The sequence below is a fragment of the Acetobacter sacchari genome (genome assembly GCF_017377715.1).
In the GTDB taxonomy this organism is placed as follows: Bacteria; Pseudomonadota; Alphaproteobacteria; order Acetobacterales; family Acetobacteraceae; genus Acetobacter; species Acetobacter sacchari.
Window position 1 is genome coordinate 1 of record NZ_JAFVMF010000025.1, and the last position, 47,295, is coordinate 47,295.

47 protein-coding genes and 4 pseudogenes are annotated in these 47,295 nt (G+C 61.5%); 27 read left to right on the forward strand and 24 right to left on the reverse strand.

Annotation, left to right across the window (positions count from 1 at the left end):
• The first annotated feature begins 150 nt into the window (after nucleotides 1-150).
• The 8 genes from J2D73_RS17395 to J2D73_RS17430 all read left to right on the forward strand — a co-directional run bounded on the left by J2D73_RS17395 (nucleotide 151) and on the right by J2D73_RS17430 (nucleotide 3,101).
• Nucleotides 151-315 (forward strand): hypothetical protein, encoded by a 165-nt coding sequence (locus J2D73_RS17395; RefSeq protein WP_207883408.1) that lies wholly within the window; start codon nucleotides 151-153, stop codon nucleotides 313-315.
• Nucleotides 308-643, forward strand: coding sequence for a hypothetical protein (locus tag J2D73_RS17400; protein WP_207883410.1), 336 nt, complete (start codon nucleotides 308-310; stop codon nucleotides 641-643). The genes J2D73_RS17395 and J2D73_RS17400 overlap by 8 nt, the downstream gene beginning before the upstream one ends.
• Nucleotides 636-899, forward strand: a complete 264-nt coding sequence (locus J2D73_RS17405; protein WP_207883412.1) for a hypothetical protein — start codon at nucleotides 636-638, stop codon at nucleotides 897-899. The genes J2D73_RS17400 and J2D73_RS17405 overlap by 8 nt, the downstream gene beginning before the upstream one ends.
• Nucleotides 896-1,234: a hypothetical protein gene (locus J2D73_RS17410; protein ID WP_207883414.1), complete on the forward strand. Its 339-nt coding sequence runs from the start codon at nucleotides 896-898 to the stop codon at nucleotides 1,232-1,234. Before J2D73_RS17405 ends, J2D73_RS17410 begins: the two co-directional genes overlap by 4 nt.
• Nucleotides 1,231-1,440 carry a hypothetical protein gene (locus tag J2D73_RS17415; RefSeq protein ID WP_207883416.1) on the forward strand — a complete coding sequence of 70 codons (210 nt, stop codon included), beginning with the start codon at nucleotides 1,231-1,233 and terminating at the stop codon, nucleotides 1,438-1,440. The genes J2D73_RS17410 and J2D73_RS17415 overlap by 4 nt, the downstream gene beginning before the upstream one ends.
• A gap of 148 nt (nucleotides 1,441-1,588) precedes the next feature.
• Nucleotides 1,589-1,816, forward strand: a complete 228-nt coding sequence (locus J2D73_RS17420; protein WP_207883418.1) for a hypothetical protein — start codon at nucleotides 1,589-1,591, stop codon at nucleotides 1,814-1,816.
• Entirely contained in the window at nucleotides 1,813-2,046 is a 234-nt protein-coding gene (locus J2D73_RS17425; RefSeq protein WP_207883420.1) for a transcriptional regulator, read from the forward strand. Before J2D73_RS17420 ends, J2D73_RS17425 begins: the two co-directional genes overlap by 4 nt.
• Before the next feature lie 50 nt (nucleotides 2,047-2,096).
• Nucleotides 2,097-3,101, forward strand: a complete 1,005-nt coding sequence (locus tag J2D73_RS17430) for a site-specific integrase (protein WP_341535122.1) — start codon at nucleotides 2,097-2,099, stop codon at nucleotides 3,099-3,101.
• A 356-nt stretch (nucleotides 3,102-3,457) separates the two neighbouring features.
• Here J2D73_RS17430 and J2D73_RS17435 read toward each other — a convergent pair whose 3' ends face one another.
• A complete protein-coding gene (locus tag J2D73_RS17435; RefSeq protein ID WP_207883424.1) occupies nucleotides 3,458-5,743 on the reverse strand; it encodes a zinc-ribbon domain-containing protein in 2,286 nt (761 codons plus the stop codon).
• Nucleotides 5,744-5,956: 213 nt separating this feature from the next.
• Here J2D73_RS17435 and J2D73_RS17440 point away from each other — a divergent pair, with 213 nt between their 5' ends.
• Genes J2D73_RS17440 through J2D73_RS17450 form a run of 3 tightly spaced genes read left to right on the forward strand, consistent with a single transcriptional unit; the run spans nucleotide 5,957 to nucleotide 8,425 of the window.
• On the forward strand, nucleotides 5,957-6,667 hold the full coding sequence (locus J2D73_RS17440) for a cell division ATP-binding protein FtsE (RefSeq protein WP_207883426.1): 711 nt from the start codon (nucleotides 5,957-5,959) through the stop codon (nucleotides 6,665-6,667).
• A gap of 58 nt (nucleotides 6,668-6,725) precedes the next feature.
• Nucleotides 6,726-7,820 (forward strand): cell division protein FtsX, encoded by a 1,095-nt coding sequence (locus J2D73_RS17445; protein ID WP_207883428.1) that lies wholly within the window; start codon nucleotides 6,726-6,728, stop codon nucleotides 7,818-7,820.
• Nucleotides 7,799-8,425 carry a YdcF family protein gene (locus J2D73_RS17450; RefSeq protein WP_207883430.1) on the forward strand — a complete coding sequence of 209 codons (627 nt, stop codon included), beginning with the start codon at nucleotides 7,799-7,801 and terminating at the stop codon, nucleotides 8,423-8,425. Before J2D73_RS17445 ends, J2D73_RS17450 begins: the two co-directional genes overlap by 22 nt.
• 36 nt (nucleotides 8,426-8,461) lie before the next feature.
• On the opposite strand, the gene J2D73_RS17455 is transcribed toward J2D73_RS17450, so the two are convergent.
• The 3 genes from J2D73_RS17455 to J2D73_RS17465 all read right to left on the reverse strand — a co-directional run bounded on the left by J2D73_RS17455 (nucleotide 8,462) and on the right by J2D73_RS17465 (nucleotide 10,958).
• Nucleotides 8,462-9,442, reverse strand: coding sequence for a DMT family transporter (locus J2D73_RS17455; RefSeq protein ID WP_207883432.1), 981 nt, complete (start codon nucleotides 9,440-9,442; stop codon nucleotides 8,462-8,464).
• 126 nt (nucleotides 9,443-9,568) lie between these two features.
• The gene (locus tag J2D73_RS17460) at nucleotides 9,569-10,171 is read right to left on the reverse strand and encodes a hypothetical protein (protein WP_207883434.1); all 603 of its coding nucleotides are present in this window, start codon (nucleotides 10,169-10,171) and stop codon (nucleotides 9,569-9,571) included.
• Between the two features lie 10 nt (nucleotides 10,172-10,181).
• On the reverse strand, nucleotides 10,182-10,958 hold the full coding sequence (locus J2D73_RS17465; protein ID WP_207883436.1) for a methyltransferase domain-containing protein: 777 nt from the start codon (nucleotides 10,956-10,958) through the stop codon (nucleotides 10,182-10,184).
• Between J2D73_RS17465 and gloB the strand changes: the two genes are divergently transcribed.
• A complete protein-coding gene (gene gloB / locus J2D73_RS17470; RefSeq protein WP_207883438.1) occupies nucleotides 10,957-11,685 on the forward strand; it encodes a hydroxyacylglutathione hydrolase in 729 nt (242 codons plus the stop codon). The genes J2D73_RS17465 and gloB overlap by 2 nt on opposite strands.
• Nucleotides 11,686-11,717: 32 nt before the next feature.
• Here the strand turns inward: gloB and J2D73_RS17475 are convergent, their stop codons facing one another.
• Together J2D73_RS17475 and J2D73_RS17480 are read right to left on the reverse strand one after the other, a co-directional pair.
• Nucleotides 11,718-12,848, reverse strand: coding sequence for a hypothetical protein (locus tag J2D73_RS17475; RefSeq protein WP_207883439.1), 1,131 nt, complete (start codon nucleotides 12,846-12,848; stop codon nucleotides 11,718-11,720).
• Nucleotides 12,849-13,362: 514 nt separating this feature from the next.
• Nucleotides 13,363-14,106, reverse strand: coding sequence for a lysophospholipid acyltransferase family protein (locus J2D73_RS17480; RefSeq protein ID WP_207883441.1), 744 nt, complete (start codon nucleotides 14,104-14,106; stop codon nucleotides 13,363-13,365).
• Between the two features lie 283 nt (nucleotides 14,107-14,389).
• On the opposite strand from J2D73_RS17480, the gene J2D73_RS17485 reads away from it, so the two are divergent.
• Both J2D73_RS17485 and J2D73_RS17490 read left to right on the forward strand, forming a co-directional pair.
• Entirely contained in the window at nucleotides 14,390-15,088 is a 699-nt protein-coding gene (locus J2D73_RS17485; RefSeq protein ID WP_341535124.1) for a phosphatidylserine decarboxylase, read from the forward strand.
• A 124-nt stretch (nucleotides 15,089-15,212) separates the two neighbouring features.
• The gene (locus tag J2D73_RS17490) at nucleotides 15,213-16,094 is read left to right on the forward strand and encodes a CDP-alcohol phosphatidyltransferase family protein (RefSeq protein WP_086643046.1); all 882 of its coding nucleotides are present in this window, start codon (nucleotides 15,213-15,215) and stop codon (nucleotides 16,092-16,094) included.
• A 112-nt stretch (nucleotides 16,095-16,206) separates the two neighbouring features.
• Here J2D73_RS17490 and J2D73_RS17495 read toward each other — a convergent pair whose 3' ends face one another.
• From J2D73_RS17495 to parC, 7 genes are all read right to left on the reverse strand, one after another.
• Nucleotides 16,207-16,704, reverse strand: a complete 498-nt coding sequence (locus J2D73_RS17495) for an NADH-quinone oxidoreductase subunit B family protein (protein ID WP_207883443.1) — start codon at nucleotides 16,702-16,704, stop codon at nucleotides 16,207-16,209.
• A gap of 41 nt (nucleotides 16,705-16,745) precedes the next feature.
• Complete coding sequence (locus J2D73_RS17500) at nucleotides 16,746-18,365, reverse strand: NADH-quinone oxidoreductase subunit D-related protein (protein WP_207883445.1); 1,620 nt, start codon at nucleotides 18,363-18,365, stop codon at nucleotides 16,746-16,748.
• The gene (locus J2D73_RS17505) at nucleotides 18,362-19,627 is read right to left on the reverse strand and encodes a hypothetical protein (protein WP_207883447.1); all 1,266 of its coding nucleotides are present in this window, start codon (nucleotides 19,625-19,627) and stop codon (nucleotides 18,362-18,364) included. The genes J2D73_RS17500 and J2D73_RS17505 overlap by 4 nt, the downstream gene beginning before the upstream one ends.
• Entirely contained in the window at nucleotides 19,624-20,226 is a 603-nt protein-coding gene (locus J2D73_RS17510; RefSeq protein WP_207883450.1) for a hypothetical protein, read from the reverse strand. The genes J2D73_RS17505 and J2D73_RS17510 overlap by 4 nt, the downstream gene beginning before the upstream one ends.
• Complete coding sequence (locus J2D73_RS17515; protein ID WP_207883452.1) at nucleotides 20,223-21,215, reverse strand: hypothetical protein; 993 nt, start codon at nucleotides 21,213-21,215, stop codon at nucleotides 20,223-20,225. The genes J2D73_RS17510 and J2D73_RS17515 overlap by 4 nt, the downstream gene beginning before the upstream one ends.
• The gene (locus J2D73_RS17520) at nucleotides 21,212-22,954 is read right to left on the reverse strand and encodes a hypothetical protein (RefSeq protein ID WP_207883453.1); all 1,743 of its coding nucleotides are present in this window, start codon (nucleotides 22,952-22,954) and stop codon (nucleotides 21,212-21,214) included. Before J2D73_RS17520 ends, J2D73_RS17515 begins: the two co-directional genes overlap by 4 nt.
• 464 nt (nucleotides 22,955-23,418) lie before the next feature.
• The gene (gene parC / locus J2D73_RS17525) at nucleotides 23,419-25,626 is read right to left on the reverse strand and encodes a DNA topoisomerase IV subunit A (RefSeq protein ID WP_207883455.1); all 2,208 of its coding nucleotides are present in this window, start codon (nucleotides 25,624-25,626) and stop codon (nucleotides 23,419-23,421) included.
• 42 nt (nucleotides 25,627-25,668) lie between these two features.
• On the opposite strand from parC, the gene J2D73_RS17530 reads away from it, so the two are divergent.
• A complete protein-coding gene (locus J2D73_RS17530; RefSeq protein WP_243430067.1) occupies nucleotides 25,669-26,133 on the forward strand; it encodes a hypothetical protein in 465 nt (154 codons plus the stop codon).
• A 93-nt stretch (nucleotides 26,134-26,226) separates the two neighbouring features.
• Nucleotides 26,227-26,682, forward strand: coding sequence for an Ivy family c-type lysozyme inhibitor (locus tag J2D73_RS17535; RefSeq protein ID WP_207883456.1), 456 nt, complete (start codon nucleotides 26,227-26,229; stop codon nucleotides 26,680-26,682).
• 47 nt (nucleotides 26,683-26,729) lie between these two features.
• Here J2D73_RS17535 and J2D73_RS17540 read toward each other — a convergent pair whose 3' ends face one another.
• Complete coding sequence (locus tag J2D73_RS17540) at nucleotides 26,730-27,110, reverse strand: winged helix-turn-helix transcriptional regulator (RefSeq protein ID WP_207883458.1); 381 nt, start codon at nucleotides 27,108-27,110, stop codon at nucleotides 26,730-26,732.
• Between the two features lie 100 nt (nucleotides 27,111-27,210).
• On the opposite strand from J2D73_RS17540, the gene J2D73_RS17545 reads away from it, so the two are divergent.
• Genes J2D73_RS17545 through J2D73_RS17560 form a run of 4 tightly spaced genes read left to right on the forward strand, consistent with a single transcriptional unit; the run spans nucleotide 27,211 to nucleotide 30,243 of the window.
• Nucleotides 27,211-28,230, forward strand: coding sequence for a zinc-binding alcohol dehydrogenase family protein (locus J2D73_RS17545; protein WP_207883460.1), 1,020 nt, complete (start codon nucleotides 27,211-27,213; stop codon nucleotides 28,228-28,230).
• A 12-nt stretch (nucleotides 28,231-28,242) separates the two neighbouring features.
• Nucleotides 28,243-28,629, forward strand: coding sequence for a nuclear transport factor 2 family protein (locus J2D73_RS17550; RefSeq protein WP_207883462.1), 387 nt, complete (start codon nucleotides 28,243-28,245; stop codon nucleotides 28,627-28,629).
• Entirely contained in the window at nucleotides 28,626-29,060 is a 435-nt protein-coding gene (locus J2D73_RS17555) for a cupin domain-containing protein (protein WP_207883464.1), read from the forward strand. The genes J2D73_RS17550 and J2D73_RS17555 overlap by 4 nt, the downstream gene beginning before the upstream one ends.
• Nucleotides 29,061-29,064: 4 nt before the next feature.
• A complete protein-coding gene (locus J2D73_RS17560) occupies nucleotides 29,065-30,243 on the forward strand; it encodes an L-dopachrome tautomerase-related protein (protein ID WP_341535123.1) in 1,179 nt (392 codons plus the stop codon).
• A gap of 139 nt (nucleotides 30,244-30,382) precedes the next feature.
• On the opposite strand, the gene J2D73_RS17565 is transcribed toward J2D73_RS17560, so the two are convergent.
• A complete protein-coding gene (locus tag J2D73_RS17565) occupies nucleotides 30,383-30,826 on the reverse strand; it encodes a hypothetical protein (RefSeq protein WP_207883466.1) in 444 nt (147 codons plus the stop codon).
• Here J2D73_RS17565 and J2D73_RS17570 point away from each other — a divergent pair.
• A complete protein-coding gene (locus J2D73_RS17570; protein WP_207883467.1) occupies nucleotides 30,803-31,162 on the forward strand; it encodes a hypothetical protein in 360 nt (119 codons plus the stop codon). The genes J2D73_RS17565 and J2D73_RS17570 overlap by 24 nt on opposite strands.
• 441 nt (nucleotides 31,163-31,603) lie before the next feature.
• Here the strand turns inward: J2D73_RS17570 and J2D73_RS17575 are convergent, their stop codons facing one another.
• Genes J2D73_RS17575 through J2D73_RS17585 form a run of 3 tightly spaced genes read right to left on the reverse strand, consistent with a single transcriptional unit; the run spans nucleotide 31,604 to nucleotide 37,190 of the window.
• Nucleotides 31,604-34,729 (reverse strand): efflux RND transporter permease subunit, encoded by a 3,126-nt coding sequence (locus tag J2D73_RS17575; RefSeq protein WP_207883468.1) that lies wholly within the window; start codon nucleotides 34,727-34,729, stop codon nucleotides 31,604-31,606.
• Complete coding sequence (locus tag J2D73_RS17580) at nucleotides 34,726-35,913, reverse strand: efflux RND transporter periplasmic adaptor subunit (RefSeq protein WP_207883469.1); 1,188 nt, start codon at nucleotides 35,911-35,913, stop codon at nucleotides 34,726-34,728. The genes J2D73_RS17575 and J2D73_RS17580 overlap by 4 nt, the downstream gene beginning before the upstream one ends.
• Nucleotides 35,910-37,190, reverse strand: a complete 1,281-nt coding sequence (locus J2D73_RS17585) for a TolC family protein (protein WP_207883471.1) — start codon at nucleotides 37,188-37,190, stop codon at nucleotides 35,910-35,912. Before J2D73_RS17585 ends, J2D73_RS17580 begins: the two co-directional genes overlap by 4 nt.
• Nucleotides 37,191-37,614: 424 nt before the next feature.
• Here J2D73_RS17585 and J2D73_RS17590 point away from each other — a divergent pair, with 424 nt between their 5' ends.
• The 3 genes and pseudogenes from J2D73_RS17590 (at nucleotide 37,615) to J2D73_RS17600 (ending at nucleotide 40,860) form a co-directional block, all read left to right on the forward strand.
• Nucleotides 37,615-38,817, forward strand: a complete 1,203-nt coding sequence (locus J2D73_RS17590) for a pyridoxal phosphate-dependent aminotransferase (protein ID WP_207883473.1) — start codon at nucleotides 37,615-37,617, stop codon at nucleotides 38,815-38,817.
• A gap of 2 nt (nucleotides 38,818-38,819) precedes the next feature.
• The gene (locus J2D73_RS17595; protein WP_207883474.1) at nucleotides 38,820-40,052 is read left to right on the forward strand and encodes a pyridoxal phosphate-dependent aminotransferase; all 1,233 of its coding nucleotides are present in this window, start codon (nucleotides 38,820-38,822) and stop codon (nucleotides 40,050-40,052) included.
• Nucleotides 40,053-40,237: 185 nt separating this feature from the next.
• Nucleotides 40,238-40,860 (forward strand): annotated as a pseudogene (locus J2D73_RS17600) (IS6 family transposase).
• Between the two features lie 321 nt (nucleotides 40,861-41,181).
• Here J2D73_RS17600 and J2D73_RS17605 read toward each other — a convergent pair.
• The gene (locus J2D73_RS17605; RefSeq protein ID WP_207883475.1) at nucleotides 41,182-41,823 is read right to left on the reverse strand and encodes a YopT-type cysteine protease domain-containing protein; all 642 of its coding nucleotides are present in this window, start codon (nucleotides 41,821-41,823) and stop codon (nucleotides 41,182-41,184) included.
• A 354-nt stretch (nucleotides 41,824-42,177) separates the two neighbouring features.
• Between J2D73_RS17605 and J2D73_RS17610 the strand changes: the two genes are divergently transcribed.
• Nucleotides 42,178-42,843: a DUF2268 domain-containing putative Zn-dependent protease gene (locus J2D73_RS17610; protein WP_207883477.1), complete on the forward strand. Its 666-nt coding sequence runs from the start codon at nucleotides 42,178-42,180 to the stop codon at nucleotides 42,841-42,843.
• A 201-nt stretch (nucleotides 42,844-43,044) separates the two neighbouring features.
• On the opposite strand, the gene J2D73_RS17615 is transcribed toward J2D73_RS17610, so the two are convergent.
• Together J2D73_RS17615 and J2D73_RS21300 are read right to left on the reverse strand one after the other, a co-directional pair.
• Nucleotides 43,045-43,416 (reverse strand): type II toxin-antitoxin system VapC family toxin, encoded by a 372-nt coding sequence (locus J2D73_RS17615; protein WP_207883479.1) that lies wholly within the window; start codon nucleotides 43,414-43,416, stop codon nucleotides 43,045-43,047.
• Entirely contained in the window at nucleotides 43,413-43,628 is a 216-nt protein-coding gene (locus tag J2D73_RS21300) for a type II toxin-antitoxin system VapB family antitoxin (protein WP_369334007.1), read from the reverse strand. Before J2D73_RS21300 ends, J2D73_RS17615 begins: the two co-directional genes overlap by 4 nt.
• A gap of 134 nt (nucleotides 43,629-43,762) precedes the next feature.
• Between J2D73_RS21300 and J2D73_RS17625 the strand changes: the two are divergent.
• Nucleotides 43,763-44,212, forward strand: a pseudogene (locus J2D73_RS17625) (IS6 family transposase); the annotation flags it as partial.
• A 131-nt stretch (nucleotides 44,213-44,343) separates the two neighbouring features.
• Here J2D73_RS17625 and J2D73_RS17630 read toward each other — a convergent pair.
• Both J2D73_RS17630 and J2D73_RS17635 read right to left on the reverse strand, forming a co-directional pair.
• Nucleotides 44,344-45,426 (reverse strand): annotated as a pseudogene (locus J2D73_RS17630) (IS5 family transposase).
• A 28-nt stretch (nucleotides 45,427-45,454) separates the two neighbouring features.
• Nucleotides 45,455-46,250, reverse strand: a pseudogene (locus J2D73_RS17635) (IS5 family transposase).
• A 120-nt stretch (nucleotides 46,251-46,370) separates the two neighbouring features.
• On the opposite strand from J2D73_RS17635, the gene J2D73_RS17640 reads away from it, so the two are divergent.
• Nucleotides 46,371-46,670, forward strand: coding sequence for a type II toxin-antitoxin system RelE family toxin (locus tag J2D73_RS17640; protein ID WP_207883483.1), 300 nt, complete (start codon nucleotides 46,371-46,373; stop codon nucleotides 46,668-46,670).
• A gap of 83 nt (nucleotides 46,671-46,753) precedes the next feature.
• On the opposite strand, the gene J2D73_RS17645 is transcribed toward J2D73_RS17640, so the two are convergent.
• On the reverse strand, nucleotides 46,754-47,295 hold a 542-nt coding region (locus J2D73_RS17645; RefSeq protein WP_207883485.1), incomplete at its 5' end, for an MFS transporter.

The window sequence follows — 47,295 nt, forward strand, 5'->3', positions numbered from 1 at the left end:
GCGGAACCGGCTCAGGAATTGACCTGAAGGTCAGATGCGCCTGTGGCTTCGAGAGTCGGGTTCGGCGGAAGCATGCGATCAACGGAACGTCACTCATGTGTCTCGCGTGCTTTGGGAAAAGCCGCGCCGCTACCGTAATGGAGGCCGCGAATGTCTAAGAACCGCGCGCAACTCGAATACGACATCGCCGGAGACTTCATGAAGCTCGGCATGCCGCATGCGCAAGCGCTTCTGAAGGCGCGAGAATTGGTCAACAAGGTCCGCGATTGGGTGATCGCAACGTTAGATGTTCGGGGGGAGAAGGGGCATGTCTGACAAATTGCAGGCCTTTCTTGAAAGCGGAAAGTATCTTCCTGATTTTCTCCGCGACTTTCACGATCAGAAAGACGTCTTCAAGATGCTAGATGACGTCCGCGAAAGGAGCGTCAAAAAGAACGGCTGTTCCCGCATGGCCGATCTGAGCTGGGTCGACGCGCATATCTATACCATCGATATCTTCCTTTGGGTTATGGCCCGCAATGGCTACACCCTTCAAAAATCAAGGGCGAGGCAGAAGTTTCGTGACATACATGAAACCGTTGCGAGAGCAAGGGAAGAGTATCTTGCTCAGTGCAACTTGGAAGTGAGGGCTGCTAATGTCTGACGCGATGGAACTGCCGCCGTTGCCGGTACCTGCATATGAAGGGGTCGCGTTTTTCTCGATCACTCAGATGCGCGCTTACGGCGAACAGTGCGCGCGGGCGGCTGTGGCGGGTGAGAGGGAGGCGTGCGCGAAAATTGCGAAAGATAGTGGAAGCCTGCAAGCGATAGACGAAGAAAGTGGCGAAAATTACTGGCTCGATATGGACGAAACCATCGAGCATATCGCTAACGCCATCCGCGCGAGGACCACGCCATGACCCCGACGAAAGAGATGGTGGAGGCTGCGGCGCGGGCTATGGCGAACCGCTTCAACGATGAGAAAGACGTATGGGCAGACTTCGGCGAAAGGGATCGTCAGTTTTATCGAGATTCCGTTTCTGTGGTCATCACCGCTGCGCTTGCTGAGTTATGGCTCCCGATTGAGGAGTGTCCGCTCAATCAGGACATGATTATCGCATGGAGAAATGGGACCGTCTCCGTTGCCGTGAAATGCGGCGATTGGTGGTTTTTCGCAAACGGAGACCGTATTTACGGTGAGCAAGCCATCGTTGCGTTCCAGCCCCTCCCCTCGCCGCCGAAGGTGACGCCATGACCAACGAGTGCAGGCCGCCGGATGGGACGGCGGGCGGGACGTATCACTGGCTGCGAAGGAAAGAACGTTCCCCGCTCGTCGCAGAGTGGAACGATGGCGTCTGGTGGTTCTGTGGGTCGGAAATCGATAGCGAGACAGACAAGGCTTACATGATCGGAGTCAGATACATCGCCCCCTGCCAGCCGCCGGAGAACGTGGATGAGTGAGTCCATCGAACGCCACGAACAGGAAGCGATCCTGCGCGACCTGCTGGAGCACTCGTTCTGGCGCGGGGCAACAACCAACCGCCAGCGCGCGCCGAGCGGATCATGATGGAGATGCAGAGGATGAAAGTGCAGATCGTGAGGTGTGGGGATGAGTGAGGGAAGCGCACGCTGGCACGCATCAGTGTTCTACCGGACGGCTGGGGAGCCGATGGAAGTGAACCACGACTTTGAGGAGTTGGTCGAACTGCACAATCTGATCGAACATGGCCCTAACTTCTATGCGATTGACCGCATCGAGATCAGGCACGGGTCGCGTATCCCGTCGATGACGCTGGATCATCCGGACGCTGGCGTGCGCATGGGAGGCGGCGGATGAGTGAGGCGATTGCGCCGCGGCTGCTATCTCGCGAGCAGGCCGCGCACTATGTCGGCATGTCGACCGGCCTGTTTCGCGACATCGTCGAGCCGGTTGTTCGTTCGGTGCCACTTGATGCTCGTCGGCGCTTATGGGATCGCGTTGCGCTCGATCGTTGGATAGACAGCAAATCAGAGGCCGCGGCGGAAGTGCATACGGTAAACCAGAACCCGCTCGATGCCCTCAGGTGATTGCGATCAAATTGAAGCACGTCCAGCGGCACAAGGGCCGAGATTGTCGTGTGCGCCATTACTTCCGCAAGCCAGGACTGCCGCGGGTAAAGCTTCCTGACCCAGAGGATCCGGGATTCTGGGAAGCGTATCACGCAGCCCTGCATCAGGCAGACGAGATTGAGCCAGAACGCCACGCCGCGGGAACTCTTGCGGCCCTTGCCGACGACTGGATGAGGACGCCCGCCTACAAACAACTCGGCCCAGCAACGCAGCGGAACTACGCCCGCCTCCTGCTGGGCATCCAGAACGAAGACTTCGCGCTCCATCAGATTGACCTCTTCGAGTCGCAGCACATCCGACGATTCGTGGCGCGGAAGGCAGACACGCCAGCCGCGGCGAACCATCGCCTGAGACTCTTCCGCTTGATCTTCGCGTTTGCCGTTGAGGACGGTCGCCTGAAGTCGGATCCGACCGCGGGGGTGAAGCGCCTCAAGGAGAAGGGCGAAGGCGCGAAATCGTGGAGCGAAGATGAGATTGGCCGCTACGAGGCGAGATGGGAGACCGGGTCTACGCCGCGGCTCGCGCTCGCTCTACTTCTCTACACCGGCCAACGCCGATCAGACGTGGTGCGCATGATGCCGCGCGACATCGTGGACGGCATGATAAGCGTGCAGCAGGTAAAGACCGGGACGCGCCTGTTCATCCCAATCCACCCCCTACTCGCGGTCGAACTGGCCACCGTCCCTCTCTCCCGCGGCACCTACCTTGAGACAGCATTCGGAAAGCCGTTCAGCCCAGACGGATTTGCGATCCGTTTCGCCAAATGGTGCGATGAAGCTGGCCTTGAGGGGTTGAGCCCGCACGGTCTCAGAAAGGCCGCGGCCCGAAGGATGGCTGAAGCGGGATGCACAGCGCACCAGATCGCGGCTATTACTGGCCACCGGACGCTTGCCGAGGTCCAGCGATACACGCTTGCCGCGGACCAGAAGCGACTAGCCGGAGAAGCGATGGCTAAAATCGGCGCGAAAGAGAGTTTTACAGAGCGAAAAAGTTTTACAAATGGGGAGAAATGACCCTCGTTTTATATCCTAAATATGTTGCGTTTTACAGCGTAACATATTGATATTTATAGTTTTGCGCGTTCCCGCCGCGGACACCAAATTTTTACGAAATAATACAGAAAACATCCGCTTATTAAAAACATTTTGTAATTTCATCAATTTTCACAACATAGCCTTGCTGGCATGGTCGGCAACTGACAGCCAAATCTGCTAATGCCACCAGCGTGAACTTCACCTTCCGACGAGACTTCGCAACAGAACGCACGGCGGAAATTGCCCTTATGGCGGCGCTTCCCAATATCTGTGCGCAGCCACGCGACATACCGCACTCAGCCTTTGGTTCACGCTGCCTGTTTTGACGTCAAACATCAAAACAGACGCAGTCCTGGCAATAAATGGCTAAGAGGACCGAACCACCGCCAGACGGCTATCACACTGGCGGCTGCGCAAACACCACTGACAACCCACGCGTTTCGCCAGAATTCGGGACGTTCAATAGCAGGGCGCTTCACCGTACCACCACGGCTGAGGATATCTGTCCGGAGCTTGGCGGCTATGTCTTCCGTAGGGCCCGGCGGAGGCTCCCGTGTGGCGTGAAGATTGAAAGATTCACGATCCGAGGAAGTAAAATACTCCTCTTCGTCATCTGGTTCATCCGTATCGAAGGCGGCCCATACAGGCCTATCCGCTTCCAGATTCTCCCCGTGATCCGTTTGCGGCGTCGTATAATGTTCTTCGGTATGCTCCACTGAAGATTCGTCGAGAGTGCGGCTCCATGACGGAATCCACGGTACTGCCGCCGGAACTTCAACTTCCTTCTCTGCAGACGGCGGAGGCTCCGCCGCACGAGATTGAGCCTCCAACCCTTCCGCATAGGCTGATTCCACCGCCGCGCGGCCCATTCGCGCCGCTCGCAGACGTGTCACCACATCATCGAACGCCCCATGTACCGGCTGTTCGTTGATTGCGGGCGTGGGGGCTTCCGGCAGTGTCGAAGGCTCGGGCTCACCTGCAAAGCCCGACACAGCGCTATCCAAGTCAGCGAGTTCGGCGCGCTCATGCTCCCCGTGCGCCTGCTTCGACTCCCAGTCGTCTAGAGCCGCCTCGTCCAAGTGGGACATTCCGCTGGGCAAATGATCAAGAGACTCACTTGCCCACTCATCTGTCACCGCTGACGCGACGTCGTGATTAGCGGGATGGACATCAGCGCTATCATGGAGGGCGTCTTGTTCCAGCTGCGCCTTATTATCGGCGTACGCCTCATGACTCCCAACCTGGCGTTCGTCGAGCGCAGCAGAATCGACGCCCTCAACCAACACTTCGCCGTCACGAGTTTCGTGGAATTCGTTATGAACAGCCTCGGCGAGGTCGTCATAATCTGACGCCTCGGCCTGCCGCTCATCCTCCGCGCCGGAAGCACTATGAATATCGTGCGGCAAGTCCGCGGTCAGCGGTTCCGTCAACTCCTGACCATCGTCACTGGACGTGGCCGAGCCGAAGCTTCCGTCTGTTGTCGCAGCCGACGCTTCTAAGACCTGCTCGTCAGACCGAACCTCGGTGGCGAGATTTTCCTCATGATGAGTGTCGGCAGATTCCAGACTTTCGCCTAGAAATTCGTCCTTCCCATGAAGCATCGGCTCCGGCGGCTGGACTGCATCCGGCTCTGCTTGAGGCGCGTCGAGCTCAGGAACATGCGTTTCGTGATCTGCGGGTGCTTCGAACGGTGCTTCATGGTCGTCGTCGCTCGACCGTTCAGCAACCAGTTCTCCCACATCTTCAGCCGGATGCGCGACTTGATCGGCGGTCGTGGGCTCAAGACTGGAGGCCACTTCTTCAGCGACCTCCTCATCTTCAACCGGCGCGGCATCCGATCTCGTCGTTTCATCCCTTGAGCCGTCGTCCACACCGACCGTATCTTCAATCGCCTCGGCGCCAGACAACGCAGAGTCTTCGACCTCGCCGTCATGAGCGGAGGACGAAACATGGTCAGCCTGAACTTCGGTGATCAGGGCAGTTTCGCCACTCTCATCCGAGGCGTCGCCATCTGTTCCCACCGAAACGGTCGGCTCGGCGGTAATTTCGGCCGCTTCGTCTAGAAAATCCGGCTCCGCTTCCATCTGCGCATGAGTTTGCAGCGCAGCATCGCCATCGTCCTCAGCGTGATCTTCGCCTGAATCGAAATCCGCACCCGACGACTCCGTGGTGGAGGCATGATCTGTGGCGTTGTCATCTACAGAGGAGACTTCGACGCTCCCGTGGTCACTGCCAGCGTCGGATGCGACCTCACCCGCGTTTGCCTCTGGCTGAGCGGACGTAAAAACTTCGGCGGTAGAAACATCGGCCTGACCTGCGGACGGCGCGTCCTCGGCAACTTTATCTGAAGCGCCGTCGACAGGAGACGTCTTTCCCTCAGTCGCCGCACCTGCATCTCCGGCGGCCTCATTTGTCGGCTCAACGCCAGCTACGACCGCATTCTCGGCCGTCGGGCTGGCGGCATTCGCCGCGCGCGTCTCTTCTGTGTCGGTTCTTTCCCGTGGGACGGCCGGGACGACCCAATCCGTGCCGCAGCCGGAGCATTTAAGGGTCCGGTCTTTCCGCAAAAATGACGCGGGCACATTGTACTTGATGCCGCAGGACGGGCATACGATCAGCATCCGGCTTCCTCTCTGGCGCTACGGACGAACCTTCCCCGCGTCGCCGTAATTCGCATCACTACTATGACCAGAACCTGTTCCTAATTTCTAAACAACGCCGCCTTCATCGGGCTCGGGGAGGCTTCCCATCGACAGGCTTCGTTTCTCCGCGTTATGCTCTACTGTGCCGTCTTATAAAATATCAGTTAACACCATTCTGAGACGTATACCTAGATGATCCGCCTGAGCAACGTCACCTGGCGATATGGATCGCCCACGCGACGCGCTGCGGTCGGGCGAGGAACGGATACGGCCACAGCACTCTCCAACGTGACGTTTTCGGTGCCGCAGGGTGGTTTCCGTTGGCTTCTGGGGCCATCCGGAGCAGGAAAATCATCTCTGCTGCGCCTTCTCCATCTTGAAGCCCTGCCGCAATCCGGAGAGCTCGAAATTCTCGGAACCCATGTGGGCGTCGGCGTGAAACGGGCGACGCTTGCGCGGCTGCGTCAACGTGTAGGTATGGTGCATCAGGACTTCCGACTGATGCCCACACTCTCAATCAGCGACAACGTTGCCCTTCCGCTGCGTCTGGAACGGCGCGACGAAGCCGCAGTTGCAGACGAGGTCGCCGCCATTTTGCGTTGGGTCGGTCTGTCGGAGCGCAGCGACGCCTTACCTGCGGAGCTGTCGGGCGGCGAGCAGCAGCGGGCGGCCATTGCACGCGCGGTCATCGCACGCCCTGGCGTGGTCCTCGCCGACGAGCCGACCAACGCGCTGGAAGAATCCCAGTCCAGCCGCATCGTCGGCATGTTGCGCGAAGTGTCCACCCTTGGCGCCACCGTAATCGTCGCAACCCACAACGATGCTCTGGTACGGCGCTTTCCCGCCCCAGCACTGCGTCTTGAGCGTGGTCGCCTGACCAGCGATGAATCGAACGCGCCATGACGCCGCAGAAGAGATGTCTGCGACAGGCGCTATGGACGGGCGCGGGACGGGGCGACCGATGAGCGAAGCGAAGGGGCGCCGCAGAGACGGACTTGCGCTATCGCGCGCGCTGCCCGACCGAAGTCTTCTGGCGATGGTGGCGGCAATGAGTCTTCTCGCCAGCCTCACCTACGCAGGCGCCGTCGGCGCGCGCGCCGTGTCGTCCCGTTGGGCCGCAGGCGCAGCCAATCTGGTGACAGTGCAGGTGCCGGACCCCGAGAAACCGGCTACCGACACAACCGCCGGGTCGGCGACGAGTATGGGTGAGGCCACTGCGCATAAGGACGGAGTCTCCGACGCCTCATCTGCGCATGCTGCTCAGCTCCCAGCCTCTCAGCCGGAGAAACAGAGCGGCAGTATAAATGCCGCGACGCCTGACATGACCCGGGCCACCGCCATCGAAGCTGTCTTGCAGGCGTCGCCCGACACGCAGCTGGTCCATCGCCTGAACGCTAGCGAAATCGACAGGCTGCTTGCTCCATGGCTCGGCGCAGCCGGAGCGTCCGCACTGCCGCTACCAGCGGTCATAGAGGTTCATCTCTCTCGCGGTGCGACGCTATCCCCCAACGTGATCGCCTCCATCGCCAAAATCGCGCCTGGCTCACTGATCGAACGCAATGACGAGTGGCGCGTGCGCCTTCTCGACATCGCACGCAGCCTTCTGGCCTGCGCCGCGCTGGCCATCCTTCTTGTCGGTGCGATCGGGGCGGCCGTCATCGCCATGGCGACGCGTCTCGGTCTTGGTGCGCGTCGGGAAAGTATCGAAATCCTGCACGGCCTCGGAGCGGTTGACGGCTATGTGGCGAGCCGCTTCGCCCGCCGCGTGGCAGGCCTTTCTCTGGCCGGCGGCATGGCTGGAACCTTGCTCGCCCTCCCCCCCCTCGCTGGAATCGCACGCCTTATGGCGCCGCTCTCGGGCGGCGGAGCCCTAACCTTTGGAACCGGAGAAACGGGCTTCAGCATGGCCGAAATGGTGACCGTACTTGCGACGCTATGGGGGGAAACTCCACCGGCGCTTTTGTGGGGGCTCGGCGTCGTGCCCTTCGCCGCCGCTTTCATCGGCTGGATCACCGCCCAGGTGATGGTCCGCGTATGGCTTCGTCGTCTTCCCTGATCGCGCCGTCCCGGCGGCGCGGACCACTATCCCGGCTGCTGTCCGCTCTCTGCGTCGGGCTGCTCGTCTGGGTCGGCGGGTTCGTATGGTTCGCGTTCGACGCTCTGAGACCTGCCGCGCCTGCGCCGGTTTGCGACGGGATCGTGGCGCTCACCGGCGGTACGGGACGAGTGGACGCCTCGATCGACCTCCTGCGTGAAGGATTTGGCAAACGTCTGCTGATTTCCGGCGTTGATCAGCAGGTGCGCCTGAAGGACGTGGCGACGTCCCTGCAGCCGGATCTCGCCGCGCGCATCACACTCGGATGGCGCGCATCATCCACCGCCGGAAATGCATTCGAAACCGCGACATGGGTGGCGGATCACCATATCGACAGCCTTATAGTCGTCACTGCAGGTTATCATATGCGGCGCGCCGTGCTGGAACTGTCGCGAACCATGCCCGGTCTGGAGCTGCACCCCTTTCCGGTGCAATCCCCGGCGTTACGTCAGCCGTTCAGACCTTCGACCCTGCATTTGCTCTTACTGGAATATAACAAACTGCTTTTGGCCTTCGTGGCGCCGGTGCGTTTCTTCCGCCATGCTGCGGACGCGGACTCGCCATAGACCCCGCACGCGGGCGAAGTCATCCGGCGGCGGCGCTTAACTTGGGCACGGCGCTTCCCGCCGCCATAGACGACGCAACAATCGCCCATCAATGACGGCCAGACCGCAGCTGATCAGCACTGCTCCCGCCAGAGTGTTCCACTTCAGGGTTTCACCCAGCAGAAGCGCCCCCATCGCAAGAGCGCTTACCGGCACGAGAAAGGTCACCAGCACGGCCTGATTGGCGCCGTGGACCGTCAGGATTCTGAAAAAGATCAGATATGCGAGGGCAGTGCTCAGCAACGCGATTCCCAGCCACGCCGCCCATGTTTCCGCGCCAAGCCCCCTCCATGCGGAAAAGCCGTCATGCAGCAGCGCAAGCGGAAAAATTACTAGCGCTGCGCCCGCAAGTTGCCCGGTCGTCAGTTGCAGCGGCGCCACCCCGCGCAGCTTGCGCGTCAGGACAGCGCCAATGGCGTAAGAGGTCGTCGCGCCGAGACAGGCGAGTTCCCCCGGCAGCACAGACAGGGACAATCCACTGAGAAGATCTCGTCCGATCAATACGGCGACCCCGCAGAAGGCGCAGGCGATTCCGATAATTTTCCGACGGGTCAGTCTGTCGTCGCGCGACGACAGATGCATCGCGATCCCTGTGAAAATCGGCGTCGTGGCGTTCAGCGTCGCCGCCACGCCGCTGGTCACGAAACGTTCACTCCACGCGTAAAGGGAAAACGGAATCGCGCAGTTGAACGCGCCCAAGACCAGAAACCAGCCAATTTTCGAGGCGCCAAGAGGAAACTCCCGCCGGCCGACGGCAAGAACCGCCAGCAGCGCCACAGCCGCGAAGCCAACGCGCCCGAACACGAGCGTCAAGGGCGGCAGAGACGGAGCCAATACCTTGTAGAAAAAGAACGATCCGCCCCAGAGAATCGAGAGAAACCCCAGAGTGGCCCAGCTCTGTCCAGCTTGAGGACGCACTTCGCCGCCTGTAGCCGCTCGAGAAGAGACGGCGGTCGCGCGCGACGTTTCCCTGTTCATAAAACGTTTCCGCCTTCCCGTGCGAAACCGCGAAGCAGTGAGAAACGACGCCTCACCCCACGCCCGCGACGCCGGACGATCATGGATGAGCGCCAGTGGTCACGCAAGACACTCAAATCCGGCCTGTCATGCGTCCATGGCCGACGCGCACACTCCGGGGATTTCGCAGGTGTAGGTTTCCCGGACGAGGCTGAACGGCGCACCGTCGGAACGAAATAACGTCGCTACATGACGAAGAATTTCGGCAGGCGCAACGATCGGTCGCCCGGTCGGCGACGCATCGGAGAATGGCCAGGGCCAGAGCCATTCCCGTCTGGCCGTGACGCGGGTGAACGCAAGCGGCGCGACCACCCGGCCGAACGGCTCGTCGGACGTATCCAGACATTCGTTCATCGCACGAGTGAGACGGGATGCGACATACCAGTTCTCCGCACTCGACAGCACCAACCCGGCGCAGTGCAGGCGAACACGGCGGCAGCGCATCTGCTCCCCCTCTGGCGGCTTGAGAAAGAACAACGCATCATCGGGCTGTGCGCAGAATATTTCATCCGCTTTCTCGGCTACAAGCCGCGCGGGAGGCGTCACGCCGTGACCTTCGCACCATAGCTCAAGTGCGCGCGTAGCGCTGTCTTCCGCCAAAAGCGCGCGGTCGAAAGCCTCCAGCCGACGTCGGATCATGGCCCTGTCAGCCGCAGTGTCCCGCAGGGCGTCTTGTGCGAAGGCTGTCATCCGGCGCCGCTCACCCTGGCTCCAGCACCTGACGCCGGAGTTCGACCCGTCCCGGAGAGGCAAGCAATGGCGTGCCGCTCCATTGGTCCTTCACCGCTTCCATAATCACGACGCCGCCCATGGTCGGTAGCAACGTCCGGCCGACGCGCTCAACGATGACGCCAGGGCGACCGCGAGCAAGGCGCCCGAAAGGCGGTGGATACAGGCCGGTTTGTCGGCGTTCGACATGGAATAGCGCCTGCGAGAGCCTCCGCGCGATCTGCCGTTGCGAGAACGGCGTCCCCTGCCCGAACGGCGTCGCATCGTTGAGCGCCCAGACGCCGCGCCGGTTAGGAACGACCAACAGCAACTTTCCGTCGTCGCGCAGTAACTTCCAGACAGCGCGCAAGAGCGTCGACGCGGCGTCAGTGGTCTCCAGCGCATGGATGAGCAAGACGCGATCGAACGACAGGTCGTCGAAGGGAAGCTGCGCCGGATCAACCACGCAGTCGTGATCACCGCCCTTCACGGGAGCGCGGACCGTCAACGGCGTGTTGAGACGCGCGGATACGGACACTCCCACCCGATCACGCCATAGCGGCAGGAACGGCGAGGCGAAGCCGAGTCCCAGCAACCGAAGCCCGCTCAGGTCGGGCCACAGTTCGAGGAGTCGCCCTCCCAACACCTCCGCAGCGGCGCCCCCCGCCGAACCCGCATAAAACTCCGACGCCGTACGAACTTCTTGCTGCATGCGGCGTACCCTACCATGAAGGCCGAACCCTGCCGCAACGCCGGAGACACGTCCCATGCCGATCGTTACGTTTCCTGTCCCAGTCCTGAGCGACAATTACGTCTGGTTGCTACGGGACGAAGAGACTGGCCAGATCGCCGTGGTCGATCCTGGAGACGCAGCACCCGTCCGCGCTGCGATCGAAGTCCACGGCGGGCGGCTCGACCTTATCCTGCTCACGCACCATCACGCGGACCATACGGGCGGCGCGGCAGCCCTGCGCGACCGGTATGGCGCAAGAATGATCGGTCCCGCCTACGAAGAAGCGCGCCTTCCGCCTCTCGATCTCGCGGTTCAGGACGGCGACTTCGTCGCGTTCGGCTCTTGCGAAGCGCGCGTTATCGCGACACCGGGACATACCGCCGGGCACATCGCCTACTATTTCGACTCTCCGGCTTCACTTTTTTGCGGCGATACGTTGTTCAGCCTCGGTTGCGGACGTCTTTTCGAAGGCACGGCGGCCGACATGTTCGCAAGCCTCCGCCGTTTCGACGCGCTGCCCGGCGCCACGCTCGTCTACTGCGGCCATGAATACACGGAATCGAACGCGCGCTTCGCCCTGCGCGTCGATCCCGATAACACGGCGCTCATCCACCGGGCCGAGGACGTTCGCGAGCTTCGGTCGCACAACGAACCGACTGTGCCTTCCACCATGGAGAGCGAGCGCGCCTGCAATCCTTTCCTGCGGGCGCCCGACATCGACACGCTGGCGCATCTACGGCGCGAAAAAGACCACGCAAAATAGGCCTCAAGATCAGCTTTTCGAACGTCTGTTTTTCAGCGCGGGGGCTTGGCGTCGAACGCTGCAGACAGATCCGCCAGAGGAACTGCGCCGAGCATCCACACGCCCCCCCGCAAGCGCAGCGGCACGGATATCAACGCCCCGTTTTCACCGGATTCGGCCGGCGCGGCTTGTCGTCCGTCGTCGCCTGCGGCGGCGACCGTGACAGGCGGAGCACTCACGTCACTTCCCTGGAAGTCCGCCAATTCCCGATCCAGCAAACTCACGACGTGCGCAAGATCGGGCGACGCCGCTCCATCTGCCGCAGCTCTGCGCACCGCAGCAGCAAGACCGACGCCAACGAGATCAAAATCGCCCGTCCAGTCCAGCCCACGCACAAGGCGCCCCGAAAGCCGCACGTTAACCGGACCAATGGTCCCTCGCGCCAAATGCAGCAGAACCACCGGGCTGGACTCATCTCCGCCGATGGACGCAGCTACACGTAGCCCATTGACCTGCTTACCCAGACCGGGCAGCGCTACGGGCAGATTCAGCCTTTTCACCGAGATGTCCCCGGCCAGCCCTCCATTCGCATTTCCCGAGGCAAGTCTCGCGTCCAAACCACCCAGTCCGAAAACAGTAAGCTTTGACGAAACAGGGCTTCGCTCGATTTCCAACGCCAGATTCGACGCAGTGACGGCCGCGTCCATGCCGCCAGCGCCATCGGAGCTGGCGGCCCTGTGTAAAACAAGCTGAGCGCCATCAGACGTGATGCGCGCTGCGAACAACACGCCCTCTGCTTCACCGGGCGACGGCCGAGCGAACAACGCAACAGCTTGCGCGCCTTCAGGGGCGACCGAAACTCTGTGCGGGCGCAACATGTCAATGCTTATGTCGAGGCGGTCGGCGGCATAGAGCACGCTCTTTCCATCCAGAACGCCGCTTATCCTTACATCGCGCAGCGTCGCGTGGCGGATGATAAGCCCTCCCCACGCAGACGCACGGGACCAGCTGACAATCCAGCCATGGCGCGCCATATCCTGCCGTTGCGCGTCGAGCGTTGAAAGCGCAGCCCGCTCGCCGCCGGGCATCGGCGTCATCGCGACGACAGACAAGGCCAACGTGGACAGGGCCGCCAAAGGCCAGCGGATTCTCACTTCACACGCCGCCGCATCTTCAGCGGCCAATGCACCGGCCTTGTTACATTTTCTGGCCACAATTCGTGCCGGACCAGAATCCACTTACCAGATTTTATCCACAGCCCGTCCACACGCTCGTCCCCAATGCCGGTGAAAACGCCGACGCGGTCCTGATGTGACGTCTGACTATTCCGACGCAAGGGAACGCCAGCCAAAAAGCGCGGCCCCAAGCGGCTCTCGAGCGTTTTTTAAGCTCGAAGACGTCATTCGCCGTTCACATTCGATCCGGTTTTTCAATGCTCTGAACTTCAGACCTCCTCAGAAAGGCGTCGTTCGCCGCTTTTCTCCCACAGAGTTATCCACAGAACGCTCTTGATCTTTCCAGCCCGGAAGACGTGCATAGCTTACGGCAGGAGATTGCGAACGCATTGAACCTGGCGCTTCCGGGCTTCGCTGCCCTGCTCCTGCTCGCACGATCCGTAGCAGTAGTTATGCGAGGCTTCCGACGCCACTACCGTCTGCCTCCCGGTGACCTGACAACCGAGGCGTCTTTTAAGCGAAATCAGTCCCTTGCATTCGGACCAGTCACTTCCCCGACTGTTTCGCCACCGATGCGACGCTCTCCCGCGCGCCAGGCTGTCCTGATCTCGTCAAGCAGGTCTCCGCGCTTCTCCACCTCCAGTTTCTCGCCAATTACAATGGAGATGACGCCTGGGCGCTTGAAAAATCCTTTGCGTCCCCAGTAACGACCCGAGTCGGTCGCAACGGGATAAACCGGAAGCGACGCATGCCGCGCCATAGCGGCTACGCCCGGTTTCAGCGGGACAATTTCACCGGGCGCGACGCGCGTCCCTTCGGGGAAAATAATGATCTGACGCCCGTTTGCAGCAGCCTTCGCCGTTTCTTTCAACAAGCTGCGCATGGCCTTGGAGCGCGCGCCTCTCTCGACCGGGACCATGCCGGTCAGCAGCAGCATCGGTCCGACGAGCGGAATGCGCGTGAGTTCCTGTTTCATCACATAGGCAGGCTTCGGCAGCAGCAGCATCCAGACCAGCGTATCGAAGGCGGATTGATGCTGGGACGCGATCAGGAACGCGCCATCGGCCGGCAGCCTCTGCAGCCCTTCCACCCTGAAGGTCGTCCCGCACAGCACGCGCAAGCCGCCGATCAGCAATCTGCACCATAGTTTCGCATAAGGGAGCGCCAGGCGAGCGGCGAAAAGCCTGATGGGGAACGCCAGCACGCCCATGACAATCGTAAGCGCGACCAGATAGAGGCTATAAGCCGTGGAGCGAAGCAGGATCATACGGCACCTGACTGAAACCGGATTCCGACGCGGGTTCGGACGGTGTCCCGGCTTTTGTTACGGAGCGCGCCCTGCCCTTCACAGCCTTCGGCCCAAGGGAGAATCTGCTCGGGATCAAAGCCGCAGAAACGCATGAGAACCATGCGCTGGCTTTGAGAAATAGCGGATGCAGACCAGAAAATCGCGGACCTCGCAAGCTAGGGCGACCCGACGGCAGCCATGAACGTGTCTCCCCGGCGCATGGCGAGACTTGATTCTCGCAGCGCGAACCGCCAAGAACGCGATCATGTCGCTCATTTCCTCAATCAAGCTCGTACTGGCTCGCCCTCACCCGGAGAGCTATCGGTTTTTGTTGGCCTCCGGCGCGGCGACCGCGCTCGGTCGCTATCTTGGGCGACGGCTGAACTGCCCCGTCCTCCGTGGCGCAGGGACCGCGAGCGGCCTCTTCTTCGCGTTCTGCCTCTATTTCTTCCGTGACCCCCAGCGCACGCCGCCGCCGCGTGAAGGGCTGGCCGTGGCGCCGGCCGACGGCCGGGTCGTCTCGGTCGAAAAGGTGGCGCCGCCCGTGGAACTGGCTATGGGCGACACGCCGGTCTGGCGCATCGCGACGTTCCTGTCCGTCCTCGACGTGCACGTGAACCGCTCGCCCGTCGCCGGTTCGGTCGCGCGCGTCGCCTACCACCCTGGCAAGTTCCTGAACGCCAGCCTGGACAAGGCGTCCACCGAAAACGAACGCAACGCCATCAGCATCGTGCTTCCCGACGGTCGTATGGTCGCCGTGGTGCAGATCGCGGGCCTCATCGCGCGCCGCATCGTCTGCTCGGTGAAGCCGGGCGATGCGCTGGAAGCGGGCGAGCGCTTTGGCCTGATCCGCTTTGGCTCGCGGACGGACCTCTATCTTCCCCCCGGCGTCACCCCGCTGGTCTCAGCCGGTCAGACGATGATCGGGGGCGAGACGGTCATGGCGCAGCTCGACGGATGATCCTGTCCCATGGCCTGCCGACCGCAGCCGGCGCATCGGGCCATGATCTTCGTCACCTCGGAAGACGGCCTTGCATGACCCGGGTCGGGCAAGCGCACCGGGCTCGCACTGCGAGAGCATCGTCATGTCCGAACTGACGCAACAAGCCCGGCTTCGACGCCGACGCCGTCTTCGGCGGGTCCGGGCCCGACGCGCGCGGGTTCGGGGGCTTTCATTCAATCGCCTGATACCCAACCTGCTGACCATGCTCGGCCTCTGCGGCGGTCTGATGGGCATGCGCTTCGCCCTGGATGGACGGTTTCATGACGCAGCGATCGCGCTTCTGATCTCCGCCGTCATTGATGGGCTGGACGGACGAATCGCGCGCCTGCTGCGCGGCGCGACGCGCTTCGGCGCTGAATTCGACAGTCTTTCCGACTTCCTCTGCTTCGGCGTCGCGCCGTCTTTCGTGCTTTATCTCTGGGCGCTGAAGGATGCAGGGCGATACGCCTTCCTGCCGTGCATCATGTTCACTGTCTGCATGGCGCTACGCCTCGCCCGCTTCAACGCCAGCCTCGATGGAGAGGACGACAAGCCGAAATACGCCAGCAACTTCTTCACCGGCGTTCCCGCTCCGGCGGGTGCAGGATTGGCGCTGTTTCCGCTTTTCCTCGGGCTTGAGGCGAACAAGCTGGGGTATGACGACGTCTACGATCTCACGCGATTGCCGTTCCTGCCCATCGTGACGTTGATCAGCACCGCGTTCTTGCTGGTCTCCACCCTGCCGGTATGGTCGTTCAAGAACTTCAAGATTCCTGCAAAATTCGTACTGCCGGTCATGCTAAGCGCCTGCGCCTATGCCGTCGTCCTTGTGGCCGATCCATGGGGAGCGCTCGCCGCAGCCGGAGTCATTTACGTCGCGCTGCTGCCGCTTAGTCGTTTGAGCTTTCAACGCTTGCGCAAGGCAGCGGAAGAACTGCAGGAAGACCCCGAGGCTGAGGAAGAAGCGCGCCTCGCCGCACGCTGACTTCCGACTACGGGACATCTCCACGCTTCCGAGGTCCGAACGTCTGGAAGCCCTAGCTTCGCTTCCATTTCTCGGCACGACCGACCGTCCTCATGCTGGCGTCTGTGCGCGATCAGGTCGTCGTGTCTCTGGTGGAGCCACTACGCGCTCGCGCCGTCACTGCGATCACCGCCCCAAGAATTTCCGAAGGCGTGGGCGGACAACCGGGCACGAACAGATCGACCGGCGCGTGGTTCTCCAGACCGCCCAACGTGGCGTAGTTCTGCGGGAAAAGCCCTCCGTCGCGCGCGCAGGCCCCGACTGCGATCAAGCCTTTCGGGCGTGGCATCGCCTCCCATGCCGCCCGTATCACGGGCGCCATCATGCGCGAGCAGCCGCCCGTCACCAGCAGCATATCCGCAAGACGCGGCGAAGCGGAGAACTCGACCCCCGCCTCGGCGAGACCGTATCCTCCTGTCTTCAATGCCTCGACTTCAAGACCACAAGCCTCGCATCCGCCACTGTCGACATGAAACAGGACCAGCGGGGATCGGGAAGCGACCGGGGGAAGGGCCGGACCGGCGGGCGCGAGCAGCGCTGTGAAAAGCGCCCGTATCATTGATGAAGACATAGGTTGCCTCCGTCCCGGCTTATCAACATCCGTCAAAGACTTCATTGATCCACCGCCGCCGCCGAGACGGCGAAAGACGCCGTCACGACATCCACATCCAAAGCCCGTGCGCCAACAAGCGCCGCCTCCTGCGCCGTCAGGATGGAGGGAGAAGGGTCGGCGATAAAGACCTGTTCCACACGCCCCTTGCCCAACCCTACGACATACCAGACAGCGCCATGAGCCGCCTCCACAGCGCCGAACCCCCAACACGGGTCAACCGGCGTGGGGAAGGCGGCGCACAGAGCGTCTGCCTCCTCAGCCAGCAATGTCGCGCCCAGTGAATCGAGAAGCTCCAGACTCTCCAGAATTTCGTCCATTCGAAGGTCGGCGCGCGCACGGGCGTCGCCGCCGGTACGGGCGCAAGGACGCAACTGCACGGCGCCATAAGCAGCCTGCCCCAGCCTGAGATCGCCGCCGCGCCCACAAGCCCGTCCGACGACGCCGCCCAGTCCCAATGCGTCCATTTCCGCACGTCGTGTCATCCCCAGGCCGGCAAGGCGCGCGAGCAGTCCCGGCGTCGTCCGCCACACGCCACGCAACGCAGCGACCTCACTGCGGCCGAACGCCGCCAGCTCCTGACACACCCACGCCAGAACCTGCGCTTCCGAGCGCGCGTCCCCTCCGGACGCTACGCCGCCGATGGCGACCCCACCCGGGCATATGCAATCCATCAACGTGCGCTTGCCCAGCGCCTTGCCACAGAGCCTCATGAGTGTTTCCCGTGCGGCGAACAGGCGCGCGCTCACAAGCGCAGCGTCCGCCGCCTGCGCCAGTCGCGCGAGCGCGGTCAGATGCGCGAAAACACGCTCGATCTCGCATAACGCCGCCCGCGCGACCTCGGCGGCAAGAGGCGCGGAAACGCCCGCCGCACGCTCCGCCGCCATGCAAAACGCCCATTGATGGGCCGCCGCCATGCTTACCGAAATACGCCCCGCCAGATCGGCCGCCGCCAGAGTAGTGCCGCCGCACATCCGCGAAGCGACGCCGCGATGGGTGTAGCCGACGCGACTTTCGACAGAAGCCACAGCTGGTCCGGCCGGGCCGGGCGCGACGCCAAGCCGCAAATGCGCGGGCGCAGCGAACCCGCCGTTCGCGGGGCCGCGTGTGGCGAGAGTCCCTGATCGAACCACCGCATCCGGGAGTTGTCCGAATTCCGGAATCTCGGGCGCGTATGTCGCAGCCCCCGGTCGGGCGGACAGAGGGGCGCTCGCGGTCCATGCGGCATGATCGACAAGCGGGCGCGTATCGCGCGCGTCCATCGCCTCGACGCCCCATAGATCATTGATTCGTCGCTCGAACGACGCGGCGGCCGGGCGCGGCCCCGACAGACCGGGATAACGTGCCCCATCCAGCTTCAGGACGGCCATCAGTGGCCGGTCTCCGCCCTGACGCGGATCGGCGAACAGCGCCTGCACTGCGTCTCCGTCGCACCACAATCCGATGAAGGACAAGGGATCGGCAGACAAACTCTCCTGCAAGCCCCGCCATTCCATCTCGTCCAGTTCGAAGCGCCACGACGCGCCGGCCGCACGCCCGGATCGTATCAGCGCAGCGCTGTCACGGAGCCCCTCCGCGTCTTCTTTCGGTGGCGCGCCGAAGGGGATGAGACCGCCATTCATCTCTCCACCCCGTCTGCAAAGCCGCTGACGCCCGACCGAACCACGGCCTGATCGGCGCCCGCTCCACGTCTTCGCGCCATAGCCGGAAACAGCGCCACGACGAGCAGGGCCGCCAGCAAGATCGAATGGGCCTGAAGCGCCTGCGTAAGGAGAAGCGCCGCGCCGAACGCGGGAAGCACAAGCAGGACTCCCGCCTGCCGTTGCAAGAACGCCGAGACCGCGTCGCCACGACCTGGAACGCCGTTCTCCAACAGCCAGGGCGCCGCCAACGTCGGTCCCATAAGGGCCAGCAACGCGGCGCTCGGGCAACCTACAGACGCCGCGATCGCCGCAAGCCCGAGACATCCCGACACGGCGATCATCGGTCGCTCGGCTGCCGATCCGCTCGCCAGTCGCGCCGCCGATACAACGACGGAAAGAAATCCCGTGACGATCAGAGCGAATGATAGTGGCGCGAACAATGACACGGGTTCCGAGCCCACCCGGACCGTAGCCAGCAGGATCGCCGCCGAGCAGAACCTGAACACGCTCAGGACACGCGCCGATGACAGCGTTTCTCGACCCTCGTTACGAAGAGATTGCTCCACCACGAACGGGGCGACGGGGAACAGGCCGCCCAGTATAACGAAACCGACGCCCAACAGGACAGCGCCGGAAGCCGCTACCGGATGCGCCGCCCCTGCGATCGCGGTCAGCGCACCTACGGCGTTCCGGCGAAGAGCGTCCCATCCGGAGAGCGCCGCTCCCCTTCTGCCGTCGTGGAAGACGGTCAACAGCGCCGAACCTGCAAGCAGCGTGGCCAATGCTACCGGCGTCAAAGCCAGAGAAAGCGCGAGGGCCGCGAATCCCGCGCCCCAAAACGAAAGCGCAGGCCCCAGCTTCTCCCGGCCTGACCGGGAGACGGGCTCGCCACGCTCGTCTCCCGGCGCGACCGCCCCTTCGTGAAGCGCGCCTGCCTGAAAAGCGGCGGCTTGAGAAGACAGAGCCCGGGGCGCTACGGCTAGCAGCTCCACGACCAGCCCGACTGAGACCAGCACGCGCCCCCATATCGCGACCGGTCCGGCGTCCGCCCACGACATTGACGGACGACCATGCCCGGTCGCGGCGAATATCCCGGCCATTACGGACAAAAGCAGACCGACTGCAGCGGCGGGAACTGCAACCGACACGCTACGCCCCTGCCCGGTCGCGCCGAGCGCAATCCCGGCCAGAAAAGGCCAGGCGAGAGCGCCCAAAACCAACAGATCGACCATTTCGGTCATGACGTGGCCTCGGGGTCGTCCCCGACACGACGCAGCGACAGGCGCTCGACAAAACGCAACCCGGCGCCCGACAACGCCAGCATGACCGCGCTCACCGCCCAGATCGACGGGACCTCTCCACGACAGACGGCCAGCAAGAGCGCGCCATCGCACGCCGCAAGCACGCCGGCGAACTGCCGTAACGGTCCCGCGCCAAGCGCCGCCACCGTCACGCCGACCAGCGTAACGGGAAGCGCCACCCCGGCGCCGCCTCGGATAACGCTGGCGCTCGTCGCCCCGATTGCGGTGGCGGCCGGGTCAGAAAAGCTCAACCCTGCTCCAACGACCAGTAGCAGCGCCAATCCGAACGTCGCAACCGAACGGCCTGTCACGACAGACGAAACGGAGGCGTAGCCACGCAGACGCCACGCCGGAACGCCACCCGCAAGCAGCGCCGCAGCGGCGGCGAACCACAGCGCAAAGACGTCCGGGGAGCGGAAATCGAACGAAGCGTCGATAACCAGCAACGCCGTCGCCACGGCCAGAACCGGCGCGGCGGCGAAACCGACCAGTACGAGAGCCAGAGAGGCCAGTTCAAGGAGGGCGAGCACGATGCTCATCGAGAGACGCCTCCTGCAGCCTCGGGGGCGGCCCACGTTTCTGAAGACGGTTCTGACGGCGTAGCCGCCAGTTGCAGGGCCAGCACCGCGAGCACGAGCGCCAGACCGCCACGCAGTCGCGCAGTCGCCACCGGCCCGAAAGCGATCGCGCGGGCCGACGCCAGCACACAGGCGACGGCCGCCGCCCGCGCCAGCCAGAACGCCGCCGTCAGACCACAATCGCCAAACCAGACGAACTGCGCTGAAACGCTCGCCCCCGAGACTGGCGGCGCGGCAAGCGCGCGTGGCCACGCGAGATCGCCCGCAAGCGTGATCCACGTGAGGTCGAGCACATCGCCCGCAAGCATCAGCATCGCACGTTCGCGGCCCTGAGCTTCAAGAGGCTCTGACGCTCCCCACGTCGGCCCTATGGCGAGCAACGCGACCCCGGCGAGCAGGAACGCTCCCCGTGGAGCAGTCTCATCCTCACGCAGTCCCGCCAGAACCACATCCAGATCCGTCGTAACGCCAGTGGCGAAAAGAAGCGCCACGATCAGCAGCAACGCAGGCGCCGCCGTCGCTCCAGCCGCGAGGCGCAGCATGGCGCCTCCTGAAATCTCCGCCGGGTCGTTCAAGGCGGGCAGTCGGACAAGAAACCGTGCGGCCGCCAGAAGACCGCCGATCATCAGGATATCGGCAGAACCGGCGGGCGTCAGATGAACCGAGAAGGCCGGAGCCAGACAAGCCGCTGTTATCGCCGCCCCGCAAGCCAACGGAGCCGCCGCGACAAGAAGTGGGTTCGAGGGAATGAGGTCTGAAAAATCAACCGAGGGCGTGCGCCACGCCGACACAATCCGCCGCCAGCGCAGAAGCGACGACGGAGCCCCCCCGCCGGTCAGACGCCCGGCGAAATGATCGCGCACTCCGGCGATCAGCGGCGCGGCGAGAACCACCGCAGCCAGTTGCGCCGCCAGCACGATCAGGGAGAGAAACAGATGCATCGCCGTCACCCCCAGAGCGCCCCTATGATCAGGCCCAATCCCGCCAGCGCGAGAGCGATGACGAGACCCTGATCCTCGACGCGCGATACACGAACGGACAATGCGCGGACGCCTGTGATCAGCAGCCGCGCCTGCCGCCGGAGGCCTCTGCGCCAAGTCGCGCCGCAGCCCGGCCAGAGCAGCGCGCGGGCCAGATCGCCCTGCATGGAGAGGGAAGGCCATATACGCGGCTCGCCAAAAGGCAACCAGGAAGCGCGGGTCTTCATGCCGCCGGCCCACGGCGCCGATTGCGACGATCCCCGTTCAGCCAGAAAGGCGGCGCCGAAGCGTGATCCGGACGCATCTTCCATCGAGCTTTGTCTGGCAGGCCGGACCTGGGCGATGCGCGCCAGGCTGGCCGCGAAGACCACGCAGACGAACAGCGCCAGCGGCGTAAACCGCGAAAGGCCGTCCGGCGCGATCAGGCTCAGCAACTGCGTCTGATCGGTGAACCCGGCGCCGCCTGAAAATGCGCGCAGAACCGGCCGGGCCGCGAAGAAAAGAACGCCCGGCGCGAGCGCCGCCGCCATGGTGAGGCCCAGGCCACAAAGAACAGGCGCAGCCTCGGGCCACGCAACGTCCTGCGTCGCCGCCATGCGTGGCGTCCGCGCGCCGCCCAACAGGGTCTGTGTCGCAACGCGGACGGAGGCGAGTCCAGCCAACCCGACGAGCGCCCCGAAACAGGCCAGCGTCAGCAGGAATGGCGTCTTTGCGGCGAGGGAATCGCCAGCGGGGGATTCGAGAACGATTTCAGTCTCCAGCCAAAGGAGGGAGAACGCCCCGGAAGGCGGCAGGAAGGAGACAAGAAACAGCGCGCCCGCGAACAGACTGGCGAGGCGAGGCGCGAAAAGCGGCAGACCGCCGAGCCGATCCAGGTGATCGGACCCGGCGCGTGCGCTGACAGTATCCCCCAACGTCAACAACACGGCGGCGGCAGGCCACACGGTCACGAGCCCGAGCACGAAAGCCTTCTCCGCCGTGTTGGCGGACAGCGCCATGTCCGCCGCTCTCGCCTGAGCGGCCAATGCGGCGGCAACGAGCATGAAAGCGAAAACAATCGCCGCCAGAGAGGAAAGAGCCTCGCTCAACGTTCGGCAGGTCAGCGCACGCACGGCCCTCCATGCGCCGACCGCAAGCGCACCGGCCATCAGAAGCGCAGTCGGGCCTGCGGCGAGTGGCTCAGCGTGCTGCAATACGCTGCGTGACGCCACAAGGAGGGCAAGACTCATGACGAGCAGATGCGACCGGCCGACCCGCTTCGTCCCGCCCCCGGACACGCATAGCAAGAGGGCGCCGCAAATCAGCCAGTCCGACCGCCACAGGCAGGCGGCGCCCAGCAGCAGCGCGCGCGCGGCGACCTCGCCACCGCCGCGGGACGGCCTGGCGGCGACCAGAACCGCACCCGACACGACGAAAGCGAGCAAAACGGGATCAGCGCAAAACGTGGCCAGGCACGCCAGAGCGTAACCCCAATCAGTACGGTCTCGCGCTCCGGCCGAAGTTGCGGCGACATGAGACGCTCCGGCCAGAGCCAAGGGAGCGAGCGCCAGAGGAAAGAGGAACAACGCGCCAATTGCGTCAGGCCGCGCAAAAGCGGCGCCCAAAGGAAACGGCCAGACCGCAACGGCGGGAAACGCCGCACAACAGACGCCACATAATGGCGCTGCGACCCACAGGGCGACGGAGAGCGATGCGAACCGGGCGTGCACCGCACGATTATCGGCGAGGATGCAGGCTGCGACCGCAAACGCGAAGGGAAGAAAGGTGAGTATTGGCGGTGGTCCGGTCGGAAAGCGCGTGACGTGTTCGGCGTGATCCTAGAGCATCGTCGAGCCGGACGGAATCTGTCGGGACGAGAAACTGATCGGCCGACCAAAGAAGCTGGACAGCCTGACCTGCGCCTCAAGCAAGCGACGATACGCCCGCTTTCTTAAAAGCGCCTTTCGATGTCCGTTACGCTCACTTCATATTGCAGATTCAGCGTGCTGAGGCGCGGTCCACCTTCTCTAAAATAACGTCAGCGTATTCCGATCCGGGCCTCAACGTCGCCCCACCCTGCGGAGGGTCGTCAAAATCGCCAGAGCATCCCGACACCGCGCATCCGAGGCTACGGCATGGAAAAGTCGTTCTGGAAACGCTCACAAAATGCCTATGCGCGTGCGGATGAGGCGTCTCAGCCCTTTCGCAGCGCCCACGGAGCGGCAGGTTTACCCGGAGCGCCACGCTTGCCGAGCCATGGCTTCAGGTCCTCGAAGCCTCGCGGCCGTGCGGCGCCCGCCCAGAGCAGTCCCGTTTCAGCGGAGAAGGTCGCCGCCTGCTTCAGTCCGCCATCTGCATATTTCTGCAACGCGACGCCGAGGCCACGCGCCATGACCGGCATCTGGTCGAGCGGAAAAATCAAAAAGCGACGGTTGGTTCCCAACACCGCGACATGATCTCCCTCGACTGCAGAGCAGACAGCGGCGCTTTCGTCGCCCTTGAGATTCAGCACCTGTCGCCCGCTGCGCTTTTCGGCTGCGAGATCAGCGTCCGCAACCAGCATGCCGCGTCCGGCGCTGGAGGCCACAAGCCACTTTTCGTGCACGCCCAGCTGGAAAACGGCGAGAATGTCCTCGTCGTTTGAGAGGTCCATCATCAAACGAACCGGCTGCCCGTCGCCCCGGCCGCGCGGCAGGTCGGCGGCGTTGACCGTATAGGCCCGTCCGTCCGTCGCGAAGAAGCATATCCGGTCCGTGCTCTGACACGGCAGGGCCAGACGCAGCGAATCGCCTTCCTTGAACTTCTGCGCCGCGGCGTCGATTCCGTGTCCCTTGACCGCTCGGACCCACCCTTTTTCAGAAAGGATCAGGGTCAGCGGTTCACGCTCGATCATGGTGGCCGCAGAGATGTCGATTTTCTCGGGCGCCGCAGCCAGCGTGCTGCGCCGGGCGCCGAGCGCGCCCGAGCCGAAAGCCTTGCCGATCGCCCTGACCTCGTTGGAGATGTTCGCCCACCGCAGCGTGACGTCTCCGAGCAGCGCCTTCAGAGAATCTCGTTCAGCGCTCAAGGAGGTGTGTTCCTTGCGAATCTCGATCTCTTCGAGCTTGCGCAGGCTGCGCAGGCGCATGTTCAGGATCGCTTCCGCCTGAACCTCTGTCAGGCTGAACGCCGCCATGAGGCCGGCGCGGGCGTCGTCTTCCTCACGGATGATGCGGATCACCTCGTCGAGGTTCGCGTAGACAGCGAGGAAACCTTCGAGGATCTCGATTCGACGCTCAACGGCGGCGAGACGATGGCGACTGCGACGCTCCAGAACCTCATGCCGGTGATCGAGCCATGCGCGCAGGACCTGCCGCAGGCCAAGCACGCCGGGGGCGCGGTCAGGGCCGAGCACGTTCATGTTCAACGGGAAACGGCTTTCCAGCGCGGTGGCGCGGAACATCGTCTCCATCAGGACCTCGGGCTCCACAGCACGGGTCTTGGGCTCGAGGACCAGGCGGATGTCCTCAGCGCTTTCGTCGCGCACGTCGCCAAGTAGCGGCAGCTTCTTCTGCTCGATCAGATCCGCGATCTGTTCGATCAGGCGCGATTTCTGCACCTGATACGGGATTTCAGTGACGACGATCTGCCAGGTGCCGAAGCGCCCCTGCTCGACCGCCCAGCGCGCGCGGATGCGGAAGCCGCCACGGCCGGTTTCATAGGCTTGCAGGATCGCCGCAGGTTCTTCGACGATCAGGCCGCCCGTCGGGAAATCCGGGCCGGGCATGTGCTGCAGCAGCTCGGCGGTCGTCGCGTCCGGCTTGCGGATCAGCAGCGCGGCGGCGGCGCAGAGCTCTCCTGCATTGTGCGGCGGGATGCTGGTGGCCATGCCGACGGCGATGCCCGCCGCGCCGTTGGCGAGCAGATTAGGAAAGGCAGCCGGAAGCACGACGGGCTCGCTTTCCTCGCCGTCATAGGTCGGGCGGAAATCGACGGCGTCGTCGGCGATGCCTTCCAGCAGCGCCTGCGCCACCTTCGTCAGGCGCGCTTCCGTGTATCGCATTGCCGCGGCGTTATCGCCGTCGACCGAACCGAAATTCCCCTGCCCTTCGACGAGCGGGAAACGCACGGCGAAATCCTGCGCGAGACGCACCAGCGCCTCGTAGACCGAGGCGTCGCCGTGCGGGTGGTATTTACCGATCACGTCGCCGACGACGCGTGCACACTTTTTAAACCCGGATGTGGGATCGAGGCGAAGCTGATGCATCGCGTACACGAGACGTCGATGCACCGGCTTAAGCCCGTCGCGCACGTCGGGAAGCGACCGGGACATGATGGTGGACATGGCGTAGGCCAGGTACCGCTCGCTCAGCGCGTCGGCGAGCTTCGTATCCTCAATATGGCCTTCGAACGTGTCACTCATACCGGTCCTCCATGGGCGCCACACATAACGGAGAGCCACGTTTTGGCCAACACGCCCTGTCGCCGCACGACGAGATCAGAACGCATCCACGCCCTGTCGCGGCAAATGGCGTTGCCGCTGGCGACGCTCGTCACGCTGAGCGCGTGCTCCCCGGCTGCGCCATTTCTGAAGACTGGAGATGAACTCGCGCATAGCGGTTTCACCGCCCATTACGCCGACACGACCGAACGCTACGCCATGATGAACCTGTTGCCTGCGGGCATGCTGACATACCGACCGACTGCGACAGGGCCGGTTTATCTCTACGCTGATCGGCTCGGGTGCGGCTGCGTCTATATGGGCGGACGTTCTGCGTTCGCAGAATACTCACGCGGACATCAGGCTCCCGCCTACGCCGCCATGACCGCGGAACTCAACCAGCATCCGGGATGGGACTGGAGCGTATGGTCAGGCAACGCTGATCCGGGGCCGTCTCAGCCACGGCATGTCATCGGCGCGGAGTGGTGAGGACGTGCTGGAGCTTTCGCAATCGCCTCTTTGCCGGTAGATTGAAAACAGACCGTCTAAAGAAAAAACAAAAAACAATTACGGGAGAATTTCATGAAATTGAGCGCATTGCTGGGAGTCATGCTCGTTGTCGGCGTCACAGTTTCCGCCGCTCAGGCAGATCCGGCCACGTTCAATACGTATTCAACGGACCCAAACTGGTCCACGCGACTGAACGCAATGTTTGGAAAAACGTCCAAACCAGACTGGTTGAAAAACGCCACGTCATCCGAAGCCGTGTCTGTCACGATGGACGGCAAGCCTTATACCGTGCTGCTTGCATGCAAAAAACATGATTGCGGCAATCATCAACTCGCCATTCTCTTCGACAATGCGGCGATTTATGGCTTGCGCCTTGAGGCTGCGGACGGCAGCCCGAGAGAAACGCTGACGTGGTTCAATATCGGCGGCGGGCCAGAGAGCATCGACGGGAAAACTATCCTTTACGCGGCGATCACTGGCAGTCTTTTCAATCACCCTGAGGCGTTCGCCTTTCCGGTAAAAAAATAGACGCCTCACTCCCCGAGCCAAGGCCCAAAACCCGAGACCGAACGACTTCATTCGGCGACGGCCGCAAAAACCTCAGGGGATGCCGTTTTCTTTTCGAAATACGCATGCGCGTCCCCCCAATGTTTCAATGCCATGATGACGGGCTCCAGAGATCGGCCGCGTTCAGTCAGGCTGTACTCCACTTTGGGAGGCACTTCGGCATAAACCGTCCGCAGCACGAAGCCGTCCTGCTCCAGTTCACGTAGCTGCGCTGTCAACATACGCTGCGTGACGTTCGGCAAAAGCTTGCGAATTGCGTTGAAGCGCAACGTTCCTTGCAGAAGGTGGAAGAGAATGACGCCCTTCCACTTTCCGTCGATCAGTTCGAGCGTCGCCTCCACAGCGCAACCCGGGCTGCAGTCCAGTTGTTTATGGCGGATACGGGGCATGACGGTATCATTTCCGATACTATGGGCGTTATATGTGCGTTCTTGCGGATAGTGATGATAGCGCCCCATCTTCATTTCATACAATGATGGAGCAGAAATCATGCGTGCCGTTGGTTATCAGTCTTCCATGCCAATCGACGCCCCAAACGCTTTGGAGAACATAGAACTTCCGACCCCTACTCCGACCGGACGGGATCTGCTCGTCGAGATTCGTGCGATTTCGGTCAATCCCGTTGACACCAAAGTGCGCCGAAACGCCGCACCTGAATCCGGGCATTGGCGCGTTCTGGGATGGGACGCAGCAGGGATCGTCACGGCGAAAGGATCAGAGGTGCGCGATTTCGCCGTAGGAGACGAGGTGTTCTACGCCGGATCGTTGCCGCGCCCCGGCACAAATGCCGAATTTCATCTCGTCGATGAACGCATCGTGGGACGCAAGCCTGCATCGCTGGACTGGGCGCAGGCGGCGGCCCTCCCTCTGACCGCGATCACCGCCTGGGAAATGCTGTTTGATCGCCTCGATATCCGGCGAACCGTGCCTGGAACGACGCCCTCCCTGCTGATCATCGGCGGCGCAGGCGGCGTCGGCTCGATCGCGATCCAGCTGGCGCGCGTCCTGACGGACGTGACCGTCATAGCCACCGCCTCCCGTCCGGAAACACAGGAATGGGTCCGCAGCCTTGGCGCGCATCATGTGCTCGACCATCGTTCGCCCCTGGCCGCACAGGTCGCAAGTCTTCCGACTGGCGCTCCAGGGTTCGTGTTCTCTACGACCCAAACCGACCAACACTTTGCCGATATCGTGGAACTGCTGGCGCCGCAGGGGCATTTCGGATTGATCGACGATCCGCAGACGCTCGACGCTATGCCGTTCAAGCGCAAGAGTCTGTCGCTCCACTGGGAGTCCATGTTCACTCGCTCGGTGTTCAGCACAGCCGATATGGCCGAGCAGGGAAAGCTTCTGAACGAGGTCTCTGCTCTGGTGGATAGCGGCCGCATCCGCACGACGCTGGGCGAGAATTTTGGCCCGATCAACGCAAGCAATTTGCGTCGGGCTCACGCTCTTATCGAAAGCGGTCAGGCGAAGGGAAAAATCGTTCTCTCAGGCTTCGGCGTGTGAAAGGCGTCAATCATGAGCACAGAACCAACGGATATCGTGCGCCTTTGGTATGCGACCGGCGATGCATCGCTGCTGGCGGATGATATCGTCTGGACCGTTCTTGACACGTTCCCCGAAGGGGGACGCCATGTCGGACGGAGGGCAGTGACCGAACGTTTTTTCCCCGCCGTCAAAAGCCATTTCACAGAATACGCTGCGCTACCCGAGACATTCGTGGTTTGCGGGGAAAACGTCGCGACGTCGGGATTTTATCAGGTGCGCACGAAGCGCGGACAAGCAGGAACTGTCGCTTTTGCGCATTTCTGGACTGTTCGAAACGGCCAGATCGTCGCGCTTCATCAAGTCGCGGACACTGCACGCCTGCAGGACCTTCTACGCAGTGAGGAGGCGGGCTCATGACCACCGACCAACACTCGTCCCTTAAAGGCGTGAAAGGTGATCGCTTCGATCTCAACGCCATCGCGTCATCGTTTCCGGATACGGCCGACACGATGCTGCTGGACACCTATCTGACTGACACGCCGTCACGCAGCATCCGGGTCTTTCGCGTCTACCGCGGCGTCCCTGCGCATTATCACACTCAATGCGACGAAATCCTGCATGTCCTTTCTGGCGAGGGAACATTCTGGATCGACGACCCGGGGACAGAGGCTGCTTTCGCGCCCGGACATCTTCTCGTCTTCCCCCGGCGGGCGGTGCACGCCTTGCCGCGCATACTGCGCTCCCCCATCGTGTTCCTGGCGATCGACGCGCCCCTTCGCGAACAGGACGACGTCACATTCGTCAATCAGGAAGACGGAGCGTCAAAACAGTTTATCGCGGGGATATGACGTCGTGAGAAAAACCATATCCGCGAGCTCCTCACGGCGACGCATTCGATACGCCGCCATGGCGGCCGGGTTCCTCCTTTACGGTTTTTGGGCGCTGAATTCCGGCAATGCCCGGACATCCATTCTGGACGTGCAGGCATCGAGTTCGGCGCTGGACTGGAATGCCGTGGCCATATCTGCGGATCGCGTAATCGTCGCCGGGCCGCGCTGGACCGGTTTTCACGGTCCCTCCGTGGCAATTCTGACAAAGCAAGGCGCTCTGCAAGCATTTCCGACTGTTGAATGGAATGGCTGGAAACCGGGTCTCGACGCCACAAAGCATTTCGTCAACGTGAACGCCCTGCATATCGATCCGGAGGGAACGCTCTGGGTTGTCGACACCGGGACGCCGCAATTTGGCGGACCAACGCTCGTAAACGGCCCGAAACTGGTCAGGCTCGATCCGCAGACGGGAAACGTTCTCCGAATTTACCCCCTGGGTCCAGATGTGGCGCCGCGGGGAAGCTATATCGACGATATCCGCTTCAACGGTCCGCACGCTTATCTGACCGATGCGGGAAAAGGCGCGATTTTAGTGCTTGATATCGCAACGGGCGTCTGCCGACGTGTTCTCGATGGCGTTCCGGCCACACAGGCGCGTCCGGAACGGCCAATCGTCATGGAGGGAGACGTCGTCAAAACCAGCAACGGCGCGCCCCTGCTGGTCAACGCCGACCCTCTGGAAGTCAGCCCTGACGGGCGCTTCCTTTATTTCGGTCCGCTTGAGGGTCCCTGGTCGAAAGTTCCTACCGCGTTATTGGACAACCCGGCGACCCCCGCCGCAACACTTGCCGCATCGGTGGAACCCTGGGCGGATTTGCCGCCGATTGGCGGCAGCGCGATGGACGCGCGGGGCGCACTCTATTTTACGGCCCTGAAGGACAAGACTGTCTATCGGCGTGACCCGGACGGGCGGATAACGCCGCTTGTCTCTGATGATCGTCTGAACTGGGCGGATGCGCCATTTCTTACTCATGATGGACAACTGTGGCTTCCGGTCGCGCAACTCAACAGGCTGCCGCAGTTTCAGCAGGGTCGGTCGCGCGTAGCTCTCCCATTTCTGCTGCTGTCCATGAAAGTGCGCCCCGGCCGATATGGCCAGGCAGCGCCAACTACCGAACGAGGCATCCGTTCAGGCGGTTAGTGAGCCGCACCCGCACGAGCGCGCCGAGAATCGAAGCTCCATCAACATGGGCAATTTGCGCCTGACCCATAGTCGTATCAGCTACGGTCGGGCGAAGGGCAAATCGTTTTCTGGGCCTTCAGAGCGTAAAAGACATTGCTCATTGAGGCTCCAACACGCACTGCTTTTGCGCGTTCCAGCGCCAGAGCGTGTCGTTTGTAAGTTCAGTGTTGCCCCACCACCGATGAATCGGGACATAGTCAGCTATATCGGCCTGCCCCGCCGCCAGACGCAGACCAATGTCCGTCAAACTCAACCGGCGGTTCCGGTGGGCGTCATAGGCCGCCTGTGGAAAGGCCTGACCCGCAACCGGAGCCCGCCTTAGCGGATTTGGCAAAAGCCCACGGATCACAGGCGTTGGCCCCGCCGCCAATTGTTGCAGGCTCTCCTCAACATAGCAGCTACCGAACCGGGGGCCGCCGAGCTCCGCATAGGCGCCATTTACCACAGACGCCCAGTTGGCGTCAGGGTTAAGCGCCTGCGTGACAAGCGCCGCCTGTGTCGCGCTCAGGCCTGTGTCATGCGCCGGAAGCTCGGTGAGCATTTTACGGCCCGCTTGATACAGGAATGGAAGAGCCTCGACTGCGTTTGGCGTCAATTGAGAAAACTGTCGTGGATCCGGCTGACCAAACGCCGACCAGAACCGCCGGGCGGCCTGAATATGATCTTGAGCGAGCCCTATTTTTTTGGGCCTGAGCCGCAGAAGGGCATCCGCACTGATGCTCCCGACTGCGTTACCGGAATGGATCAAACTGACATTACCCGGCACGACGTCGAAGCTACCGAGATAAACAAGAAAATGGACCAGCGTGATCTGTCCACGCACCGTCGGGTCGAACCAGCACTCTACCGCATCAAACTGTTCTATAAATCTAAATAGGCTGCCTTCATGTTTAAAAAACTGTGAATCGGGCTGATCAAAGCCGCTCAGGAGAACGAATTTAGGATGCCTGAGAGGACTCCAGACCTCAAAACAGGACGTTGTGTCCGCTTGTGTTGGCAAAGGGCCGAAGAGCGAGAATGCTGTTTTCTCCGAACCGTCAGTGTCGCGCAGAAGATTGATCGAGCGCTCCGCGTATTGCGCGAGCTTTACATGGCCCATAGTGGAATCGGAGTCGCATAAAAACAGCCTTTTCAGCACTGAGCATTGCCTCCGCTGGCGACCATCTCTCAATCAGGCGTCATAACGATCACGTCATAGAGGAATTCAGACTGCTCCTTACGGCGGGAAATATGGAAGTACTTTCTCGATAACGCTGCGCGAGCACCGCAAGGTCAACGCCGTATGTCTCTCGCCCGGATAGAAGCGCCCGCGCCCCGATCACCGTCCCGGCGCGCGCCGCTCCCTCCAATGACTCAGCTTGATGTATAGCGAAGGCAGCACCAGCAACGTCAGCGCCGTACACGACACGAGGCCACCGATCACGACGGTCGCCAATGGTTTTTCAACCTCCGCCCCTTCGCTCATGGAAAACGCCATGGGAAAGAAGCCCAGGCACGCGACCGAGGCCGTCGCCATGACCGGCCGAAACCGTTCGCGCGCCGCAGTGGTCGCGGCGGAAAAAGCGTCCATACCGTTACGTCGCTTTTCTTTGACCCACGAAATCAACACCACGCCGTTAAGCGTCGCCACGCCGAACAGGGCGATAAACCCGATGCCCGCCGAGATGCTGAAAGGCATTCCGCGCAACCATATCGCGATGACCCCGCCAGTCGCAGCGAAAGGCAGATTGACGAAAACGAGGCCAGCCAACCAGGGATCGCCCAGAGCGAGGATCAGCAGCAGGAAAATCAGTCCCAGCGTTATGGGCACCACGACCGCGAGACGCGCCGATGCAGTCTGGAGGTTCTTGAACTGCCCGCTCCATTCGACCCTGTAGCCGGGCGGAAGCGCCGCGTCCTTCGCAACGGCGGCCTGCGCCGCGCTGACGAACGACGCCAGATCGCGGCCACGCACGTTCGCCTGCACCATCATCCGCCGTTCACCCTGAATGCGACGGATAGCGGCGGGCCCATCGTCGAGCGTGATATGCGCGACCTGCGACAGATCGACGACATGATCGTCCCGTGTCACGACAGGCAACAGCCGGATCTTCTCCAGCGTGTCGCGCGAAGACGGTTCGATGCGGACCTCCGTCGGAATAAGAGCGGCGTCCAGGGAGACAGGCGGCCCGACGTGGCCGCCGATGGACTCCACGACGTCCAGCACCTCGGACGTCGGCACATTCAATCGCGCCACGGCCTGACGATCGACGTCGATATGCAGGTACGGGATTGTCCCCACGTCCTGCGGGGCGACATCGGCGGCGCCGGGAACCGCTGCGATCACCTGTGCGATCTTCGCTGTCAAAGCCGTCAAAACTTTGAGATCTGGGCCATAGACCCCGACCGCGATCTGCGAGCGCACGCCCGATTGCAGGTCGTCCATCCGCATCTGGATCGGCTGGCTCCAGTTGTAGAGCGATCCGGGGTTATACTTCCGCAGCGCCTCGTCGAACGCACGGACAAGTCCCTCCTGCGTGTCCGCCGTCCGCCACTCCGACCGCGGCTTGAGCAGGATATAGGTGTCGGTCTGCTCTCCGCCCTGCGGATCGGTCGGAATTGCGGAAGTTCCGGTGTTGCTGACGAGAGTCCTTATTTCCGGGAAACGTTTCAGCGTGTTTTCAATCGCATCGACCGCGCGAACCGACGCCTCCAGCGATATGCCCGGCAGACGGGTGGAGGTGACGATCAGATCGCCCTCCTGAAGCTGCGGAATAAATTCTCCGCCCAACCGCGTGGCCAGCAGCGCGGACACCGCAAATATCGCCAGCGCCACGAGCGTCACGCGACCTGTGTTCGCGACGCAATAACGCGAAGCCGGCAGAAAGCCGCGACGAAGAAACCCAATCAGGCGCGTGTCATGTCCGGTTTCGTCGTCATGCTCCGCGTCCTCGTGATCCGCCTCTGCGTGGTTTTCGTGCGTCGCAGGCGGTTTCATCAGCATCAGGCACAGGGGCGGCACGCAAACCAGAGCGAAGGCCAGCGACGCCAGAAGTCCGAGAATGACTGTTTCCGCCATGGGCCTGAACATCCGTCCTTCGATCCCCTCCAGAGTAAGGATCGGCAGATAGACGAGGATGATGATCAGAATGGCGAACGTCACCGGGCGGGCGATGAGGCTCACAGTCGCGGCGATTCCTTCAGCGAACGACATCCCGGGCGTGGGCCTGCGACTGAGCACCGTCTCCACGATGACCAGAGCGCTGTCGACGATCATCCCGAAATCGATGGCGCCAAGGCTGAGCAGGTTCGCCGAAATGCCGAGATGATTCATCCCGACCATTGCGACCAGCAGCGAAAAGGGAATGACTGAGATGATGACCAGAGCCGCGCGCCAGTCGCCGATCACCGCCATCAGCACGACGAAGACCAGAGCCGCGCCCATCAACAGGTTGTCGCGCACGGTCATGATGGTGACGTTGGTCAGTGTGGAGCGGCTGTAATAAGGGACCAGCCTTACGCCCTGCGGCAGCGAACGGTTAAGTTCCGGCAGCGCCTTCTTGATTCGCGCCAACGCCTGGCGGGCGTTCGCGCCTTCGCGCAGCAGAACCACGGCGTTGACGATTTCGCCTTCTCCGTCACGCGTCACTGCGCCCAGCCTGGGCAGCCTTCCCTCATGAACGGCCCCGAGATCGCGCACATGGATCGCCTCGCCGTTCGGACCACTACGGACCTCGATCGCTCCCAGTTCGTCGAGGCTGTCGATCAGCGACCGGCCGACGATGACGCGCTGTTCGTCATTATGCTCGATCCATGCGCCGCCGGCCGCCTCGTTGCCGGTATCGACCGCGTCGAACACATCTTCCGCCGACACGCCATACCGCCGCAGCGTCTGGGGATCGAGCTCCACCTCATAAGTCTCGGCCGCGCCGCCGTTGACGTTGACGTCCACGACGCCGGGCACCAACCGGAGTTTCGGCACGACGCTCCACGTCATGATCCTGTTGAGTTCGGCAAGAGACCTGCCGGGACCGAGGATCTGCAAATGCATGATCTCGCCCATGCCCGTCGTCATGGGCCCCATCGAGATCGAGACGTGGTGGATTGGTACGGCGTCCCGCGCTTCCGCCAGTCGCTGGGAGACAAGTTCACGGTCACGATAGATATTGGTGTTGTCGCCGAATTGCAGATAGAGCACCGATACGCCAGTGCGCGACACCGACCGCATTGTGTCGAGCCCGACCACGCCCGAAAGCACGGTCTCGACCGGCAGGGTGACCAGCCGTTCGACCTCCTGCGTCGGCAATCCGGGCGCGCTGACGGAGACCAGCACCTGACGCGGCGATATGTCCGGCACCGGCTCTACGGCCAGTGAACGCAGATCGAACACGCCAACGATCATCAACAGGACCGCCGCGCCGAGAACCGCCCGGCGGCGACTCAACAGACCCAGAACGAATTTCATTGCGACGACGCCGCAGCGTCGGCAGGCGGGTTGAGCAAGGCCTGTGATTTCATTACGAAACTGCCGTCCGTAACCACGACGTCTCCGGTCTTCAGACCGCTGGCGATCACCACCTCCCCGTTCAGAGACGGTCCAACCTCAACATGACGCGCTTCGTAGCTGTCAGGCGCTGTGCGGACGAAGACGCACGGCAACGCCCCCATCATCTGCAGGGCGCTGGAGGGCACGATCTGGCCGGTCACAGTCCCGGCAACAAACAAGCGGGTTCGCACCAGCATGCCCGCTCGCAGGGAGCGGTCCCCGTTTTTCACGAGACTGCGCACCAGCACACGGCGCGTTCCCGGATCGACGCCCCCCTCGATCAGGTCGACTTTGGATTCAATCGCCTTGCGTCCAGTTGCAACGCGCGTTTCCTGCCGGTCACCCACTGACAATCTCGCGGCGTCGGCCTCCGACACCTGGGACACGATCCAGACAGTGCTGAGATCATCGACCTCCACTGGAGCCACCGTGGCGTTCGACACGTCACCGCCAACGGTGACATTGATACGCAGCACCACACCGTCGACAGGCGATATGACGCTTGACACGATCCCCTGCGCACGTTGCGTCGGCGAAGAGAAGCGGGCCATTCGCTCAGTCTCATTCTGCACCATCGAACGCCGCTGAGCGACCATCGCCCGGGCGTCGGCCAGCCGGGCCTTGCGCCGTTCGGCTTCCCCCGCCGACACGACCCCGCCGCGCAGGGCGCTCGCGCGCTTCCACGCGAGCGCTGCATCCTGCTCGAGCGCCTCCGCCTGCTGCAGCGCCGCCTGCGCGCCGAGCAGCTTCTGCTTCTCGTCGCTCAGGCTGAAATCGTCGTAGGTCAGCAACGCCTCGCCACGACGAACGATCTGCCCCGGACTCACCAGCACTTCCCGGACGCGCCCGGCGCCGACCGGGTGAATCCTGCTGATGCGTCTTTCGTCCGCTGCGATATAGGCTTGGGCGTCGATGTGCGGCGCGATTGCGCCTGACCGCGCTGCCGCCGTGTTGATCCCAAGGGTCTTCAGCGCCTCCGGGGCGATCATCACGGGCTTTGTCGGCCAATCTCCCTGCGCCAGAGCCCGCCCCGGAGCTACGCCTCCAAACATCGCGCTCAGAGCGCAGAGAAGCGCTACGCACGGGAACGATCCAGTTCTCATGGCGTCTGTCCGGTCATGAGGAGTATTCGGACAAGAGCGGATCTCCACAACACATCGGCCTGCGTCGCACGTTGGTTTGCGTCCAGTTCCGCACGTCTGGCGCGGAGATATTCGATAACCGGCGTCTCTCCGACGCTCCATGCCTTGCCTAGCTGGGCGGCCCGCGCGCTCAACGCCTGTTGCGTGGCCCGCGCATGCCCCAGGACCACGAGAGCAGAAGACATTCGCGCTTCAGCCTGCCGATATTCAACGGCGACCTTTCGGCGCGCCAGCTCCGCGTCCCGGTTCGCAGCGCCCATGGCGCTCACGCCCTTCATCAGCATCGGCACGTTTCGCGCAGAGCTTGGCAGGGCGGTCTGGAACTGCACGCCGAACTGCGTGTCCCACGGACTTCCGTACTGCTCCTGCCGGGATAGAGACACGCCGATTTCCGGATTGGGCATGTATGACCGCTTCGCAAGGTCGTAAGACGCCTTCGCGCTGCCCACGAGCGCATCAGCCAGTTCGATCCGGGGATCGTTGCGGGGGTCGAGCTTCTGCACGCGTGCCGCCAGAAGGCGGCCGTCAAGCGCCATCAGGTCCGGAATTTCGTCCGTTCCCGTCAGAGTCAGCAATTCCGCACGCGCGGTCTCTATCCGTTGCTCCCTGTCAGGAATTTGGCCCGCTACGTCTTCCCGCTCAGCCACGATCGCCTCGTGATCGGAGGCGGCGATCTCTCCGGTTCTCAGCGCCTTCTGCGACGCGGACAGGGTCTGGTCGAGCAAACCCTGAGTCGACCGAAGGTTGGCGATCTCCCGCCGCAGCGCGACGGCGGCGCTGGTAAGGTCAAGCACCCGGACAGCCATCAGAAGACGCTGGACCTTCAGGCGCGAACGCGCGACGGACTCGTCCGCCTGCGCATTGCGAACGCTTGCGGAGCCCTGTCCCGGCAACCAGAGCGGCATGCTCACGCTGCCCTGATACGTCGTGTATCCGACCTTGCTGCCTATGAAATGGTCATCGAGGTATTCGCCGCTGAGAACCGGACCGGAGGGAAACCACGCGTCAAGCGCGCTGGCGGATTTATGCGCGGCGTTTGCGTCCGTCTGGCTGGACCGCGCTTCCGGATCAGCGCTCCAGGCCGCGATGATGGCCTCGTGCATGCTTTCCGCCCGGCCAACCGGCGTCGAAAAAGCAAGTGCGACGATGGGCGTCGCGACGCAAAGAATGCGGGGGACAAGCGCAAGGGCGCGACCATGTGCCGCCGCAAGGGCGGGCAAGCGCTCTTTCGATCTCATGTCTTCTTTTTGCATACCCGGCAGGATCATGAATTACAAAGTATGTTTTAGCATTAAAATATTTTCAATAAAAAGAACACTGCAATCGAGATCACGAAATGCGCCGAATATGCGACTCATACGAAAATTTTTATCTTTAATTTCAAAAATTGATATTTTTTTCGTTGAAAACATACAGTCAATTTCGTTGATTTCTAAGTTATTTAAACAAATACTAAAAAAAATTACCGAAAATATCAGACTTTAATCTTTCTCCACCCAGCCAGCAGCCCAAAGCATGCAGTATTTCGCTCCCTGACATGAAAGAAAAACCCACCAGGGAAGAGTTCCGTCCGAATTGGAAACATTCTATCGTCCCAGCCCCGGCTTCGTCGACCAATCGCTCCCCGGGGGCGCGTTTTCATAAGGTCAGGATCTCATCGCAATGTCGTTCATCGCCGACCGTCTGAACAAGGTAAGCCCCAGTCAGACCATCGCCATTACGGCCAAAGCGCAGGCGCTCAAGGCCGAAGGCCGCGACGTCATCAGCCTGTCGGCAGGCGAGCCGGATTTCGACACGCCGGAGAACATCCGCGCCGCAGCGATCCGGGCCATCGAAACCGGCCAGACCAGATACACCCCCGTCCCCGGAACCCCTGCCCTTCGCGCAGCCGTGGCCGAACGTTTCCGACTGGACTCCGGCCTTGACTACACCCCGGAGGAGATCATCGTCTCGACCGGCGGCAAGCAGGTCATTTACAACGCGATGGTCGCGACCCTGAATCCCGGCGACGAAGTGATCATCCCTGCGCCGGGGTGGGTGTCCTACCCGGATATCGTGGCGCTGGCGGACGGCAAGCCGGTCATCGTTCCCTGTCAAGAAAAGAACGGCTTCAAGCTGACCGCGGAAGAGCTTGAAGCGGCAATCACGCCGAAGACCAAGTGGCTCATCCTTAACTCCCCCTGCAACCCGTCGGGCGCCGCCTATGCGGCTGAAGATCTGCGCCCGCTCTGCGACGTGTTGCTTCGTCACCCGAATGTCTGGGTTCTTACGGACGATATCTACGACAAGCTTGTCTACGACGGCTTCAAGCCCGCCACCGTCGTTCAGGTCGAGGCAAAGCTTCGCAGCCGGACGGTCACAATGAACGGCGTCTCGAAGGCCTACGCCATGACCGGATGGCGCATCGGCTTCTCCGGCGCGCCGCTCGAAATGACCCGCGCCATGAACAAGCTTCAGGGGCAGTCGACCTCCAACCCCTGCTCCATCGCGCAGGCGGCGGCGCTCGAAGCTCTGACCGGACCGCAAGATTTCATCGAGGGAATGCGTGAGACCTATCGGGAACGGCGCGATTTGGTCGTCTCGATGCTCAATCAGGCGGCTGGCCTGACATGCAGCCGCCCCGAAGGCGCGTTCTATGTATTTCCGTCGATGTCCGGCTGCATCGGCAAGCGCACGGAATCGGGAAAGCTGATCGACACGGACGAGGCATTCGTGACGGCGCTTCTGGATGACGAAGGCGTGGCAGCCGTCCATGGCTCCGCGTTCATGTATCCGGGCTATTTCCGCGTCTCCTATGCAACCGACACAGAGAGCCTGCGCGACGCGTGCGAGCGCATCCAGCGTTTCTGCGCCGGACTTCGGTGACGATGAGCGGCGGGACAAACGGGGCGGTCCCGCGCCCCGGTCTGGCGGCGCGTCTGGACGGACTGCCTGCATCGGCGACCATCGAGATGGCCCGACGGGCGCGAGAACTGCGCGCCGCAGGGCATAAAGTGATCTCCCTCGCCCTCGGCGAACCGGATTTCCCGACGCCCCCCGCCGCAATCGAAGCCGCTCACGCGGCCGCGCTCGCGGGCGACACCAAATACCCGCCTGTCGACGGAACCCCGGCGCTCAAGGCCGCAGTGGCGCGCAAGTTCGCGCGCGAGAACGGTCTCGACTACGCGCCGGACGAGTTGATCGTCAGCAACGGCGGCAAGCAGATCATCTTCAACGCCTTCATGGCGACCATCGATCCGGGCGACGAGGTCGTCGTCCCCGCGCCCTACTGGGTCAGCTATCCGCTGATTGCGCGGATGCTGGGCGGCGTTCCGGTGCATCCGGTCTGCGACGAGAGCGACGGTTTCAGCCTGCGCGCCGATCGGCTGGCGCAGGCGCTTACCCCGCGCACCAAATGGCTGGTGCTGAACTTCCCGAACAACCCCAGCGGCGGCGTCTGCACCGAAGAAGAACTGCGCGCCATCGCCTCGGTCCTGCGCGACTTCCCGAATGTCTGGATTCTGTCTGACGAGATCTATGAGCATCTTGTCTTCGACAACCGGCGCTTCACGTCCTTCGCAGCAGTAGCGCCCGACCTGCGTGATCGCATCCTGACGATGAACGGCGTCGCCAAGGCCTACGCCATGACCGGATGGCGCGTCGGCTACGCGGGCGGTCCGCGCGATTTGATCGCCGCCATGCGCACGGTGCAGGGTAACGCAACCTCGGGCGTCTGCACCGTGGCGCAGGCCGCCGCAGCAGCAGCGCTCGACGGCCCTGAAGACCTGATTGGCGTCATGCGCGCGACCTACGCAAAAAGGCGCAAGGCCGTCGTGGAGGCGTTGCGCGCCATTCCCGGCATTACCTGCGCGATGCCGTCCGGCGCGTTCTATGCCTATCCCGGCGTGGAGGGATGCCTTGGCAAGACCACTCCCGATGGACACGTGATCGCAACCGACGCCGATTTCGCGCTGGCGTTGCTTGATCGCGCGCATGTCGCGACGGTTCCCGGATCGGCGTTCGGTCTGTCGCCGTATCTGCGGCTGTCCTGCGCGACCGGCGATGCGGAGCTTGAAGAGGCGTGCAGGCGTATTGCCGGGTTTGTTGCTTCGTTGAGGTAGGAGAGGTCTGCTTTCGCCCTTCATCTCGGGCATTCAAGCATTCGTGGCAGCTGTACGAAAGCGGACATTGCTAAGCGAAATGTAATAGACTGACTTTGGGATAAAGCCATCCTTCCCCGTTTCAATCGCGAACGTCAAATTTCAAAAGCAGCAAACGCGGCCGGTTCAGTCGGTCGGCGCGGCGGGTGCTGTCACATCAGCTTCTGGGCTGTAGGTTGCCCCGCAAGAGCGCTCCCCATGCCGTGTGGTTGTACTTCTGGTTCCCGCTGAGCTTCCGCTTGATCGAGGAGATGCTGCTCGAGCGCGGGATTGTCGTGTCGTATGAGACGATCCGCCGTTGGAGCGGGAAGTCCGGGACGGCGTTTGCTCGCAGGGCTCGCCGCAGGCGCGCCATCGATCAAGGCGGCTCCGTTCTCGATGAAATCCTGCAGACACGACGCAATACGAAAGCGGCGAGACGGTTGTTGACGCGGCTTCTATGAAGCAGGGCGCCAGACCAAAACGCATGATTACAGACAAACTGAAATCATACGGAGCAGCCAAGCGTCAGGTCATGCCGCGTGTGGAACACCGATCTCACAAAGGCCTGAACAACAGGGCGGAGAACTCCCATCTGCCGCTGCGAAAGCGCGAACGCGCCGTGCAAAGGTTTGGATCACCAGGAGGTTATCAGCGCTTTGTCTCGGTATTTTCCGCCGTCCGTAATCTGTTCGTCCCACCAGCCTGGATCGACTACGCCATCTCCCGACATTTGCACCGCATCAGGGCGTTCGCACAATGGAATGGTGCGAACGCTCTCCCTGCCTGAATAACCCGCTAAAAACCTCTAAATACCCAAGCTCGGTTAATGTGACAGCACCCAAGACCGGGCGCTGCTCGAAAACAGGCTCTCCCGCTTCTCGGCGTCCGGGCGCGCGTCACCGGTGACGCCCGACGCTACGAGGCCGAGCTACCGAGCCTTCTGAAGCACGGGTTCTGGCGCGGAGGATTCACGAACTATCAAGACGGCTCGTCGCGTAATCTATTACTCGGTCGGCATCTTATCTCCGCTGTGGCAACAACGCGGAAATATCCGGGCGCCCTTCAAAGCAGAAATATCCGCGTTTGCGTGCCCACCGCATGATTAATACTAAGCCTGAGCTTTCGTATAAGACGACAAGCAGAAGGATTGTCCACCGCCGTTTAAGGGGTAAGTCCTAAGCATAAACGCGTTGAACCACCGGAGCATCTTATCCATGCTGTCAAATGTGAATTCCCCAAAGTTGGGGTCCATGAAACCAAGACGGCTGCCGGTCATCAAAAACGCAACAGCGTGACCAGCCGTCTGCCGTTGCATTGTGCCACCCCAATAAATTTGCAGCACAGTGTAAGGACCTGTCATACTTTTCACGGCCGTAAAAATGCCAACCGGCGTGTATCGCTGGTTCAGTCGTTCTACCTTGTTTGCAGGCTTCAACCCACCCTTGAGCATAGCTTTATCGATCTGAGATGCAGCATCCCCCCAGAACTGCTTATGGATCACACCTTGCCGCGCCATAATGAAGCGAATGGCCGGCGTCACCTCGGGACGCAGCCTTAGCCTGCCTCTGCTATCGAAGTCCCAGATGTTACTACGCTGCGAATTCTGGATCAGCCATTGGATTGCCATACCTAGACACCACCCATTGGCGGTCAACTCGTAGCCGAGCGCTTCAGGGTCTTGCGCCTGCTGATAGTCGATCTCGGCATAAGCGCCTTGAGCGTGGCAGAGGTTCACAAGCCAAGGATCCATTAGAGTCATCCCAAAAAAAAGAGACGTTGCCATTGTATTTGGCACGAGCGTAGCGAGGAGTGGCCACTCAGCCCTCCGATACCCAGAAATCTAGGCCGTGAACTTACTATGTGAAACTTGAGATGAAAATTATCGCCGTGTGAATTCAGGTTACAAATGCAATGAAACCGAATTCACAACTTGGCGTAATACTTGAACGCAGCGAATGACAGCTTCCGGTCAAGCCTTACCGATAACCGACATTCCGTTCTCCCGCCCTTGCCGTTCCAAGTATTCCCACCTTGTATGAAACCCCAACATCCCAGACTTTGTAACGGGCGTTGTTTTTTGACCATATAAGCGGGGACAGCAACAATGAAAAATTGGACGGTTCACTGGTTGGGCGCGTCTGGGAACCTCGACGACTATCACACTATTATGATGGATGCACTTCAATCGGCCTATACTGCTTTGTCGCACCATGTTCAGATACCCGAAATAGATGTCCTTATTCAACGCGCGGTTGGTCACACTATTCCGGAGCTTGGCATTTCAGGTCGAGCCTACAGGGCTAGCTTATTCGCCCTGAGCTTTGATCCTGATAATCCGAACCTTGCGAACAGCCTTCTTAATGGAGCTCTAGCACGCCAAATCGTACATGAGGTTCACCACTGCCTCAGAATGGCAGGCCAAGGATACGGCAAGACTTTTGGCGAAGCGCTGGTCAGTGAAGGGTTGGCTGGTCGTTTCGTCCAGCATGTACTGCAGTCGCAGCCCGAACCATGGGAAGCCGCAGTTCCCATCTCGATACTGCAGGCCTTTATGGTGAAGAAAAGCGCGCTTTCGGACGCTAGGTATGACCACGCGCGTTGGTTTTTTGGGAGAGGGTTGATCCCGAGGTGGTTTGGTTACACGCTTGGTTATGAGATCGTGGGTGAGTGGCTAAACACTACCTGCGCTGATACAGTCGATTGGATCAACGTAGCTGCCGATGTTCCCATCACAGCCGCAATCAAAAGTGGATTAATTTCTACAGATTAAGTGTCAGGGCGATAGACTGAACGGCGATCGGCAAAGTCAGGGCGTTGCCGAATGTCTGCTTGTTGATAGCAAGTGGTAAAAAGCAGACTGTCGCAATCCCCCCATTGTCGTCGTTCAGCACGTGACCGCGTGGTCCCCGAAGCTGGCATAGGCCTTCCAGCCACCTTATATTGGTGATTGCGATAATTCCGGACTGAGCGGTCAGTGCGTCAAATTCGCGCTGACGCCTACACGGTCAGCCGCAGCATTCAAACGCCTGTCACGTGTCCATATCTTTGCTCCGACCGTTAAAGCCGTTGCCGCCAAAAGGTGAGCATCCACGTAACCAATCCCAAGCCCGAAAAGAGCGTGCCGGTCAATATAGGCTTGGACCTCATCATCGCTGGCAACCAGCGCCGATGGCAATCCTCGTAGCGAGTCCAAGATGACGTCCCGTTGCTTGAGGCTCCCCAACGCAAGCTCCCCGATAACAAATGGATGACCGAGGATCTTCCGACGTACCAGTAGCACGGAAAGCCTCTGATCAGTTTGACGCAGATGATCAATCCAGACCGAGGTATCGACCAAAATCATGTAGGGTCGGTTCGACGGCGAGACCCTGCACTCGCTCCTGGTTCACTGCCGCCGAGGCGTGCCAAACGTGCGGCGCTTTCTCGCTCGATAAGAGCTTTCAACGCCTCTCGGATCAGCGACGATTTTTCAGTTAAGCCCGTATAAGATTGGGCTTTCGCGATAAGGTCGTCATCAAGAGCCACTGTTGTCCGCATAACCCGCCTCCTCACCATAGGCACAAAAAATGGCACATATCCGTGGCTATTTCAATGCCCACCCTAAAGGCTTCTCGGCCATATCCCCCCCATAGCGGCTACAAAGGTCACGGGTGCTGTCACATTAACTTTGGGGCTGTAAGATTGCCTGCATGAGCGTTTCCCCTGTCAGCTACAAACGTCACCGTTTTCCGCGCGAACTGATAGCACATGCTGTGTGGCTGTATTTCCGGTTTCCTCTGAGCTTTCGGCTGATCGAGGAGATGCTGCTCGAACGCGGGATTGTCGTTTCGTATGAGACGATCCGCCTGTGGAGCCTGAAATTCGGAGCGGCGTATGCGCGCAGGCTGCGCCGTAAACCGGCGAGGCGCGGAGACATCTGGCATCTCGACGAAGTCCCGATTATGATTGGCGGCAGGCCGTACTGGCTGTGGCGGGCCGTCGATCAGGACGGTTACGTTCTCGATGAAATCTTGCAGGCGCGGCGCAACACGAAGGCCGCGAGACGCCTCCTGACCCGATTGTTGAAGAAGCAGGGCGCTCGTCCCCAAAGGATGATCGCCGACAGGTTGAAATCATACGGGGCGGCCAGACGTCAGGTGGAGGGTTCGAAGAACCGTTGGTTGATGTGCCTTGGCTCTGATTTTAAGCTTTTGGCGTGCTGATTGACGGTTCCTAGGGTCGCTTTCGATCTGCGTTTTGAACAGATCGGGGGCTGCCACCCGCAAGATTGCTACGCAGCGCTACTGATCTGTTTCAGGAAGAGAAAACGGCGCATGTTGTAGACGATATTGGCCAGGCCGATCCTCATGGTGGCCCGGGTGATACCGACAGTTCGGATGAACAATCCCATCTGTGATTTCTGATCAACAAAGACATGCTCGACACGCGAGCGGACCACCGACTTCCCCGCGTTGGACCGCTGGATATGGCGGGGCATGGGCTTGAGATGCGGCTTTTTCCTGTGGACTTTCGAGACAAAGCCATACTTTCCCATGAAGTCTTCATTGGCTTTGGAGCGGTAGGCTGTGTCGGCCCAGACCGTTGAGGCTGTATTGGTTTTATCCAACAGGCCCTCGCGTAGTCTGGCGCCGTCGCTGGCAGCGGCATCCGTTGTCTTCCATTTGCGGATCAGCCGATATTTCCGATCGATGGAGACGTGCGATTTATAGCCAAAGAACGGGATGGCCAGATCTGTTGCGGGCATACTCCCGTCCTCCTGTCGCTTCGCCTTCGTAAACTTCAGCGTCCATCGTGCATGACGATCCTTGTGGGACAGCTTTGACGGCTTGTCCTGCCAGTCCTGTGGGATCCGCCCTTCACGAAGATACTCTTTCTCCGCGTTGGTATTGCGCTGCTTTGGAGCCGCTACGAGTGTGGCATCCAGGATCTGGCCTGACATCGGCAGGTAACCAGCGCTCCGCAGGGTCGCGTCAAAGCAATTGAACAGGCCATCAATCGCACCCGCCTGGGTCAGGCGTTCCCTGAACAGTCAGATGGTTCTGGCATCAGGCACACAGTCCGACAGCCCCAAGCCTAAAAAGCGCATGAAGGAGAGACGATCATTGATCAGGTATTCCGTCCGTTCATCGGACAGATTGTTCAGCGTCTGGATCACCAGAATTTTGAACATCAGCACCGGATCAAATGGCGGTCGTCCGCCCTTGCTTCCATCGGAATACGCCAGGGCCTTTTCCAGATTAGGACGGAACGCTTCAAAATCCACAATCCGGGAAAACGCTTCGAGCTGATCGCCAAGCCCGCTCAATCGAGTAAGCCGCTCTTCAACATCAAAGAAACCCGGCTGCTTCATGATCCATGCCCCAATCAACTAAGAGCGCCTTTCAAAACCACGTTTTGAGTGCTCGGAAACATATGAGCGAGCATGCGATTATGGTGAACGCCAGATGGATGTCGGCCCTTCGTTCGTAGCGGACGGTGAGGCGTCGGAAACGTGAGATCCAGGCGAATGTGCGCTCGACGACCCAGCGATGCTTCCCGAGATGTGAGCTGCTTTCGACGCCTTTTTTCGCAATGCGGTGTCTGATCCCACGGCGGGAACACGCCATACGGCAGCGTTTGTAATCATAGCCTTTGTCGGCGTGAAGCTTTCCAGGGCGCCGGCGTGGCCTCCCATTCTTCCCCTGAATGGGAGGCAGGGCATCCAGCAGAGGCTCAAGTATCCTGCTGTCATGGACATTCGCCCCAGACAGCAGAACAGTCAGCGGAATACCCTGTCGATCAGTGACGATATGGCGCTTCGTGCCGGGTCTGCCGCGATCCGTGGGGTTCGGACCGGTCGTTTCACCCCCCCTTTTTGCTGCAATGGACGCGCTGTCCATGCAGGCCCGGCTCCAGTACAACTTGATGCAGGCGGGTCAGTAACACCCGATGAAGCTTGTCCCAAACTCCAGCAATTTGCCAATCCCGCAGACGCCGCCAGCACGTCACCCCGGAGCCACATTCCATCTCGCGAGGAAGCATCTCCCATGGAATGCCGGTCAGAAGAACGAACAGTATCCACGTCAATGCTGACCGGTCGGAAAGACGGGGGCGTCCACCTTTTGGACGTGGAGGAATATCAGGAAGGAGCGGTTCAATAATCGCCCAGAGTTCATCGGAGACAAGAGGTGGAGCCATACAGCCTCATCCCTCATTCAGGCACATAGTACAAGGGTTTTGAAAGGCCCTCTAAGGGGAAATGGAATCACACAGAAAGCCTCAAAACCAGAGGTTTTTCGAACCCTCCAGCTGCACGACGTGGAAACTCCCGAAGGGGAGCCGGTCTATCGGGAGCGATCGGGAGACTACCGCATCCCGTATGTGGTAAGGCAGGGTTTCCACGCCGAGGTTGTGATCCTCGATATCGACAATCGGAAGGACGTGTATCGGATGCCGAAGACGAACTCCGAACCCGCCGACGAAATGCGGATGAAGCAGGGCGATTTTGACGACATCATGCGCAACGCGCTTGGCGTCTCGCCACCGGCCAAGAACGATGACGAGCCGGAACCCGCCAAGCGACTAAGCGCCTACCCTCCGAAGAAGCGCGACCGCTAGACGAATACACCCCGCTCTACGCGACGTAGGCGTGTCGTCTGCGTTGGTGTCGTCAAGTGCATAATCGCCGATTGAACAAATCTTCATTCGGCCTTCTGTACGGCCCAGCCTGTTTCGCGCAGCGGAAAGGAAAGGGCGATCGCAATGACGATGCCGATGATCAGCGGCATGAAGGCATGTCGATAATCCGCCATCGACAGGTCCACGCCCTTGTGCATGAGGGACGAGACGAGTGGTGACATGACCCCGGTTGTTCCAAACACGAGGAAGTTCATAACACCGGCCGCCGTTCCCTTGACCTCAGGCGGGTTAGCTTCTTTCATTGAAGAGAACGGAATCATAGCGGCGCCCGAGGCAACGCCCATGACGAGCGCCACTATGTATTTTGGCATTACACCGACCGGAACGTACAGGGCGCACAAACTGGCGGCCAGAAGAACCACCGCGCCACCGATCAGTACAGGTTTGCGACGTCCGATCTTGTCGGATATCCACCCCAACAGCGGGCAACCGATCACCCAGCCGATGGGCACCATCGACACGTCCGAAGCCGCAAACGCCATGCTGGTGTGTTCACCACCGCTCAGCATCGACGCCCCCCAGCCAAGCGCGCCAATGGTGGTCG

Excerpts from the sequence above, each read along its gene's own strand:
- J2D73_RS17395 (WP_207883408.1), top strand. The coding sequence starts at position 151 with ATGTCTAAGAACCGCGCGCAACTCGAATACGACATCGCCGGAGACTTC.
- J2D73_RS17400 (WP_207883410.1), top strand. The coding sequence starts at position 308 with ATGTCTGACAAATTGCAGGCCTTTCTTGAAAGCGGAAAGTATCTTCCT.
- J2D73_RS17405 (WP_207883412.1), top strand. The coding sequence starts at position 636 with ATGTCTGACGCGATGGAACTGCCGCCGTTGCCGGTACCTGCATATGAA.
- J2D73_RS17410 (WP_207883414.1), top strand. The coding sequence starts at position 896 with ATGACCCCGACGAAAGAGATGGTGGAGGCTGCGGCGCGGGCTATGGCG.
- J2D73_RS17415 (WP_207883416.1), top strand. The coding sequence starts at position 1,231 with ATGACCAACGAGTGCAGGCCGCCGGATGGGACGGCGGGCGGGACGTAT.
- J2D73_RS17420 (WP_207883418.1), top strand. The coding sequence starts at position 1,589 with ATGAGTGAGGGAAGCGCACGCTGGCACGCATCAGTGTTCTACCGGACG.
- J2D73_RS17425 (WP_207883420.1), top strand. The coding sequence starts at position 1,813 with ATGAGTGAGGCGATTGCGCCGCGGCTGCTATCTCGCGAGCAGGCCGCG.
- J2D73_RS17435 (WP_207883424.1), bottom strand. The coding sequence starts at position 5,743 with ATGCTGATCGTATGCCCGTCCTGCGGCATCAAGTACAATGTGCCCGCG.
- J2D73_RS17440 (WP_207883426.1), top strand. The coding sequence starts at position 5,957 with ATGATCCGCCTGAGCAACGTCACCTGGCGATATGGATCGCCCACGCGA.
- J2D73_RS17445 (WP_207883428.1), top strand. The coding sequence starts at position 6,726 with ATGAGCGAAGCGAAGGGGCGCCGCAGAGACGGACTTGCGCTATCGCGC.
- J2D73_RS17450 (WP_207883430.1), top strand. The coding sequence starts at position 7,799 with ATGGCTTCGTCGTCTTCCCTGATCGCGCCGTCCCGGCGGCGCGGACCA.
- J2D73_RS17455 (WP_207883432.1), bottom strand. The coding sequence starts at position 9,442 with ATGAACAGGGAAACGTCGCGCGCGACCGCCGTCTCTTCTCGAGCGGCT.
- J2D73_RS17460 (WP_207883434.1), bottom strand. The coding sequence starts at position 10,171 with ATGACAGCCTTCGCACAAGACGCCCTGCGGGACACTGCGGCTGACAGG.
- gloB (WP_207883438.1), top strand. The coding sequence starts at position 10,957 with ATGCCGATCGTTACGTTTCCTGTCCCAGTCCTGAGCGACAATTACGTC.
- J2D73_RS17465 (WP_207883436.1), bottom strand. The coding sequence starts at position 10,958 with ATGGGACGTGTCTCCGGCGTTGCGGCAGGGTTCGGCCTTCATGGTAGG.
- J2D73_RS17480 (WP_207883441.1), bottom strand. The coding sequence starts at position 14,106 with ATGATCCTGCTTCGCTCCACGGCTTATAGCCTCTATCTGGTCGCGCTT.
- J2D73_RS17490 (WP_086643046.1), top strand. The coding sequence starts at position 15,213 with ATGTCCGAACTGACGCAACAAGCCCGGCTTCGACGCCGACGCCGTCTT.
- J2D73_RS17495 (WP_207883443.1), bottom strand. The coding sequence starts at position 16,704 with ATGTCTTCATCAATGATACGGGCGCTTTTCACAGCGCTGCTCGCGCCC.
- J2D73_RS17500 (WP_207883445.1), bottom strand. The coding sequence starts at position 18,365 with ATGAATGGCGGTCTCATCCCCTTCGGCGCGCCACCGAAAGAAGACGCG.
- J2D73_RS17505 (WP_207883447.1), bottom strand. The coding sequence starts at position 19,627 with ATGACCGAAATGGTCGATCTGTTGGTTTTGGGCGCTCTCGCCTGGCCT.
- J2D73_RS17510 (WP_207883450.1), bottom strand. The coding sequence starts at position 20,226 with ATGAGCATCGTGCTCGCCCTCCTTGAACTGGCCTCTCTGGCTCTCGTA.
- parC (WP_207883455.1), bottom strand. The coding sequence starts at position 25,626 with ATGAGTGACACGTTCGAAGGCCATATTGAGGATACGAAGCTCGCCGAC.
- J2D73_RS17535 (WP_207883456.1), top strand. The coding sequence starts at position 26,227 with ATGAAATTGAGCGCATTGCTGGGAGTCATGCTCGTTGTCGGCGTCACA.
- J2D73_RS17540 (WP_207883458.1), bottom strand. The coding sequence starts at position 27,110 with ATGCCCCGTATCCGCCATAAACAACTGGACTGCAGCCCGGGTTGCGCT.
- J2D73_RS17545 (WP_207883460.1), top strand. The coding sequence starts at position 27,211 with ATGCGTGCCGTTGGTTATCAGTCTTCCATGCCAATCGACGCCCCAAAC.
- J2D73_RS17550 (WP_207883462.1), top strand. The coding sequence starts at position 28,243 with ATGAGCACAGAACCAACGGATATCGTGCGCCTTTGGTATGCGACCGGC.
- J2D73_RS17555 (WP_207883464.1), top strand. The coding sequence starts at position 28,626 with ATGACCACCGACCAACACTCGTCCCTTAAAGGCGTGAAAGGTGATCGC.
- J2D73_RS17570 (WP_207883467.1), top strand. The coding sequence starts at position 30,803 with ATGCGCCGGAAGCTCGGTGAGCATTTTACGGCCCGCTTGATACAGGAA.
- J2D73_RS17565 (WP_207883466.1), bottom strand. The coding sequence starts at position 30,826 with ATGCTCACCGAGCTTCCGGCGCATGACACAGGCCTGAGCGCGACACAG.
- J2D73_RS17575 (WP_207883468.1), bottom strand. The coding sequence starts at position 34,729 with ATGAAATTCGTTCTGGGTCTGTTGAGTCGCCGCCGGGCGGTTCTCGGC.
- J2D73_RS17580 (WP_207883469.1), bottom strand. The coding sequence starts at position 35,913 with ATGAGAACTGGATCGTTCCCGTGCGTAGCGCTTCTCTGCGCTCTGAGC.
- J2D73_RS17585 (WP_207883471.1), bottom strand. The coding sequence starts at position 37,190 with ATGAGATCGAAAGAGCGCTTGCCCGCCCTTGCGGCGGCACATGGTCGC.
- J2D73_RS17590 (WP_207883473.1), top strand. The coding sequence starts at position 37,615 with ATGTCGTTCATCGCCGACCGTCTGAACAAGGTAAGCCCCAGTCAGACC.
- J2D73_RS17595 (WP_207883474.1), top strand. The coding sequence starts at position 38,820 with ATGAGCGGCGGGACAAACGGGGCGGTCCCGCGCCCCGGTCTGGCGGCG.
- J2D73_RS17605 (WP_207883475.1), bottom strand. The coding sequence starts at position 41,823 with ATGGATCCTTGGCTTGTGAACCTCTGCCACGCTCAAGGCGCTTATGCC.
- J2D73_RS17610 (WP_207883477.1), top strand. The coding sequence starts at position 42,178 with ATGAAAAATTGGACGGTTCACTGGTTGGGCGCGTCTGGGAACCTCGAC.
- J2D73_RS17615 (WP_207883479.1), bottom strand. The coding sequence starts at position 43,416 with ATGATTTTGGTCGATACCTCGGTCTGGATTGATCATCTGCGTCAAACT.
- J2D73_RS21300 (WP_369334007.1), bottom strand. The coding sequence starts at position 43,628 with ATGGTGAGGAGGCGGGTTATGCGGACAACAGTGGCTCTTGATGACGAC.